Origin of the sequence: Falsihalocynthiibacter sp. CO-5D18, assembly GCF_041205445.1 — a bacterium.
GTDB lineage: Bacteria > Pseudomonadota > Alphaproteobacteria > Rhodobacterales > Rhodobacteraceae > Falsihalocynthiibacter > Falsihalocynthiibacter arcticus.
In genome coordinates this window covers 1-42,378 of sequence record NZ_JBGFCF010000022.1, presented here as the reverse complement: position 1 = coordinate 42,378, position 42,378 = coordinate 1, and the positions used below count along the sequence as shown (strand labels likewise).

General features: G+C 52.0%; 33 protein-coding genes. 29 read left to right on the top strand and 4 right to left on the bottom strand.

All coding sequences use genetic code 11. The features are described from left to right. Positions 1-242: 242 nt before the first annotated feature. From AB9F27_RS20295 to AB9F27_RS20255, 9 genes are all read left to right on the top strand, one after another. Positions 243-2,219, top strand: a complete 1,977-nt coding sequence (locus AB9F27_RS20295; protein WP_335586852.1) for a multiheme c-type cytochrome — start codon at positions 243-245, stop codon at positions 2,217-2,219. Between the two features lie 158 nt (positions 2,220-2,377). After that, positions 2,378-2,770 (top strand): sulfatase-like hydrolase/transferase, encoded by a 393-nt coding sequence (locus AB9F27_RS20290; protein ID WP_369758059.1) that lies wholly within the window; start codon positions 2,378-2,380, stop codon positions 2,768-2,770. 282 nt (positions 2,771-3,052) lie between these two features. Beyond that, entirely contained in the window at positions 3,053-4,036 is a 984-nt protein-coding gene (locus AB9F27_RS20285; RefSeq protein WP_335586853.1) for a MoxR family ATPase, read from the top strand. 9 nt (positions 4,037-4,045) lie between these two features. Continuing rightward, on the top strand, positions 4,046-4,981 hold the full coding sequence (locus AB9F27_RS20280) for a DUF58 domain-containing protein (RefSeq protein WP_335586854.1): 936 nt from the start codon (positions 4,046-4,048) through the stop codon (positions 4,979-4,981). Beyond that, positions 4,978-5,460 (top strand): DUF4381 domain-containing protein, encoded by a 483-nt coding sequence (locus AB9F27_RS20275; protein ID WP_335586855.1) that lies wholly within the window; start codon positions 4,978-4,980, stop codon positions 5,458-5,460. Before AB9F27_RS20280 ends, AB9F27_RS20275 begins: the two co-directional genes overlap by 4 nt. Further along, entirely contained in the window at positions 5,460-6,446 is a 987-nt protein-coding gene (locus tag AB9F27_RS20270) for a VWA domain-containing protein (protein ID WP_335586856.1), read from the top strand. The genes AB9F27_RS20275 and AB9F27_RS20270 overlap by 1 nt, the downstream gene beginning before the upstream one ends. Then, positions 6,439-7,944 (top strand): VWA domain-containing protein, encoded by a 1,506-nt coding sequence (locus AB9F27_RS20265; RefSeq protein WP_369758058.1) that lies wholly within the window; start codon positions 6,439-6,441, stop codon positions 7,942-7,944. The genes AB9F27_RS20270 and AB9F27_RS20265 overlap by 8 nt, the downstream gene beginning before the upstream one ends. Continuing rightward, complete coding sequence (locus AB9F27_RS20260; RefSeq protein ID WP_335586858.1) at positions 7,941-9,209, top strand: hypothetical protein; 1,269 nt, start codon at positions 7,941-7,943, stop codon at positions 9,207-9,209. Before AB9F27_RS20265 ends, AB9F27_RS20260 begins: the two co-directional genes overlap by 4 nt. A gap of 97 nt (positions 9,210-9,306) precedes the next feature. Then, a complete protein-coding gene (locus AB9F27_RS20255; RefSeq protein ID WP_335586859.1) occupies positions 9,307-10,242 on the top strand; it encodes an MYG1 family protein in 936 nt (311 codons plus the stop codon). A 1-nt stretch (position 10,243) separates the two neighbouring features. Here AB9F27_RS20255 and AB9F27_RS20250 read toward each other — a convergent pair whose 3' ends face one another. Further along, entirely contained in the window at positions 10,244-11,458 is a 1,215-nt protein-coding gene (locus AB9F27_RS20250) for an MFS transporter (protein WP_335586860.1), read from the bottom strand. A 296-nt stretch (positions 11,459-11,754) separates the two neighbouring features. On the opposite strand from AB9F27_RS20250, the gene AB9F27_RS20245 reads away from it, so the two are divergent. From AB9F27_RS20245 to AB9F27_RS20230, 4 genes are all read left to right on the top strand, one after another. Continuing rightward, complete coding sequence (locus AB9F27_RS20245) at positions 11,755-13,950, top strand: response regulator (RefSeq protein WP_369758057.1); 2,196 nt, start codon at positions 11,755-11,757, stop codon at positions 13,948-13,950. A 206-nt stretch (positions 13,951-14,156) separates the two neighbouring features. Then, positions 14,157-16,031 carry a heavy metal translocating P-type ATPase gene (locus AB9F27_RS20240; RefSeq protein WP_335586451.1) on the top strand — a complete coding sequence of 625 codons (1,875 nt, stop codon included), beginning with the start codon at positions 14,157-14,159 and terminating at the stop codon, positions 16,029-16,031. 20 nt (positions 16,032-16,051) lie between these two features. Then, the gene (locus AB9F27_RS20235) at positions 16,052-16,750 is read left to right on the top strand and encodes a VIT family protein (RefSeq protein ID WP_369756780.1); all 699 of its coding nucleotides are present in this window, start codon (positions 16,052-16,054) and stop codon (positions 16,748-16,750) included. Positions 16,751-16,917: 167 nt separating this feature from the next. Beyond that, positions 16,918-17,673, top strand: coding sequence for a hypothetical protein (locus AB9F27_RS20230; protein ID WP_335586449.1), 756 nt, complete (start codon positions 16,918-16,920; stop codon positions 17,671-17,673). A gap of 30 nt (positions 17,674-17,703) precedes the next feature. Here AB9F27_RS20230 and AB9F27_RS20225 read toward each other — a convergent pair whose 3' ends face one another. Continuing rightward, positions 17,704-18,765, bottom strand: coding sequence for a glutathione S-transferase C-terminal domain-containing protein (locus AB9F27_RS20225; protein ID WP_335586448.1), 1,062 nt, complete (start codon positions 18,763-18,765; stop codon positions 17,704-17,706). A 154-nt stretch (positions 18,766-18,919) separates the two neighbouring features. Then, positions 18,920-19,276 carry a hypothetical protein gene (locus tag AB9F27_RS20220; RefSeq protein WP_335586447.1) on the bottom strand — a complete coding sequence of 119 codons (357 nt, stop codon included), beginning with the start codon at positions 19,274-19,276 and terminating at the stop codon, positions 18,920-18,922. A 324-nt stretch (positions 19,277-19,600) separates the two neighbouring features. Between AB9F27_RS20220 and AB9F27_RS20215 the strand changes: the two genes are divergently transcribed. The 13 genes from AB9F27_RS20215 (at position 19,601) to AB9F27_RS20155 (ending at position 34,010) form a co-directional block, all read left to right on the top strand. After that, complete coding sequence (locus tag AB9F27_RS20215; RefSeq protein ID WP_335586446.1) at positions 19,601-21,025, top strand: circularly permuted type 2 ATP-grasp protein; 1,425 nt, start codon at positions 19,601-19,603, stop codon at positions 21,023-21,025. After that, positions 21,026-21,967 (top strand): alpha-E domain-containing protein, encoded by a 942-nt coding sequence (locus tag AB9F27_RS20210; protein ID WP_335586445.1) that lies wholly within the window; start codon positions 21,026-21,028, stop codon positions 21,965-21,967. After that, positions 21,968-22,765 (top strand): transglutaminase family protein, encoded by a 798-nt coding sequence (locus tag AB9F27_RS20205; protein WP_335586444.1) that lies wholly within the window; start codon positions 21,968-21,970, stop codon positions 22,763-22,765. Positions 22,766-22,798: 33 nt separating this feature from the next. Then, positions 22,799-23,530, top strand: a complete 732-nt coding sequence (locus AB9F27_RS20200; protein WP_335586443.1) for a peptidase — start codon at positions 22,799-22,801, stop codon at positions 23,528-23,530. Between the two features lie 175 nt (positions 23,531-23,705). Then, entirely contained in the window at positions 23,706-24,644 is a 939-nt protein-coding gene (locus AB9F27_RS20195; protein WP_369756774.1) for an aldo/keto reductase, read from the top strand. 140 nt (positions 24,645-24,784) lie between these two features. Continuing rightward, positions 24,785-25,525: a glycosyltransferase family 2 protein gene (locus tag AB9F27_RS20190; protein WP_335586441.1), complete on the top strand. Its 741-nt coding sequence runs from the start codon at positions 24,785-24,787 to the stop codon at positions 25,523-25,525. A 187-nt stretch (positions 25,526-25,712) separates the two neighbouring features. Continuing rightward, positions 25,713-26,834 carry a GDP-mannose 4,6-dehydratase gene (gene gmd, locus AB9F27_RS20185; protein WP_335586440.1) on the top strand — a complete coding sequence of 374 codons (1,122 nt, stop codon included), beginning with the start codon at positions 25,713-25,715 and terminating at the stop codon, positions 26,832-26,834. A 3-nt stretch (positions 26,835-26,837) separates the two neighbouring features. Then, positions 26,838-27,812: a GDP-L-fucose synthase gene (locus AB9F27_RS20180; RefSeq protein ID WP_335586439.1), complete on the top strand. Its 975-nt coding sequence runs from the start codon at positions 26,838-26,840 to the stop codon at positions 27,810-27,812. Between the two features lie 21 nt (positions 27,813-27,833). Next, positions 27,834-29,255, top strand: a complete 1,422-nt coding sequence (locus tag AB9F27_RS20175; protein WP_335586438.1) for a mannose-1-phosphate guanylyltransferase/mannose-6-phosphate isomerase — start codon at positions 27,834-27,836, stop codon at positions 29,253-29,255. A 136-nt stretch (positions 29,256-29,391) separates the two neighbouring features. Next, complete coding sequence (locus AB9F27_RS20170) at positions 29,392-31,530, top strand: YjbH domain-containing protein (protein ID WP_369758056.1); 2,139 nt, start codon at positions 29,392-29,394, stop codon at positions 31,528-31,530. Then, a complete protein-coding gene (locus AB9F27_RS20165) occupies positions 31,509-32,198 on the top strand; it encodes a YjbF family lipoprotein (protein WP_335586436.1) in 690 nt (229 codons plus the stop codon). Before AB9F27_RS20170 ends, AB9F27_RS20165 begins: the two co-directional genes overlap by 22 nt. A 104-nt stretch (positions 32,199-32,302) precedes the next feature. Further along, positions 32,303-32,506, top strand: coding sequence for a hypothetical protein (locus AB9F27_RS20160; protein ID WP_335586435.1), 204 nt, complete (start codon positions 32,303-32,305; stop codon positions 32,504-32,506). A 145-nt stretch (positions 32,507-32,651) separates the two neighbouring features. Next, positions 32,652-34,010, top strand: a complete 1,359-nt coding sequence (locus AB9F27_RS20155) for a polysaccharide biosynthesis/export family protein (protein WP_335586434.1) — start codon at positions 32,652-32,654, stop codon at positions 34,008-34,010. A 124-nt stretch (positions 34,011-34,134) separates the two neighbouring features. Here the strand turns inward: AB9F27_RS20155 and AB9F27_RS20150 are convergent, their stop codons facing one another. Next, complete coding sequence (locus AB9F27_RS20150; protein WP_335586433.1) at positions 34,135-36,306, bottom strand: polysaccharide biosynthesis tyrosine autokinase; 2,172 nt, start codon at positions 36,304-36,306, stop codon at positions 34,135-34,137. Between the two features lie 401 nt (positions 36,307-36,707). Between AB9F27_RS20150 and AB9F27_RS20145 the strand changes: the two genes are divergently transcribed. The 3 genes from AB9F27_RS20145 to AB9F27_RS20135 all read left to right on the top strand — a co-directional run bounded on the left by AB9F27_RS20145 (position 36,708) and on the right by AB9F27_RS20135 (position 41,818). Further along, positions 36,708-37,379 (top strand): sugar transferase, encoded by a 672-nt coding sequence (locus AB9F27_RS20145; RefSeq protein ID WP_335586432.1) that lies wholly within the window; start codon positions 36,708-36,710, stop codon positions 37,377-37,379. Positions 37,380-37,455: 76 nt separating this feature from the next. Then, positions 37,456-38,220: a metallophosphoesterase family protein gene (locus tag AB9F27_RS20140; protein WP_335586431.1), complete on the top strand. Its 765-nt coding sequence runs from the start codon at positions 37,456-37,458 to the stop codon at positions 38,218-38,220. 529 nt (positions 38,221-38,749) lie between these two features. Beyond that, positions 38,750-41,818: a ubiquitin-activating E1 FCCH domain-containing protein gene (locus AB9F27_RS20135; RefSeq protein WP_335586430.1), complete on the top strand. Its 3,069-nt coding sequence runs from the start codon at positions 38,750-38,752 to the stop codon at positions 41,816-41,818. Positions 41,819-42,378 lie beyond the last annotated feature (560 nt).

The window sequence follows — 42,378 nt, the reverse complement described above, 5'->3', positions numbered from 1 at the left end:
GGTGCAAAAAATCACGGACCAACACCCGAATTTTAGACAACCACGGCAAGAAATCCAACCAAAACACTCCAAATCAACAGTTATCCACAGACTCAAGGTGTGGCTTCGCGGAATTGTCACGAATCCGAAAGGCCTGTCGACATACCCAAACCTGACCGCGCGATTATCCCTTGCCAATCCCAAGGCAAAAAGCGACCTTTCCCGCAAATCATTATACGGCCAGATATTTTCGGGAGAACTCCGTGCATCACTTCCCTCTAAGGGCACCCCTTACCAACCTCTTATTCCGAGCGGCTCTTATAGGAGCGGTTCTTGCTTTCAGCGCACACTCTATACGCGCGCAAACTATTCCCGAATTTGTTGGCACCCAAACTTGTGCCACCTGTCATGAATCCGCCGCCGAGGAATGGGAGGGATCGCACCATGCTTTGGCGTGGACCGAGCCCAATGCCCAAACCATTCTGGGGGACTTCTCGGATGTGACCTTTACACACCAAGGCGTTGCCACGCGTTTCTACCGCAATGACGACATCTATATGATCGACACCGAAGGCCCTGACGGGAAGATGACAACCTATCCCGTTACAGGTGTCGTCGGCATCACACCGTTGCAGCAGTATTTGATTGAGACCAAGCCAGGAACCCTACAGTCGTTTGACATTGCATGGGATGTAGTGGGGCAAACATGGTTCCACTTATATCCGACACAGGATTTACCAGCGGGTGACGGATACCATTGGAGCGGTCCCTATAAGAACTGGAACGCACGGTGTGCAGAATGCCACGCAACCGGTTTTGAAAAAAACTATTCCGCCGAAACCAAAACCTATGCCAGCACGCAGGCAGAAATTGGGGTTGGCTGCGAGAGTTGTCACGGACCAGGCGAAGCGCATGTTAAATGGGCAGAGCCGGATTCGGATTTCGACATGGCGGACTGGAACAAAATCGATGCGACGGGCTTTACTATCGACCTCTCCGAAGGGGGCGAGATTGAAGTGCAACAATGCGCGACCTGTCATTCCCGTCGCGAGCCGTTTGGCGATGGCAACCCCCTGCCCGGCACCGGATTTCATGACGCTTATCGGCTGAGTCCGTTGCGCGAGACGCTCTATCATGCCGACGGGCAGATTTTGGACGAGGTCTATGTCTATGGCTCCTTCCTCCAATCCAAGATGAACGCCAAGGGTGTGACCTGTACGAATTGCCACAATCCACATACCGCGGAATTGAAAGCGGAGGGCAACGCCGTTTGCACACAATGTCACTCCGAGGCGGGCAATCCTGATTTCGTGTCCCTCCCTCTCAAAACATATGACGATCCATCCCATACCTTTCACCCCGACGGCAGCGATGGCGCGCAGTGTAAAAACTGTCATATGATTGAGCGCACCTACATGGGTGTCGACGGACGCCGCGATCACTCGTTCCGTATTCCCCGCCCCGACCTTACCTATGGCATCGAAACGCCGAATGCGTGCAACGATTGTCACGACGACAAATCCGCCAAATGGGCCGCCGAAACGCTTGAGGCATGGTTCCCAGACAGTACACACCGCACACGCCACTATGGGCAAACCTTCGCTTCGGCCCGCCTCAATCCGACGGGCAATGTTTTAAATCTGATCGAGATTGCCGAGTATCAATCGCTCCCCGCCATCGTGCGGGCCTCGGCACTAGAGATTTTGGCGAGCATATCAGACCCAGAAATCGCAAGCCGCCTCGAACCCCTACTAGAAGACAGTGACCCGCTCGTACGCGAAGGCGCCATTTCAGTTCAAAGGGGTGCGCCCGAAACCGAACGCTCGGTACGCCTTGTAGGGATGCTTGCTGATCCCGTAAAATCGGTCCGCATCGCTGCCGCACGCAACTTCTTGGGGATGCGGATTGCGCGGATGCCCGACCGAATGACTGACGATCTGAACAATGCAATGGGCGAATGGGAAGACTCCCTCGCCGTAAAATCCGACTTCCCTGAAGCTCAATTGGTGTTGGGGGGCATTGGCCTCACGACCCGCAATATGGATGCTGCTTTGGCCGCATTCGAGGAGGCCGTTGTGCTTGATCCGCAACAAACACAGGCTTGGGGGATGGTTATTCGCATCCATGCCGCCCTTGAGGATTACCCCGCAGCCCTTGAGGCTGCAAATCGGGCTGTTGAAAACGTCCCGAACGACACATTTCTTCGCCAGCTACAATCAGACCTCAGCGACAGGGAGTAGGGAGGGATATTTCCTTCAAAACATTCTAGCGAAATGTGTCCAAAAAAGTGTAGTGTTTGACTGCGACCTTAACACATCCGCGGATTCATTTTAGCTATGTGTTTGAGGAAAAAAGAGAATTTCAAGTTATCATCCACCTTACTTATAGGGAGAATGAGATGTATAAACCTATAGGCCCCTTTATTTTTGGGCGAATGGTCGGCGCAAGTGCAACTCTTGCCCTTTCAGTGAGAGCCGTTATTGCCGCAAACAACACAATCGTTCAATATTCTACAGATAACGGCGTTCACATGAACACGTGGCTAGATGCCAGCATGACGCCTTTCTTGGGCGAAAAGAACACCAACTGGGAAGGTGGCTGGCGCGTTCCTCCGATAGTTCGCTGGCCCTGTAAGATCGAAGCAGGTTCAGTTCGCAACGAAATTATGCACCACATGAATTGGTTACCAACGTTCCTTGCAGCGGCTGGAAGATCGTTTCCCTTGAGCAAAAAGCATACACGGCCCTTCGCGCACGGATCGAACCTTGGACAGAGTTGTGTATTCCTTTGATATTCAATCTGCCTCGCGACCCATATGAGCGCTCTTATCGTACATCCAATACCTACTATGATTGGTTGGAACATTTTTTGCGACCGTCAAAGGTTTCCCGCCACGTCAGAAAGCGGCGTCGTTCTCTCTTGGGCGCGTAATGGACCGACTTACCGAAATTTCAGGTAGCAACTAAACCTGAAAACTGTTCCAGTCTAATGGGGACCTCTTGTGGCGCCACTGATATCAAATCTCACGCGCCGCAAATTTGAATAGAACTTTTTTCACTTAGGACATTCCGCGATGAACACCTTTGAGCAGATTGAAGACCTCAGGACCCGTATGGGCAATTCCATTATTGGTCAAAAGGCTGTCGTAGAACGCCTGATTATTGGCCTGCTGGCAGATGGGAACTTACTGATCGAAGGCCTCCCAGGACTGGCCAAGACGCGCGCGGTAAAAGCGATGGCGAATAACCTTGAGGCCGAGTTTGGCCGCATCCAGTTCACACCTGACCTACTGCCTTCAGACGTCACGGGCACCGAAGTCTATCACCAAACCAAAGACGGCGCGGAATTCCGATTTGAACAGGGTCCGATTTTCGCCAACATCGTTCTCGCTGACGAGATCAACCGCGCCCCCGCCAAGGTGCAAGCCGCTCTCCTCGAAGCGATGGAAGAACGCCAAGTAACGGTCGCGGGTACCACCCATAAAATGCCCCCGCTGTTTATTGTTATGGCGACGCAGAATCCGATTGAGCAAGACGGAACCTACCCCCTCCCCGAGGCGCAAATGGATCGCTTTATGATGCATGTGCGCGTCGATTATCCGCCCGTTGAGGACGAAGTCGAAGTGATCCGCCTTGTGCGCCGCGAAGAGCAAGCCAAAAACCAGCCCAAGGGCGGAGCAAAAGCTGCCCCCGCGAGCATCCCGCAATCCGCCATTTTCGACGCTCGCAGCGAGATAGCACAAATCCACGTTTCCGATGCAATGGAACGCTATATGGCGGACCTAGTTTACGCGACCCGAACACCCGCCGCGTTGAGCGAAGATTTGGCGCGCTGGATCGAAATCGGCGCAAGCCCTCGCGCCTCGCTCGCCCTCGATAAATGTGGCCGCGCCCATGCGTGGCTTTCTCAACGTGATTATGTCGACCCTGCCGATGTGCGAGCCGTCGCCCATGACGTGCTGCGCCACCGTATAGCATTGAGTTATGAAGCGCAGGGCGAGGGGATCACCCCCGACATGGTGATTGATACGATAATCTCGCTCGTGGCATTACCGTAAGGGGTTGTAATGACAGAGCAACTTGATCCTCGGATACATGTTGATGCCGCTCATCTACGGGCGCTTGCGACCCGTGCGCGCGGGATTTCCTTTCTTCCCGCGCAACCTTCGAAAAGTATTCTCAACGGTCAACATGCGTCTAAACTCAAAGGGCGCGGCCTCAACTTTGAAGAATTGCGCCACTATTCCGTTGGCGACGATGTGCGCACAATTGACTGGAAAGTCACCGCCCGCACCGGCGAACCCTATGTGCGGGTCTATACAGAAGAGCGCGACCATTCGGTTTTGCTGATCGTTGATCAACGCATGTCGATGTTTTTCGGCAGCAAACACAACATGAAATCCGTCACCGCCGCCGAGGCCGCCGCCCTCGCCGCGCAAGCCATCCATGCCAAGGCCGACCGTGTTGGCGGTATTGTCTTCAACGACACCGAAATGACCGAACTCCGCCCAAAGGCGAACGCCAAAGCCCTCAGCCAGTTTATCGCCACGCTCGCAAAGGCGAATTGCGCCCTCCACGCTAAGGGGCCCTCGATTGACACGATGTCGCTGAATGAGCCCCTCAAAGCGGCCTGCCGTCTAGCCAAAACCAACGGGCAGGTTCTGATTTTTAGTGATTTTGACGGAATGAACGAACAGACATTTAAACTGCTGCGCACCCTTTCCCAGAAAAACGATGTGATCCTTTTCTCAATTTCTGATCCGTTTTCAAAAGCGCTCCCCGAAGGTATCGAAATCGTTGTATCAGATGGCGAAATTCAAGGCCTGCTTAAAACCAACGAAGCACAAACCCGAAAGAAACTGCTGGAGTTCACCACGGGACGTTTGGCAGAATTGATGACCTTCGCACATAAATTTGGCCTGCCAGTCTTGCCCTTAACTTGCTCCCAAGACACCCTGCCGCAGCTCCTTAAGTTGTTGGGGAAAAGGCAGGGTCCCAAATGAGCGATGACCTTTCCACGCTGAGCCTGTCCGAGCTTTACGGCGAACTCATTCCGCCTGCTGCTCCCGCGGATATCTCTATGTTTCCCCAAACGGTCGGTTGGATTTGGTTAGGACTTGCGATTTTGGCGACCCTTGGGTTTCTACTCAATCACTGGCTCAAATACCGACGCGAAAATGCCTATCGGCGCGCGGCAATCGGCGCTCTCAAACGCGCGGGTGACGATCCCGTTGCCCTTGCAAATGTCCTGCGCAAAACGGCACTGGCGGCCTTCCCAAGGCAAGATGTGGCAGGCTTAATCGGTGACAGCTGGCTCGCATTTCTCGATAGCACCGCAGGAAAACCACTTTTCACCGACACCGCTGCAGGTACCGCATTGATCCACGCGCCCTATCAATCCGCGCACATGCCCAGCGACCTGCCCGCACGCGCCAAAGAATGGGTGACCTCCCATAAAGTACAAAAAAGAGGAGGGGCATAATGCTATCTTTCGCCCTGCCCCTTGCGTTTCTCCTGCTCCCAATCCCTCTGCTGGTTTGGAAATTCGCGCCACCCTATCAGGAACGCTCCTCCGCCTTACGCGTGCCATTCTTTCGCTCGATGGCACAAGCCGTCGATATGCCCCATTCCAGCGGTGCCATTGTCCGCAGCCATACAAAACTGCAGTTTATAGCCAGTGCGCTCGTTTGGGTTTTGATGGTGATCGGCCTTGCCCAGCCCGAAAAACTCGGGGATCCCATCACGATTGAAACCTCCGCGCGCGACGTCGTTCTTGCCGTCGATATTTCGGGGTCGATGGATGAACGCGACCTCATTGGCTCTGACGGAAAACCGCTGCAACGTCTGGATGCCGTAAAGCAAGTTGTGGGGGATTTCATTGCTGAACGGGAAGGTGACCGTATTGCGCTCATCGTTTTTGGCAGCGACGCCTATTTACAAGTGCCCTTCACCGAAGACCTCGAAACGGCGGCGGAAATTTTAAACCAAACACAGGTCGGCATGGCGGGGCCACATACGGCCATCGGCGATGCAATTGGCCTCGCTCTGAACACGTTTCAGGGCAGCGATGTTGACCAAAAACTCGTCATTCTCCTCAGCGACGGCGCCGACACAAACAGCCGTATGAGCCCAATCAACGCCGCCGATATTGCTGCACGTCAGGGCGTTTCGATTTACACAATCGGCATCGGCAAAGAAGACGGCGAAGGCGAAGCGCGAGTGGATACCGAGGCTCTCATCCAAATCGCAGATCGCGCGAATGGCCAGTTTTATTTTGCCGACGACTCCGAGGGGTTGCGCGAAATATACGACACCATTGATGCGTTGAATCCGCGTGTCATCGACAGTGCAGAGTTCCAACCGCGCGAACCGCTTTCACATATCCCTTTCGGGGTTGCTCTCTGCCTTACCCTTTCTGCCCTCCTTTGGTTGGTGTTCACAGCGAAACGAAAGCAGAAAAATGCTTGAGGTCTTTCACTTTCTCCGCCCCGAATGGCTCGTATTGCTGCCCGTCATCGTCGGCTTGTGGTGGATCATTAGCCCCAAGAAAAAGTCCGATCAAGCCCTCACCGAGGGGCTCGCGCCGCATTTGGCCCAAGCCCTGTTGATCGGCGCCAACGAAGACCGCCGTTTTTATCCGATCGACACACTGGCCCTCGCGCTTGCCTTGCTCACCCTTGCGGTCGCGGGCCCAACTTGGAGCCGCATGCCAAACCCTCTTTTGGCGCAGACCGCCCCGCTTGTCGTCGCGCTTCAGGTGACACCGTCTATGGAAGAAACCGATGTACAACCTTCGCGCCTCCAACGTGCAAGTTTCAAAATCATCGACTTGGTAAAACAACGTTCGGGGGCGCAAACTGCCCTGATTGCCTACGCGGGTTCCGCCCATCGCGTGGCGCCCCTCACCCAAGATCCGAGTATCATAAGCTCCTACCTGCAAGGCCTTTCGGCAGCCACCATGCCAAAGGAAGGCGACCGAGCGGATGCGGCTCTAACGCTGGCATTAACGGAACTTTCCCGTGCAGAAACGCCTGGCGCGATCCTTTTTGTGTTGGACGATTTTAACCCTGCAAATCTGACCGCATTCACCGAAAACGCCGACGAACGCTCGCCCGTTGTTTTCCTTATCGCGGGCCCCGAAACACTCAAAGTCCCCCAAATAGAGTCTATTCCCAATAGCGACGTCGTCCACATGACCGTCGACGATTCCGATATTAAGCAAATTGAGCGCACTGTACTTTCGGCCTATCGCAAAGCCCTTCTCGAAGACGAAACCCAAGCGTGGAATGATCGCGGATGGTTTCTGGCGTGGCCTGTTGCTCTCTTGATTTTACTTACGTTTCGGCGGGGTTGGACGATGCAATGGGCGGTAGTCTTGCTGCTCATGCTGCCTTTCCCGCGCAGCGCACAGGCCAGTGGGCTTAAGGACTGGTTTTTCACTCCGGACCAGCAGGGGCAAATGGCCTATGCGAACAAAGATTTCACCGAGGCTGCAACCCATTTCCAAGACCTTGAATGGCGGGCCTATACGCTCTTTATTAGTGGGCAATATGAGGAAGCAACAGAAGCCTATTCCCGAATTGAAACGTCCGACGGCGCTTTGGGCGAGGGGATGGCGCTGCTGCGAAATCGAAAATATCGCGACGGTGTGCGGGCTTTTAAAAAGGCGCTCGAACGCGACCCTACCAATGAAGCGGCGCAACACAATTTGATCGTCGCCCAAGCCATCGCGGCTTATGTGGAAAGCACGCAATCACAATCAGATACAGGCGAAGAGGCGGGCATTGGGGCAGATGACACGGTTTTTGACAACGAAAGCGGCTTGGGTGCGGAAACCCAAATCGAGCGCGGCGAGGAGACCGCAGCTACATTGACGGATGAGCAATGGATGCGCAGCGTTGACACGGATGTGAGCGATTTTCTACGTACGAGATTTATGCTTGAAACGTCAGAGGGGAACCCATGATGCGCACGCTCCTTGCTGGTTTTCTCGCGCTCCTTTTCTTGGCATTTCAAAGCGCGGCTTTCGCACAGACCCCGACAATCACCACGGAATTTTCAGAAGAGGCCGTTACTGTCGGCCAACCCTTCGTGCTGCGCGTTACGGTTCTTGTGCCAACACACATGCCGAAACCACCAATATTTCCGAGCTTTGAGACCGAAAATATGATTGTTCGCCTGCCCGAGCGATCCACTACTCCGACCAGCAAGGTCATCAGTGGAACGACGTGGTCGGGCATCACGCGGTCCTATCGGATGTACCCAATGGTCGCCGGGCAAACGCAAATTCCCGCCCAAAGTGTCACCCTTTTTTATATGTCCCCTGAAACCAATCAAGAAATCACCTTCACGGGAAGAATACCGGAACTGACAATAAACGCCACGCTGCCCAAAGGCGCTGAAGGCCTCAACCCGCCGCTCCTTGCGCAGGGCCTCTCTGCCACTCAAACCCTCATTCCGCAAGAAGGCCCCATCGCGGAGGGCGACTCGATTGAGCGCAAAATCATTGTCAAAATTGATGGCACTTCCCCCCTCTTCATACCGCCCTTCTTGGGGTCCGAAGATATTGATGGGGTCGCTATTTACCCGCAAGACCCCAAGGTGACCGAGACTTCCAACCGCGGCGTCATGTCCGGGACGCGAGAGGAACGCGTGGTTTACATTGCGCAAACTGCGGGCACGGCCGTTCTTCCGGACCTGTCGCTTGAGTGGTTTAATCTCAAAACCAACTCCATCGAAACGGTCGACCTTCCGGGCCTGTCAGTGGCCATAACCCAACCCAATATTGTCGAACGATCATTGGACAAAAACTTGATCGGAACGCTTATTGTTGCCCCGCTTCTCGCTTTGCTTCTCTGGTTGCTTTGGGCCCGATTTGCCCGCGCTCGCTTTCAGAGGATCAGGCATCGTTTACGGGCGAATTATAACAACTCGCCCCACGCAGCCTTTCGGAGCGCGCGGAAGGCTGCTCAAGCATACGATCTCACGCGCCTACTTTCCCTAGTGGACAACCTCGAACAGAGTGATGCCTTAGAGGCCGCCTTGCACAACTTAACCCACGCACGTTACGGGACCACAGCCGCGCCCGAATCTGAGATTGATCGCCACTGGACCGAGATTGCGCACCACTTGAAAAAGGCGCAACCGCGCGTTTCAATTGGGGCCGCTTTGGGACTAAAACGCCAGCCCCACCGCGCGTTTGGGCACGATCTCGGCAACCAAGGTTCCTAAGTTTTCTTTCACGGCCCCTGTTGATTTCCTGCCCGTATGTGGCTTATCTACGGCGCTCAAAGCGCCCTCTTCTCTAAACTTGCAAAGTGATTTCCAAATGACCCCAACTTACCTTGTCACCCATTCCGGTGGTTTCCATGCGGATGAATTGCTCTCAAGTGTGATTTTGACGCGGATCTTCCCCGAAGCCAAAATTGTACGCAGCCGCGCGCCCGAATGGATTACCCCAAGCGAAGACAAAATCATTTACGATGTGGGCGGCTCCTATGATGCTGAACTTCGGATTTTCGACCACCACCAGCGCGATGCCCCCTTGCGGGACGACGAACAACCCTACAGCTCTTTTGGCCTGATTTGGAAACATTACGGGCGCGACTATTTGGTGGCTTCGGGCGTGCCTGAAGCGGATTTGGATTTGGTTTTTGCCTCGTTTGACAAGGGCTTTGTTTTGCCAATCGATTTGGTGGACAACGGAGCGCTTAGCCCTTCCATCGCGGGGCCGCTCGCGGGACTTACGCTCTCGGCCTTGCTCGAAACGCTCAAGCCAGTGTTTGATGTGACGGGTCAAGAGGCCGAAACCGAAGCCTTCCACACGGCGCTTAATGTGGCCCGGGTTTTTGTCGAGGCTCGGATCGCTAGAAGTGCCGCCAAACTGCGCGCAGAGACTGTTGTTCATACCGCCATCGTCGCTGCGGGCGAGAGCAAGATTCTGGAATTGCCCATGGGCATGCCTTACCGCTCCGCTGTGAAAAAGGCGGGGGCTGATCACCTTTTGTATGTTGTGAACCCTCGCGGCAAAGATTGGTCGCTGATGGGTATCCGCCTCAACGACGAGGGGTTTGAATTGCGGGCCGATTTGCCCGCGTCTTGGGCGGGCCTCACCAATGCGGACCTTGAGGCCGCCTCCGGTGTTGCCGGCGCAACTTTTTGCCACAACGGCCGTTTCATCGCCGCCGCACAAACGCGCGAAGCAATGCTTGCGATGGCGGAAATCGCCGTGAAAGAAGCGCAACTGGCTCCAACGGAAGCCTAAGTTACGCAGCCACCACCCGTGCACGACTGCGCACTGTGATCCAAAGAGCGGCAACAATCGCAAGGTTGATGCCGCCCGCGATGGCCGCATTCGCATAGGTCCAATGGTAGCTGCCCGTCAGGTCGAAAAAGTATCCGCCCTGCCAACCGCCAAGCCCGTGCCCCGCATAAGCGAACGCCATAATGATCCCAAGGGAAGACGCGCGGCGGGCGGGTGCCGTATGATTGCGGGTGGTGACAATGATGGTTGTCATTACGCCCGCATAGCCAAATCCGTAAATCATCGCGTAGAGATAAAACACATCCAAACGGTCGATAAACACAAATCCAAGCACCAGCACGGTCTGCCATGCAGACGCGAGAAAGTAGGAGGGGATCGCACCGATAAGGTCGGTCAGTTTGCCAAACGCTAGGCGGCCAAGTATCGCGACCATCAGCATAACAAACAGAACGCTACCCGCTTGAGGGGCTTCAAATCCGCGCCCTTGGATAAGCGGAACAAGGTGCATCAGGGGGACGGCCATACAAGTGCAACAGAAAATCACCGCCAAGGAAATCCACGCGGTAATCACACTATTCGGCAAGCCGGACGGAGTCTCGTCAGAGAGTTTGGCACTATGCGCAATCACGGGTGGGTCGCGCAGGAACATGCCAAGCGGCAACAAAACGGCCAAGGTAATCAACCCTTGTGCCATCATTGCCCCGCGCCAGCCCAGCGCCTCAATCAGAAATGCTCCCGAGAACGGTACGCCGCCTTGCCCGAGCGCTTGCCCCGCCGACGCCAACCCAATTGCCAATCCCGCGCCGACCACAAACCAATTCCCGACAAGTGCCATAAGCGGTGCGGAAATTGCCCCGCCGCCCAGCGCCCCCGCCAAGAAAAAGAGCAAATAGAATTGCCAAAGTGCCGTGGCACCCGAGGCAACGGTAATCGCAACCCCCGTCGCGACAATGCCAAAGAGCACAACCTTGCGGATGCCATAACGTTCGGCAGCATAGCCCATAAGGATCGAGCCAACACCAAGCCCCAAAAGCCCACACGTGTTGATCAAAGCGATGTCGCCACGGCTCCAGCCTTCGGTCGCGCCGATGGGCACGAAATACACAGACAACCCATTCACAAGCTGGCCCATCGTCACCGCAAGGATCACCATCGACACACCCAAAATGACCCACCGATAAAGAGGGCTTTGATCAAATTTTGTTGGATTTTCCATGCGTGTGCCTCCCTGAAGCGAAGCCTATCATCGCAGAGGCGCCTAGTAGGTACAATTGCCGAATACCGACATTCGTCTTGCAAGGGTCCTCAGCGATTAGAAAGTCAAAAATCACCGCATTTTTGAAAATTGACGTTAATAAATCAATTCAAAGGGGTTTCTTGGCATAAGTGTCGACCAGAAAGCCGCACAATCAACTATCGGTTGAAATAGTTTCTAGAATTGTTGATTTTTGTTTGCCCCTAATCGGGATAATAGCGTCTCCTTGAAAAAAACCGTGAAAAGGAAGTATTCGAATGGATCACACAGAGAATACTCCAGATCTAAACCCGTCAAAAGCTGCACAAAAGCAAGCGCGCGTTGTTGAGAAATTCGTGGGTGTAATGTTGTGGGTGACGCTCTTCGGGTTTGTGGTAATGGTTCTTCGGTTCTATCAGTACGGATGGGGCGTTGTGCCTGCAATCCAAACGTTGTTGGTAATGCTTTTTGTAACCGCATTGCTACTTCGCAAACGCTTTCCAATGCTAAACGTTTTTGCGCTTGCGATTGCCGTTCTTATTGGACTTAGCCTTCTGGGTGTCGTCCGGTTTGGCCTAGCGGCACCCACCTTGTCCTTTTTGGCGGTCCTACCGATTGTCGTGACTGTGGTTTGGGGTGTTCGCCCTGGTTTTTTAACGCTTGCGGCAGCCATGGGTGGCACTTTCGCCATATCACGTCTCTATTTAAATGGCGGCCAACTTCCCATAATTGACATAGCGACCTACCATGAAAATCCCGTCAATTGGTTCGGATTTATTTTCATTTCAGTTGTAAGTTCCCTTCTGGGAATATTGGTTGCCGGGTTTCGTCTCAACTATTGGAGGGAAACAAACGCAGAATTGGTCGCAGAAACAAAGCGTCGCATGGCGAGCGATCTTAAAAGAGGCGTGGCCGAGCAATGGTTGGAGTCTGTGGCCGAAGCAGTACCCGGCGTGATTTTTGAACTCGAACTCGATAATGAACGCAAAGGCATAATACGGCACATAAGCCCCGGATGTTTTGAGTTGTGGGGCATGCATGGACACGAAATTGAACATGACATGGATAGTTTCCGTAAAATTTTCACACCAGAACACACGCAGGAGTTTCGAGACGCCATTTTTAGTTCCGAAACTACAGGAAAGGCTTGGACTGGACGGTGGAAGGCACGCACGCCACAAGGCGAGGAAAAATGGATCCATGTAAGCGGCCGCCCCCATTTGAATAAAATGGGTCTAACAACGTGGTATTGTATTGCATTGGATGTATCGAATGAGGTGCGCGCGGAACAAGAAGCTCGCCGGCAAACAGAAATTGCGCAACAGGCGGAGCGGCAAAAAAGTATCGGGCAACTGACGGGGGGCGTTGCGCATGATTTCAACAATATCCTTGCGATCATCATGGGCAACTTGGAGATAATGCTGGAGGATTTGCAGCAGGACAATTTGCGCGAAATGATCGAAAACTGCCTTGAAGCGACGGAGCGGGGCGGCGAACTTACGCAAAGTATGCTGGCCTTTGCCCGTAAGGCGCCCCTTGATCCCACGGTACTTGATATCAACGATGTTACACGCAGCGCACGTAATTGGATTGGCCGCACGCTGCCGGAAAACATTGAGGTCGAAACCTCCTTGCTGGCGGGGCTTTGGCCAGTTGAGGCAGACAAAAGCACAACTATCAGCGCCCTGCTTAACCTCATTCTAAATGCGCGCGATGCGATGCCGGACGGTGGAAAACTAACGATTGAAACCGCGAATGTGCGGATTGATCAAGACTACATAAGCGCTAAAGATCAAGACCTTCGACCTGGCCGCTATGTGATGCTGGCGGTGAGTGATACGGGGGTCGGCATTTCGAGCGCCACATTGGAGAATATTTTCGACCCGTTCTTTACGACGAAAGGTCCAGGCGAGGGGTCTGGCATGGGATTGCCAATGGTTCAGGGATTTATCAAGCAGTCGGGTGGTTCAATTCAGGTTTATTCCGAACCCGGTGTCGGGACAACCTTCAAGCTCTATTTCCACGCATTAGGGTCGGATAGTGTCCGGCCAGAGAAGCCCAGAATTGAGATTTCTGCAGACCAAAAGGCGAAAGCACATATCCTTGTGGCGGAAGATGAAAAAGGGGTCCGCGATAATATTTGCGAATTGCTAGAACGGGAAGGCTTTCAGGTTACGGCCGCCGAAAATGGCGATGAGGCTTTTAAAATATTCGAGAACAAACCTACCTTTGACCTGCTCTTGACGGATATTGTCATGCCCGGAAACCTTCAGGGCACCACCCTCGCAAAAGCATTGCGCGGAGACTACCCCAATCTTTCCGTCGTTTTCATGACGGGTTATGCCAGCGAGGCCGCCGTCCACGGCAACGGGTTGCGCGCCGAAGATATTCGCCTAAGTAAACCCGTGCGCCGCAAAGATCTGGTGAAAGCCGTCACGGACTCCCTCAGTTTTGGCACCTCGAAACTTCAGTAACCCCATTCTCAAAACCCCTTTTGGGGTGCGGATCGTCACAGCTATGCGGCAATCTGCGCTTTGCTAAATCATCGCAGTCCACTTTAGTTTGGGAAAGCGGACTGCTTGAAGGGTTGAAAATTCGACTTTAGACTCGTTCCAAACTTGAAGCGGCTCGCGGCCTGTATCAACGGGGGAGTATGGCTTTTTTCGGGAAAGATATTCTTATGATCTCAAATCGCCTCAACGTCGTCCTTTTGGCAATCGCGCTTGTCGGCCTGCTTGCTGGTCTCGGACTTTTGGTGGCAGATTTCACCGAGCTGGCCACCTACACATGGACAGTTGGAGTGCTTCCGGTTCTTGCCGCCCTTGTCATCGAGATAGCCCGTAGTCTGCGAAAAGGCGAAGTTGGACTTGATATCGTTGCTGCGCTGTCAATGGCTGCGGCCCTTGTTTTTGGGGAGACTCTCGCCGCTGCCGTCGTGGCCTTGATGTATTCGGGTGGAACCTATCTCGAAAGTTTTGCCGAAGGACGGGCGCGGCGCGAGATGAGCAATCTGTTGTCGCGCGTGCCACGAACCGCAACACGGCATCGCAACGGCGCGTTGGACGAGGTGCCGCTGGACGATATCAAACCCAACGATTTGCTCCTGATCCGGCAGGGAGATATTGCCCCCGTCGATGGGACCTTAGAGAGCGATCGCGCGATGCTCGATCAATCCGCTTTGACGGGCGAAGCCATGCCTGTGCGTCTTGCGCGCGGCGACGATATCATGAGCGGTTCAACCAATTCCGGCGAGGCCTATGACTTGCGCGCGACTCTCCCCGCCGCACAGAGTACCTATGCTGGGATCGTTCGATTGGTCGAAGCCGCGCAGAAATCAAAAGCGCCGATGGCACGATTGGCAGACCGCTATTCGCTGCTTTTTCTGGTGGTGACTGTCGTGGTGGCAACTGCAGCATGGTGGTTCACCGGCGATCCAATCCGTGCCGTGGCCGTGCTGGTTGTGGCGACGCCTTGCCCTTTAATTTTGGCAGTACCTGTTGCCTTAGTGGCGGGATTGTCGCGCGCCGCTCATTACGGCGCCCTGATCAAGGGTGCCAAACCACTGGAAGCTTTGGCGGGCATTCAAACGCTGATCCTCGACAAAACAGGCACGCTCACTGATGGCCGCCCACAGATTGTGTCGATCCAAAGCCATGGCGCTTTCTCGGAAGACGAAATTCTCTATTTTGCGGCGGCTTTGGATCAAGGGTCCAAACACCCCATCGCGCAGGCAATCGTCGCCGCAGCGCAGGCGCGCGATATTGTTTTGCCGATCCCGCGGGATATCGTCGAGACACCCGGCGATGGTGTTCGCGGTACGGTTGACGGGCGGCGCGTTCTTGTTGGCGGGTTAAACTTTGTGATGGAGCAAGTGGGAGCATCAAGTTCTAGCGCGGCCACTCAAGAACCGGGCGCTATCCTTGTGGCCCTTGCTGTGGACGGACAATTGGCGGGTCATTTGGTGATGGCCGATGCTTTGAGATCGGGCACTTCCGAGCTTTTGACAGGGCTTCGTCGGACGGGCATCAAACGTATCCTGCTCGCAACGGGCGACCGGCGCGCCGTTGCTGAAGCAGTAACCGAGGGGTTGGGCTTTGACGCGGTTTGCTCCGATTTGACGCCCGATCAAAAGGTTCGTCTGGTTTTGTCAGAGCGCGAAAACGGACCGGTGATGATGGTTGGTGACGGCGTGAACGACGCGCCAGCTCTTGCGGCGGCGAACATTGGCGTGGCGATGGGGGTGCGCGGAACGGCGGCCTCCGCCGAGGCGGCAGACATGGTGCTTCTTGTTGACCGCCTGAGTCCCCTGCTTTCAGGAATCGAGGTGGCGCAGGGCGCGCGGCGGATTGCATTGGAAAGTGTGATTGCGGGGATTGGCCTTTCCTTTGCGGGGATGATCGCCGCGGCCTTTGGATACCTTTCGCCTGTGCAGGGCGCGTTGTTTCAGGAAGTAATTGACGTCGCGGTTATTCTGAACGCACTTCGTGCCTTGAGGATCAAACCACGAGAAACTACCTTGGCCGCAATTCAAGACGTTACGCGCCCCAAATCGTAAGAGCAAAAAGGCCAACCCAAATGAGCATTTCAAGACACGACGAAGAACATTTTGTGCATCGCATTGGCTGGCTCCGTGCCGCCGTCATGGGGGCGAATGACGGCCTTGTTTCAACGGCCAGCCTGATTATCGGGGTTGCAACGGCGGGGTCTGGCCACCCCGAAATTCTGATCGCGGGCTTCGCGGGCCTCGTCGCGGGTGCGATGTCTATGGCGGCGGGCGAGTATGTGTCTGTCAGTTCGCAATCAGATGCAGAGCAGGCTGACATCGCGCGGGAAGCCAAAGAGTTGGTGGAAGCACCCGAAGCCGAACTTGAAGAATTGGCCCGTATCTATGTCGAGCGTGGTTTGGATGAAGATTTGGCGCGCCAAGTTGCCATCCAACTCACCGAAAAAGACGCCCTTGGCGCGCATGTTCGGGACGAACTCGGTATTTCCGATATGGTTGCTGCGCGTCCTCTTCAAGCTGCAGTTGTGTCAGCGGTGACGTTCGCCATCGGTGCGGGTGCTCCCTTGATTGTCGCCGCATTAGTGCCAGTGTCTCAGGTGCCAATCGCTGTTGGACTTGCAACGCTTGTCGCTCTTGCGACGCTGGGTGGACTTGGCGCGTCCGTCGGAGGGGCTGGGATCGTGAAAGGCGCCTTGCGTGTGATCTTCTGGGGCACACTCGCCATGGTCGCAACTGCTGCTGCTGGATTGATTTTCGGCGTCGCTTTGTAGCGGTTCAGCTATCAATACACCCCACAAAATTTGGGCAGTACCACCCTTGGTGCTGCCCGATTACGTACTCAGGCCAAAAATTGCCCCCCTGTTAAGGCGGTGTCAGGCTCCCTATATAGATCCGACGAACACATCATTCCCATATCTATGTGCGAAAGGACAAGCTTGTGACCAAATTTGAGTTTCCCCGATTTCCAACGCGGCATGGCTATATGTCCGAAAAAATCCAAAGGGATTACATCACCTCCGCGATCACCAAAAAGGTGCTTCCGCCCGACGCACACAGACTTCCCCAGATCGTCTCGCTTACGGCAGCAAATGATGTCTCAAAGCCGGTTCAATTCTGGCAGTTGTATTCCGTGTTGGGGCAGGATCGGATCGTCAATATCGTTGCTGATTTTTACGAGCGTGTCTTTGCGGACGAAGCATGGTTTACCTCGGTTTTTGCCCGCGTTGGCGGCATTGACCACCACATAAATACTCAAGCGGCGATGTGGATTGATGTGATGGGCGGCGGCCCCTTCTATCACGGTGCGGAATTCCGGCTGAACTTTCATCACACGCATAATGCGATTCAACTAATGAATGACAAAGGGGCTGAGCGCTGGTCAAAACTGATGCTGGAGTCCCTCGACGCCTCGGCAAAACACATGACCGATGACCCAAGAGTTCGGCCAAGTATCAACACGTTCCTCACCCATTTTATGGGCAAATATGCACAGGAGTTTGCCTTTGAAAACCGCAGCGTATTTGGCGAGACAAACCCTCCGGTCAAGCGCAAGATCAATTTCCTGAAAATGACCACCGAGGCGATTAAGGAATTGAGCGAGACTGAACTTGTCGAAGCACTGGAGGAGCGTGGCGTCGATGTCTCAAAGTATCTTGGCAAAGACGATCTCGTGAACAAGGCGCTAATGCTTTAATCAACGCATATTTGGTTACTTTCGGGGGGCCTAACGCGCAAGTTCTGGGTGCGCAAAGGCCTCGGGGTAGGTCATCGGACGAAACGGCCCCAGCGGCACCACATTGTTCCATGACCGTCCAAAATATCCTTGGCGACAATGCACCAGCGCACTGCTGTCCGCGACACCTTGAAGTGCATAGACACGGCATAGCCAACGCCAAAGATGCGGGTAGTCCAAAATCATGGCCCCGTTCAACTTCATCCGCAGATAGTACACAGGGTCATGGCGAAAAAGGGTCGGGAACAAGCGCAGATCAGCTTCCGTAAAGGTTTCACCTGTCAGGTAGGGGCGATTGTCTGCTGCGAGGTGCTGCTCTAACACGCCCAGCGCCTCAAAATAGTTTTCGAAGGCCGTCGCATAGACGTCTTGGCTCGAAGAGAAACCCGCCTTATAGGCCCCGTTGTTGATATTAACGTAGATTTGGTGGTTTAGACGGTCGATCTCATCACACAGGGGCGCGTTGTCCGTCGGGTACAAATCCGGACGGTCAGCATCGGACAGTGTGCTGCCAAGTTTCCCCGCGTACCTATTGAGCATCCGTATAATCTCGGCACTTTCATTTGCCACAATGCGCTTGGTTTTCTTGTCGTAAAGGATCGGCACGCTGGTTTCTAACGCGCCCTCCGCTTCATAGATTTGCTTTACCAAACGAAACTGCTGTCCCGTTGCGGTTTCTGAAGTGCATTCAGGAAGCGGCGCGCCCGTGAGCGTTGCGATCCGTTGTGGATTAAACTCCCAAAGGCTGGCCGCGACGGGATCGTCCTCCAAGGTGCGGTTAGGAAAAGCCACGTCCATGGTGATGCTATTTTGGAGGCCAAGGACGTTTCTTGCGAGGGTCACGCGGTGACACCATGGGCAATTGAGCGCGACGAAAAGGTGGTAGCGGTTTGGCTCGGCGGGAAAGTCAGAGTCCTCCTCCAAAACGCTTCGAAACCCACTTACCCCACGGACAAATTCACCCTTTAGGCGACGCGCAACAGCGTCTGACTGCGATTCCTCGACGGAAGTATTGAGGGAAGTGTCGTTGGAGGGGGTTTTGGGCGGTGCCATGTGGGAAACTCACAATCAAAAAGAACGGGACGGAGTAAATCCGTGTGACTTCATCCTAACTTCGCAGTCTCCAAATTGCTATGCCCCAAGCTGCACTCATCAACGGGCAAACTATAGATCACAGTCGCGCTACGCTCCTTGGGAATTCTACCCGTCATACCGTCGCGAAATTTGCCGAACTTCTTGGTTTTACTTGTTGTCGCCGGCAATTTGCAACGCGTCGATCAGCTTTGTCCGTCAACTTATCGGCCTTGGCCGTCAGTTTGAACAGCGGTTTGTATTCCGCATCGTTCACACCCGTCAGCGCGTCAGAGCAAATGTCAAAGGCTTCATTCCACTGAAGGATCATCGGCAGGGTTTTCTTTAGATCTTGCGTTTGAGAAGGTAGACCCCATATCCCGCCAACCGGCCTCCCGAGGTTAGGATCATAAACAAAGTCCGGTGCAGAAATTCCAGACCCTTCAAAGATGGTTGGCACCACGTCAATCGCGTGGATGAACTGTTCGCGCATGCCACCTCATTTGGGGTACTTAAAGGACTGCCCTTGGTGCTGGTTCCGTTGTGGTCTTTGCCAAACCATGATCTGGAATAGCTGTTGGTAAAGCGAAGGACGTAGGGCGCATCCTTGGACGGGCCCTACTGTAGTCTGGCGATTTAGCTCGATAAAACTGCCTCAAATATGCGCCACATTGAGTGCTCGACAAAGTTCCATTTCGGCAAAAAATTAAGGCCACTCAGCGCATTCTGCTGAACATTTAATCGAAAAAGGTATATCCAGACGCCGACAATATACGCAGCATTGCTATGATTGGGTAAGCGGCGCTAACGTTTAGGAATGACATCTAAAAGCCCCTGCTTCAACGAAATGCATTCGAACGCCACTGCGCGTAGCCCGTACAGCACATATGATAAATGGTTCAAAGACCAAGACGCAGATGGCCTGATGACAAAATCTCAAGAGGCGGAAGCATTCTTTCGCCGTGCGGGGATCACCTTCAATGTTTACGGTCAATCCGACGCAGAAGAACGCTTGATCCCGTTTGATTTGGTCCCGCGAATTTTGGACAATAAAGAATGGTCCAAACTTTCAAAAGGCATTGAACAACGCGTCTTTGCGATCAATGCCTTCCTGCATGACATCTATAATCGGCAGGAAATTCTGCGCGCGGGGATCATCCCGACCGAATTGATCGCCCAAAACGATGCGTTCTTGCCGCAGATGATTGATTTTAGCCCACCAGGGAATGTTTATACTCATATCACGGGGACCGATATCGTGCGCACGGGCGAGGATGATTTCTTTGTTCTTGAAGATAATGCGCGCACACCGTCCGGGGTCAGCTATATGCTGGAGAACCGCGAGACGATGTTGCAAATGTTCCCAGAGCTTTTCAGCACGATCAAAGTTCAGCAGGTCAGCGACTATCCCAAGAACCTGCGCCGCGCGCTCGAAGCCTCCGCACCCGCCTCCTGTTCAGGCAGGCCTTGTGTTGTGGTCCTCACACCCGGAATGCATAACTCAGCCTATTACGAGCATAGTTTCCTTGCGGACCAAATGGGCGTTGAACTGGTTGAGGGCCATGATTTGCGGGTTGTCGACGGGCATATCGCCATGCGCACGACGCGTGGCTATAAAGTGATCGATGTGATCTATCGCCGTGTGGATGACGAATATCTCGATCCGCTGACCTTCAATCCGAATTCCATGCTCGGGGTTCCCGGCATCATGGATATCTACCGCGCGGGAAATATTACAATCGCAAACGCCCCCGGAACGGGGGTGGCGGATGACAAGGCGACATACAGCTACATGCCTGATATTATTGAGTTCTATACTGGTGAGCGCGCGATTTTGAAAAACGTACTAACCCACCGATGCTCAGAGCCCGATACCTTAAAATATGTTCTGGAGAACCTTGCCGATTTGGTCGTCAAAGAGGTTCATGGCTCTGGGGGGTACGGAATGCTGGTCGGCCCCGCCGCGAGCAAACAAGAACTGGCTGATTTCGCAGAGAAGCTAAAAGCGCGTCCCGCCAATTATATCGCCCAGCCAACTTTGGCGCTCTCGACTGTGCCCATCTTCACCGATTCAGGCCTCGCACCGCGCCACGTTGATTTGCGGCCCTTTGCCTTGATGTCCCCAAAAGGTGTGAGCATCACGGCCGGCGGTTTAACCCGCGTGGCCCTTCAAGAAGGCTCCTTGGTTGTGAATTCTTCACAAGGCGGCGGCACCAAAGACACATGGGTATTGGAAGACTAGATGTTAGGAAAAACCGCAGGTGGTCTCTATTGGATGTTCCGCTATTTGGAGCGCGCGGAGAATACAGCGCGCCTCATCGAAGCTGGATTCCGAATTGCCCTTACACGTTCAAATGATGCGGAGTCCGAGTGGAAATCCATCATTGTCAGCTCAGCAAATCAAGCGGCCTATGAAGCGCTCCATGATGGCTATGACAGCGCGCGCGTTACCGATTTTTTACTGCGCGAGGCAACGAATTCCAGTTCCGTCTTGTCGGCAATCAAATCCGCAAGGGACAATGCCCGCCTAACACGTACGGCATTAACATCTGAGGTTTGGTTCGCAGTCAACGATACATGGATGCTACTTGCCAAGCTCTTAAAAGACCCAATCCCCGTCACCCAATTGTCCGGCGTTTTGGCCACTATCCGACAGCAATCTGGGCTGGTGCGCGGCGCGCTTTATGGGACCATGTTACGCAATGATATCTATAATTTTTGCCGCTTAGGTACAGCAATTGAGCGTATCGACGCGACAGCGCGGCTCATTGACGTGAAATACTATTCCTTGCTGCCCTCGCCTTCCTTTGTCGGTAGTCGAATGGACAATGTGCAATGGGAAACGATTTTACGCTCTGTGTCGGCGCACCGGTCTTTTCGCTGGGCAATAGACGATGATTTTACGGCCCCTGCGATTGCCAGCTTTTTGATCCTAGATCCCCGAATGCCACGTTCGCTCGCGTTCTGTGCGGGTGAACTCGTTGAAAACCTCACCGACCTTGACGATGAGTATAACAGTCGCTGCGTGGCCCACGATTTGGCGGATGCCTTGCTTGCAAAAACAACAAAACGCGACATTTCCTCCATTTTCGACGAAGGGCTGCACGTTTTTGTCGGGAATGTAATCAAAGATACATCTATACTCGCCCAGCAAATCGAAATCGATTACCGGTTCAGTGGATAAATGAAAATTAAAATCGCCCATAAAACGGAATATGCATACAGCACACCCGTGGTCTACGCGCTCCAAAAAGTGCGTTTGCGGCCGCTCGATTCAAGCCTGCAAGAAATCCTAAATTGGGACATCACCGTTACGGGTGGCAAGCACGAGACGCAGTATTTGGATCATTACCAGAACCACGTCGATTTGTTCAGTATCGAACCGGGGGCTCAGACGCTATCTATTCGCGCCGAGGGCACTGTCCTGACCAAGCCCGAAAACGGCGTTTTGGGCATGGTTTATGGCCGTGCGCCCTTGTGGCATTTCAAGCAACCCACACCCCAAACCACCCCTGGGGAAGCCATTCGCGCCATGTCGCAGGTTGTCAGCAATAATGCTTCACAGCTCAATGGCTTGCACGAACTTTCGCACGCAATTTTGGCGGCTGTCCCCTATCAATTTGGCGTCACACAAACAAATACTACAGCAGAAGCCGCGCTAACAGGCGGGCGCGGTGTGTGCCAAGATCACGCGCAAATTTTCATTGCGGCCGCTCGGGTCGCGGGCATTCCCGCTCGCTACGTCAGTGGCTATTTGATGATGAACGACATTGTTGACCAAGACGCCACCCATGCTTGGGCGGAAGCCCATGTCGATGGATTAGGCTGGGTTGGTTTTGATATTTCGAACGGGATATCACCTGATGAACGCTATGTGCGTATTGCCACCGGCCGCGACGCGCGCGACGCCGCGCCCGTTGAAGGGTTACGGCAGGGTGCCGCCGATGAAACATTGATTGTATCTTTACAAGTCCAGCAATAGAGAGAGTGCTTAAACTCTCCTAAGGTGGAAAAGATGACATATTGCGTTGGTATGCGGCTGGAAAAAGGTCTCGTGTTCATGTCGGACACCCGTACCAGCGCGGGCTTGGACAATTTTGCTGTTAGCAAAAAGATGTTTACGTGGAACGTCCCGGGTGAGCGCTGCATTACCATCATGACTGCGGGCAATCTTGCGACGACTCAATCCTTGATTAGCTTGCTTGAAGAACGTTCAAAAACCGTTGAGGACCGTGACCCGAGCATCCTGCGGCAAGAAACGATGTTTCAGGTCGCGCGGCTTGTGGGCGCCACCTTGAAAGAGGTCATTGCAGATAGTTCTCCGGCGGGCCAAACCTCAGACGACCAATTTGGTGCATCGATTATTCTCGGCGGCCAAATCGGCGACGGCCAACCCACAATCTTTATGATCTACCCCGCAGGTAATTTTATCGAAATAACAGACGACACGCCGTTTTTTCAGATTGGCGAAACCAAATACGGTAAACCCATTCTGGTGCGCGCTTTTGATCCCAAAATGAGCTTCGAGGATTGCGTAAAACTCCTTTTGGTTTCCTTTGATTCCACCATCCAATCCAACCTATCCGTGGGATTGCCGCTGGACCTTCAGATTTACGAAACGGGTTCTTTTGATGGCAGCCGCCAAAAGCGGATCGATAGTGAGGATTTGGTGTATCAGGCTATTTCAACTGGCTGGGGTGACGCGCTCAAGGACGCTTTTCATTTATTGCCTAGCTACAAAGTATAGCTCGCTTCGCAATTAACCTTCTTCTGCCAATCACTTAGTTGACCCCGTTTTTTTTCAGAACCCATGCTAAATAACGGCCCAGCAAGCTATACTTGCTGGGCCCATTGGGATAGTTTTTCCAAACCAATTGCATGTGCCCATTAAAGAAAACGATTTAGAATTCCGGAGAGTTACAATGAAACCGCTTATCCTTACATCTGCCAATGGCACACCCGCATCGAAATACTCCTTTGGAACAATGCAATTCGGCGGCAAAGCGGACAAGAAAGAGAGTCAGAAATTATTTGAAGCAAGTCGGGACGCTGGCTTGAATTTCTTTGATACGGCCTATGGTTATACGGACGGTTTGTCCGAGACATATTTAGGTGAATTTACAGCCAAGGAACGCGACAACCTTGTTGTTGCCACCAAATGCGCTCCTGTAGCAGGGGCCGCCTCTACTTACATCCGCACCCAGCTGGACGAAAGCCGCAAACGTTTAAAGACGGATGTGATCGATGTTTTATATCTACACAAATGGGACGATAGCACCTCTCTAGAGGAAACATTTTCAACGCTTGCTGAGCTTCAGGAGCAAGGCTTGTTTCGCTATCTGGGGGTTTCGAATTTTTCTGCGTGGCAAACAATGAAAGCGGCCAATATCGCTGAAAAACACGGGGTTCGCATCGATATACTTGAGCCGATGTACAACCTAGTGAAACGACAGGTCGAAGTAGAAATCCTGCCCATGGCGTCCAGCGAAGGCTTTAATGTTGCCCCATACTCGCCCCTTGGTGGTGGATTGCTCACGGGTAAATATTCCAATGGATTGGGTGGACGACTTGCCGAAAACAAAACGTATAACGCGCGATATAATAATGACTGGATGCACGAGACAGCACGCAAACTCTCCGAAATCGCGGGTAAAATAGACGTCTCTGCGGCGACTCTTGCCGTTGCTTGGGTTGCACGCAATCCCGCCATCACCCATCCGATCATCAGCGCCCGTTCTGTCGAACAACTGGCCCCCTCCCTTGACGCAATCACCTATGAGTTGTCAGACGAATTGTACGGCGAAATCAGTGCCGCCACTCGCGCACCTGCTCCCGCCACAGACCGCTCAGAGGATTCTTAGACGAGCCCAAAACTTATCCGAAAACACCTTGTTGGTAAGGCCACTAACCGCAGTTTTATTTGCTTGCGCCATCACCTCAGAAAACTTGGCAAAACAGGCCATTGCGACGTGGCCGTACAAAAAGAAAATAGACTTAGAGCATGAAAATTTCCGTGGTTACAGCCGTCTACAATCGGCGACTTTCAATTGAACAGGCGGTTCAAAGCGTTCAGGACCAGTCATTTGAAAACTACGAGCACGTGATCCAAGACGGCGGCTCTATGGATGGCACATTAGAGATAATTGACGCCATTTCAGACAGTCGAACCCGTCTAGAAAGCGGCCCAGATACGGGAATATACGATGCCATCAATCGGGGCATCGCGCGCAGTACTGGGGACGTCATCGGGCTCATGCATTCGGACGACGTTTTTGCCCACAACAACGTTCTGTCATCCGTGGCCGGCGCATTTGAGGACCCTGAAATTGACGGGGTTTATGGCGACTTACACTATGTATCAAAATCCGACCCCAGCAAAATAATTCGAAATTGGGTTTCCGGTGAGTATCATCCATCCAAATTACGCACGGGCTGGATGCCGCCACACCCGACCCTCTATTTACGTCGTGAGGTTTTCGATAAATGGGGGCTGTATGATACGAGTTTTCAAATAGCGGCCGATTACGACGCAATGCTACGCTACCTCGTAAAAGGCCAAATAAACCTCTCCTACGTTCCAGAAGTATTCGTGAAAATGCGCCTAGGGGGTGAAAGCAACAAATCGCTTGGGCGTGTCGTTCAAAAAAGTAGAGAAGATTATCGCGCGATAAAGCGTAATGGCGTTGGGGGACTTGGAACTCTGATACGGAAAAATACGCGCAAAATTCGGCAACTCTTTTGACGCAATTTGGCTTTCGTCTCCCGAGTGTTTTTTACACCTGCGCCTCCACTGAGATCATACTGCTTGCATGCATTTCATCTTGGACCCAAGTATCTTTCACACGGCAGAACGCGGGGGTGTCAGAAAGTTGAAAATTCTGGTACGAAAATCAACAACTGAATGGCACTGTATTTTGAGGCATTAAAACATGACGAAACGCGCTTTGATCACTGGCGTTACCGGCCAAGACGGCTCTTACTTGGCTGAATTACTTTTGGAAAAAGGCTATGAAGTACACGGCATCAAGCGACGTGCGTCTTCCTTTAATACACAGCGCCTCGACCATATTTATGAAGATCCACATCAAAGCCACGCGAGATTCAAGCTCCATTACGGGGATCTTTCGGACAGCTCAAACCTGACGCGGATACTGCAGGATGTAAAGCCGGACGAGGTTTATAATCTTGGTGCACAATCGCATGTTGCCGTGAGTTTTGAGGCCCCCGAGTATACGGCGGATGTGGATGCCTTGGGCGCATTGCGTTTGCTAGAAGCCATCCGCTTCCTCAAATTAGAAAACAAAGCGCGGTTTTATCAAGCGTCGACGTCGGAGCTTTATGGGCTGGTTCAAGAAACCCCGCAAACCGAAAAGACGCCTTTCCACCCCCGCTCTCCTTATGCGGTCGCGAAAATGTATGCCTATTGGATCACCGTGAATTACCGCGAGGCCTATGGCATATATGCGTGCAACGGCATTCTGTTCAATCACGAGAGTCCCCGTCGCGGCGAGACATTTGTGACCCGTAAGATCACCCGTGGCCTAGCGAATATCGCTTTAGGGCAAGAGGCATGCCTCTATATGGGTAACATTGATGCGTTGCGCGATTGGGGACACGCCAAAGATTATGTGCGGATGCAGTGGATGATGCTGCAGCAGGATAAGCCCGAAGATTACGTTATCGCGACGGGCGTCCAACATTCTGTTCGACAGTTCATCACGTGGTCTGCTGCCGAATTGGGGATCACCTTGCGCTTTGAGGGCGAAGGGCTGGCGGAAGTTGCGATTGTGGAGAAAATTGACGGCGACAAGGCGGCGGCGCTTAACGTTGGAGATGTCATAATGCGGATTGATCCACGCTATTTCCGCCCCGCTGAAGTCGAAAGCCTTTTAGGCGATCCGTCAAAAGCCAAGAAGGACCTTGGCTGGGTACCCGAGATTACAGTGCAGGAAATGTGCGCCGAAATGGTGGCGGAAGATTACAAAACCGCACGGCGTCATTCGCTCTTGAAGCAACATGGCATGGACCTTCCCATTGCGACCGAAAGTTAAGCCATGAAGATTTATCTCGCTGGACATCGCGGCATGGTGGGCGGTGCAATTCTGCGCCAGTTGGAAGCTCGCAAGCAGGCAGGCGCCGATTTGACGCTTGTGACCCGCACCAGCGCCGATTTGGATCTGACCAATCAAAGTGCGGTACGGGACTTCATGATGCAGGAACGGCCTGATCAAGTGATTTTGGCGGCCGCAAAGGTGGGAGGTATTATTGCCAATAACACCTACCCTGCCCCCTTTATTTATGAAAACCTCATGATCGAATGCAACGTCATTCATCAGGCCTTTGAAGCGGGCGTTACCAAACTTCTTCAGTTGGGATCGAGTTGTATTTACCCAAAGCTGGCCCCGCAACCGATGCGCGAAGACGCCCTCCTCACGGGAACACTGGAGCCAACCAACGAGCCCTATGCCATTGCAAAAATCGCAGGCATTAAGCTGTGTGAAAGCTATAATCGGCAGCATGGCGTCGATTATCGCTCTGTCATGCCGACCAATCTTTATGGCCCCGGAGATAATTTCCACCCAGAAAATTCGCACGTGGTTCCGGCCCTTATGCGTCGCTTGCATGTCGCGGCACAGGACGGTGCAGACGAAGTTGTTATTTGGGGTACAGGAACACCAATGCGCGAGTTTTTGCACGTGGATGATATGGCCGAAGCCTCGCTTTTCGTGATGGATTTGAATGAGGAAGTTTACAAGCGCGAAACCCAAGAAATGCTCAGCCACATCAACGTGGGGTCTGGAACCGACGTCACTATCAAAGAGCTCGCAGAAACGATTGCAAAGGTTGTGGGTTTCGAAGGTGCGTTGCGGTTTGACACGACAAAACCGGATGGCGCGCCCCGTAAACTGATGGACGTCAGTCGATTGCAGCGCCTAGGTTGGTCTTACAAAATTCCGTTGGACCTCGGGGTTCAAGACACATACCAATGGTTTTTGAAGCAGCGCGATAGTGATTTGCGCGCAAAATAAATTATGAAAAGGCCAAACATCATGATTACACCTGTCCTACTTTGTGGTGGTTCTGGAACACGTCTTTGGCCTCTGTCACGCAAGAGTTACCCCAAGCAATTTGTCCCATTGCTGGGTGACAAAACGCTTTTTCAAGCGTCTGCTGAACGCTTATCGGGTACAGATTTTACCGCGCCCCTCATCCTCACCAACTCGGATTTTCGGTTCATTGTAACCGAGCAACTGGCCGAAATGGGGATGGATCCGGGCGCTATTCTAATTGAACCGGAAGGAAAAAACACCGCACCTGCCGTTTTGGCCGCTGCCATGTGGCTCGAAAAATCCGACCCGAATGGGTTGATGCTTGTGGCGCCATCGGACCATGTTGTTCCCGACACCGATGCGTTTCGGGAAGCGGTTCAAGCGGGTCTCGCAGCGGCAGAAAATGGCCAGTTGGTTACGTTTGGGATCAAACCCACGCATGGCGAAACAGGATATGGCTATCTTGAATTGCGCGAGAAACCGGGGAACGTTGAACTCACGACGATGCCTTTGACACGTTTTGTCGAAAAACCCGATCAAGCTCAGGCGGACGAGATGGTCGACGCTGGGAATTTCCTCTGGAACGCGGGGATTTTTCTATTTTCCGTTCGCGCAATTTTGGAGGCGTTTAAAGCGCACGCTCCCGCACTCATAACACCCGTCCAAGCGGCGGTTGATTTAGGGAAGCCCGACCTCGGGTTTCTGCGCCTTGATCCCGAGGCTTGGGCTCGTGTTGAGGATATTTCAATCGATTACGCCGTAATGGAACGCGCGCCAAATTTGTCGGTCGTTCCCTTTGCCAAAGGTTGGTCAGACCTAGGGGGCTGGGACGCCGTGTTGCGCGAATCCGTACGCGATGAACGCGGTGTTGCCACCTCAGGTCCCGCGATTGCATTGGATTGCGACGACACGCTCCTACGCTCTGAGGACGACGGCCTAGAAGTTGTGGGCATCGGCCTGCGCAATATTATCGCGATTGCGATGCCCGACGCTGTTTTGATCGCAGACTCACGCCGCGCACAGGATGTAAAGCTGGCCGTCGCCGCGCTAAAGTCTAAGAAGGCCCGTCAAGCAACGGCCTTTCCCAAGGATCATCGGCCTTGGGGCTGGTTTGAAAGCTTGGTCATTGGCGACCGCTTCCAAGTCAAACGTATTGTCGTCCATCCGGGTGCGGCGCTCTCGCTGCAAAGCCATCATCATCGTTCCGAACATTGGATTGTTGTTGAAGGAACGGCCAAGGTCACCGTGAATGAGGATGTCAAACTTATCAGCGAAAACCAGTCGGTTTATATTCCCCTTGGCGCCGTGCACCGCATGGAAAACCCCGGCAAAGTTCCGATGGTTCTGATTGAAGTTCAAACAGGCACGTATTTGGGCGAGGACGATATTATCCGCTATGAAGACGTTTACGCGCGGTCATAACTTGTTAAATCAATGTGACTCGGCAGCACCATAATTGAGCCAAGTTTCGAATTTACCCGTTTTGATATGCTCCTTTGACCGTTTTGACCTATGAAAGCCTTAACGGCACACAAGTCAAAAAAGCGAGCAAATAAAAGTGTTGAAACGGGGCCTAATCACGAGTTGTGTCACAGCTTTAGCGTTTCAAGCGAACGCTCAAGACGGTGTTGCGCCGACATATAACCTTTATGGCACTACTGGACTCATTGATATGCCGTCGGCGCAGAGTGCCGCCGATGGCGAACTTGCTTTCGCATTTTCCAAGATCGGGCACCAGCAGCGCAACACGCTTACTTTCCAAATAACGCCGCGATTTTCGGGAAGTTTTAGGTACACCGTCACAAAAGATGACGGCTTCAGTGACGGCGACAACATCGGAATAAACTTCGACCGTAGCTTTGATCTTCAGTACCGTTTTGTCGATGAAGGCAAGTATCGACCCGCGATTTCCGTTGGGTTTAGAGACATCCTTGGCACAGGCCAATACGGAAGCGAATATTTTGTCGCCACGAAAAACGTCCTTCCAACTGTGCGCGTCACAGGTGGAATTGGCTGGGGTAGAATGGGAACCTACAACGGATTTACGAACCCATTGGCAATTTTTGGAGATAGCTTCAAAACACGACCAAGTGGTTACGACGAACAAGGCGGCGAATTCAATTCGGGGCAATGGTTCAAAGGAAACGCTGCCTTTTTTGGCGGAGTCGAGTGGCGCGCTAACGAAAAATTATCGTTGAAAGCAGAATACTCCTCCGATGCCTATACTGGCTTTTACGGCGAACGCAGCGGAATTGAACACAAGTCGCCCTTCAATTTTGGCCTCGACTATAAAGTGACAGAAAACGCCCATCTTGCAGCCTATTATGCCTATGGGTCCACATTCGCATTACAATTCAACTACGCTGTTAACCCTAAAAACCCACCCGCCCCCAGCGGCTATGATAACGCGCCAACGCCTGTCCTTGTGCGCCCTTCTCGCGCGACCAACCCAAAAGCATGGACTACTGGCTGGATCAGCAACCCCGAGACCCCAAACGCCCTTGAGGCGAATATGAAAAGAGCTTTGGGCACGGAAGGCTTAGAGTTAGAGGGGTTCAAATACACGAAAACCAGTATCGTTATCCACTATCGAAATAACACATATTGGACAGAGGCTCAGGCCATCGGTCGCGCGGCCCGTGCGGCTACGCGCGGGTTGCCCAACTCCGTAGAAACGCTGACGTTGGTGCCCGTGGTCAATGGCATGGCAACAACTGCCGTGACCCTAAACCGCACCGATATGGAAAACTTGGAGAACGTACCCGACGCATCGTGGAAAAGCTACGTGCGTGCCAATATTCAGGATGCTGCGTTACTTAATAATGACGGGATACGGGATATTGAAGATGCCTATCCAAATTTAACTTGGGGACTAGGTCCCTATATGGATATAGGTCTTTTTGATCCGTCGGCCCCTTTCCGTATGGAAATTGGTGCCGAGCTCAGCGGAACGTATGAGCCAAGTCCAGGGGTTCTACTTTCAGGCGCCCTTCGCAAAAGAGTGGTCGGAAACCTTGACGATGCCGATCGCCCATCAGACTCAACTTTACCCCACGTCCGGTCTGACTATGGCCTTTATGATAAGTACGGCGATCCAGGGATCACATATTTGACGGCTGAATACTTTCGTCGCCCAGGGCCAAGCTTGTATACTCGGGTTTCAGCCGGATTATTAGAAGAAATGTTTGCGGGCGTATCTGGCGAAATCTTGTGGAAACCCACCGACAGCCGCCTCGCAATGGGCCTTGAAATGAACTACACGTATCAACGCAACTATGACCAACTATTCGGAATGCTTGATTATTCCGTGGCAACAGGGCATGCCTCCGCCTATTACACTTTTGCGAACGGTTTTTACGGACAGGTTGATGTCGGTCGCTATTTGGCGGGGGATGTGGGGGGGACGTTGTCGGTTGCTCGAGAATTCAACAACGGTTGGAAAATTGGCGCATATGCAACCCTTACGGACGTATCTTCTGAGGACTTTGGCGAAGGGTCGTTTGACAAGGGCATTACCCTTGAAATCCCCCTGTTCTGGGCTCTTGGTAGGCCCAATAAAACTAGTCAGGAAATCGTAATTCAGCCAATTTCCCGTGATGGGGGCGCACGCTTGAATTTGAGCAACAGGTTGTTTGGTTTGGTTTCCAACCAAAGTGAACCGTATCTGAGTTCGCAATGGGCGAGGTTCTGGAGATGAGAATTCTTCCAAAAACCGTAATGGCATTGGTCTTTTTGTCCTTGCTTCAAGGGTGCGGAAATGACGGGCAAAAGGACTTCTATAAGGGTTTATGGGAGGGTGCAAAAGCGACCCTTCCGAGCGAAAAAAGCGAGGCTGAGGCCACTGAAAAGGCTGCAATAGCAATCGTCGAAAAGTCCAACATCGACGAACCACTCATTTTGGCAACGACCGGCGAGAATCGCACGCTGCTGATCCCCGTGAGTAAAAATGGAGATTACGAGCAATGGCACGCGCCGGGAAAGCTTGGATTTACGTTTAAGGACGGTGTGTTAACGGCAACGCGAGGACTTGGCGGCGACCTTATGGATGCTGATGTAGAAGAGAGTATTGCCCGCATTAAGACCAAAAGTTCACAGCCCGCCACGCGTGTCCACAGATATCTGAGCGGCGTAAATACAATTATCATCCGAAGCTTTGTTTGCATCATAGCGCAGGAAGATATTGAAAACACTGTTGTTTTTGGAAAAAAACGTTCCCTGTCTCGCGTAAGTGAAATTTGCACTAATTCTGATACGACCATTGAAAACCTTTATTGGGTCGATCCGAGCGATGGATTCATTTGGAAGACCGAACAATGGATTAGCACTCATGTCGGGGTTTTTACGTTTGAACGAGCGCAGCGATAGTGGATCGGTTTGAGTGCAATGAAGCTTGCAAAACTGGTTACTATATGATTAATTCCCCTAAACATTTGTGTACGATTATCGTAAAAGTATTTGGAGAGACCCTAATGCAGAAATTTTTAACTTTGGCGGCAATCGCTGCATTGAGCCTGAGCACTGTCGCTCCAGTATATGCTCAAGATTCTGTCCCCGCCTTTGATGAAGTGAACAAAGAAGACGATGACGATAAAGCTGCGCTTCTTATTGCGGGTGGTGTGGCAGCTGCGTTGTTGCTTCTTGTGAGTTCCGGTAGCTCAACCAGCGGTACCTAATAAGTTATAAGCTATTTTGCCTTTTGGCGAACAAAAGCGGTCCTGCAACAGGTCCGCTTTTTTTTGCGCTTTGGGGGGATTGATCTGGGGAATTCCTGCAAAGTGCCTTATCAGTATTCAAAGAATTATTTAGGCAGGTGGGCCGATGAAGGCACTATATTTGGTCGCATTAATCGGGCTTAGCGCCTGTGGTGCAGTTTATTATGCTCCGTCGGTTTCCGAAGGACAGGCAGCAAGTGGTGCAAAAGTGCGCCTTATCCCGATCACTCCAGAAACTGTTTTGGTTGCAAATCGGTCTTCTTATTCGCCCAAGTCGCTACCGTCTGAATTTTTTCAAACGGCAGGTGGCGGTAGTGGATTACGCGGGGGTGGCGCGGTTCCAGAGCCTGTGTTTCAACAACAGGAACGCCCAGTATCTTTGGAAACACGCATTCCACCAAATGTTCCCCACGAGCCATACAAAATAGGTATCGAAGACGAGTTATTGCTCGCGACACCCCAAGCGGGGTCCTCCATTGAAGAGCTCTCGGGGTTGCTGGCCGCACAAAACAGTCGGCAAGGATATAAGGTACAAGACGATGGTGCGATTTCGATCCCTGACGTCGGGCGGGTGCAACTCGCGGGACTTACCCTTGAAGAAGCCGAGAACGAAATCTTCAACAAGCTCGTCGAAGCTCAAATTAACCCCGGATTTAGCCTTGAGATCGCGGGCTTCAATTCGCAAAAGGTTTCAATCGGCGGGGCCGTCAACAACCCAACCGTCGTGCCGATCAGCCTATCCCGCCTGAAACTGAATGACGCCCTTTCCGCTGCCGGCGGTGTTTCCCTCACCGATTTGGACTTTGCCGCCATTCGCTTGTTCCGTGATGGCACGCTCTACCAAATCCCTGTCAAAGAACTTTACTCGCGACGCGATTTGCAAAACATCCAGCTTCTTGACGGCGACAGCCTATTTGTAGATTCTGACTTTGAACTCGATAAAGCGCAGGCCTATTTTTCCGAACAAATTCAGTTGGCGCAGTATCGTCAATCGTCTCGCAATCAAGCCCTTGCCGAACTCAATGCAGAAGTTGGACTTCGCCGTGCTGACCTTGGCGAGCGTCGCGAAAATTTCCAAAGCAGGCTGTCCTTTGACGCTGTTGACCGGGACTACGCCTACATAACGGGTGAAGTTAAGAAACAGGCCCGCTTTCCACTGGCCTTTGAACGCAAATCAACTCTTGCTGATGCTCTTTACAGTGAAGGTGGTTTTGACGCTCGAACTGGTGATCCCACCCAAATATATATCCTCCGCGGATCTCTGAATCCCGCCGAATTCTCTGGAGTAACAGCGTGGCATCTTGATGCACGCAATGCCGCCAACTTCCTTTTGGCAACCCGCCTTGAATTGCGTCCAAACGACGTTATTTTCATCGCGGCACAGCCCGTAACGTCTTGGAATCGCGTGTTGACGCAGCTATCACCCAATCTAGTGGCATCGTCTGTTGCTGGGGTTGTCAACTAGGCCCGATGGCCCAAATTAGGCAATATGATTTTGTGCTCTATGCTATCAAGTTGCAATGGGGCTCTCTGAAAAAGAGAGCCCCATTGCAACTCATATACCTGTTCGAAATCAGGGTTTCAGATCACTAATTGCTATAGTAATTTTTGCCGTATTTTGCATATGCACCATATTGGCCGCCATATCCGTAACGTTTCATTCCCTGAGGATTGATCTGACTGAGGACCAGCCCAGTCACAGGCGCATTTACGGATTCAAAAAGACGCAAGCCTTCGATGACTTGGGATTTCGAAGTAGAGTCCCATTTGACGGAATATAGAATGGCATCCGCAGACTGAGCGATGACACGTGCATCAGGCACAACCAAAACCGGCGGCGTATCGATAACAATAATGTCGTAAATCTCACGGGCTTCTGCGAGAACTCTTGCAAAGCTTTCTGAAGCAAAGATGTCTGCGGCGTTTGTCGCAGCTTTTTCTCCGACAAGAATGTCCGCGCCAAGTTGGTCGTGATGGGTAACCACATCCGAGAGCTTGAACACTCCGGAAATGACCGAAAGAATGCCGCGTTCCTCGCGAATATCGAAGTATTGGTTGAAGACCCGACGCCGCATATCCCCTTCAATCAAAAGGACTTTCTTGCCCAGACCTGAGAAGTTTTGAGCCAAAGCAATTGATTGCGTGGTTTTCCCCTCCCCAGGTATGGACGAAGTTGAAAGGATGATTTGAGGCGGTTTATCAACATTCGACAGAAGGACGGAGGTGCGCAAATTTCGTACGGCTTCGGCAGCGGCGGACGCTGGCTTTGAAACCAAATATTCCAAAACCACCTTGCGCTTACGACCCGGAATGATCGGAATCTGACCCATCACGGTATATCCGGTGGATGCTTCGAGTTCTTCCGCAGAACGGAAATTGTTATGGCGGAATTCCCTCAGAAAAATCAAAGCCACTCCAAAAAGAAAGCCGACAATTCCGTACATCGCCATAATCCGCGATTTTCGAGGCGCCGAGGGGGCTTTTGGAACAACAGCAAGCGACAGCACCCTGCTGTCTGCTTGTTGAATTCCCTGCTGAACTGCGGTTTCTTTTAGACGACCGAGAAAATATTCGTAGATAAGCCTGCTGGCCTCTGCTTCGCGTTGCAGTTGCTGCAATTTCACAAGGTCTTGAGACTGTTGCCCAATTTCCTTCTCCAACTCGTCCATAGATTTGCGAAGTGCGGCCTCTTGGGTGGAAGATCGCGTCACGTCTATTTTTCCACGCGCAATCTCTCGCTCGAACTGTGTGTCGAAAACTTCAGTTTTGATCGAACCCTTTTCGACGAGATCAAAAGTGCGTTTTAAAGAACTCTCTCCTGCAACTTCCACCATATGCGCGCGATCGCCTGTCTCGAATGCTGCTTCAAGCGCGGAATACCGCGCCGTTGCAAGCTTGCTGGCAGTCACCGCGCCACTTAGTCGTTCTCGGAGATCTTTTACTTGTCGGTTTAGGCCCTCCAGAGCGGCGGGACTCACAAGAGTAGTCCCAACACTGAATGTTTTTACCGCAGCTTCTGCATTCTCAAGCGCAATTTGGAGCTCAGAGACACGTCCAGACAACCAAGCTGTCGCTTGCTCAGTGGCCTCAAACTTAACGTCTAGCTGGTTGAGAATGTAAACGTCAGCGAGTGTATTCGCGATGAGTGCGGATTTTTTGGGATCCGTTGTTGTGGCCGTGATTTCATAGACATAGGTCGCCTCGACCATTGCTACCGATATTTTGGCCAACACGTTGGAAACGGTTGAATCTAGGATCTCGTCTGGCGTAGGCTCTATTCTTGGGGGTGTTTCGCCAAAAATTAACACCTTTAAAGCATTTCTAGCATTGGGTATTATCGACCATACACTAAATTTAACCGGGTCTGAAGGAGTGGCCGCTTTAGAGGGCATTTGCCTGTTGAACTCAGAATCTTGGAGCAGGTCAAGGCGCACCACCAGTTTTCTTATCAACTCCCGAGATTGCAAAACTTCAATCTCAGTGAGCATGCCCAAATAATCGCCCCCCAATCCAGAGACAACGCCTTGCAGGCTGGCCCTTTGCTCGACTCGGGTTTCTAGCACCACATAGGATTGCGCGGTGTAAACTGGAGTTGCCGCGACATAGGCTTGATATCCACCGTATGTGAAAGCAATAATCGTTGTCAGAGCAATCCACCATTTTCCGCGCCAAAAGGTACGGAATAAATGCCCTAGATCGATTTCGTCGTCTGTTGTGCTGGATGTCATGCGGGACGAAGTCACCATTTTTTTATCGGTCAAGGCATTAGCTTCCAAGATTAATGAATATTGCAACGAGGCCTACAAATGATTGATTAGTTTTCTAATCTGCCATGTCCACCAATATGTAGTACAATAATTGTTTCGTCACGTTTTCACATAGCGTTGGTTCGAAGGCAACTGAAACCCTCACCGGATCGCCACCTGGTGGTTAAAATCACCCTCAGCGACCAGCCAAAATTCCATTCGTTTTCACAGTTTTCTGCTGTCCCGTCCCGCTCCGCACAACCATAGATTGAATGCGTCGATTTCTTGTATTTTTTTTTTTAGGAATCTGATTGTTTTCAATGAAAACAGACTTCCATTTTATTCGTTTTTTTGATTTACGTCTTACTTAAGAATTCGTTAATTTTTTAAACTGTAAGTAGTGGTGCGCGAGAAAAATGAATAGTTTTAGATTTATTGATTCTGATCCAGCGTTCTCACCTGTAGCTACGTCTAAACAAATCCCGGCTTTTATTGGTGGAACCCGTATCTTTTGGGTGGCAAAACATGTGTTTGATATCATTTTAAGCATCTTGCTCTTGCCTGCATTGCTCATCAGCGCAGTTTGTTTGATCGTTCTTAATCCATTTTGGAACCCGGGCCCATTGATTTACAAGCAAAAAAGAATGGGCAAGAACTGTAATCCCTTTATTGCATATAAATTTAGGAGCATGCGGCCGATTTCCAAGCTGGAGCGGGGGTTAGAAGACCCAATTGAGCACGATCGTATTACAATTGCCGGTAGGTTTCTAAGGAAAAGCAGAATCGATGAGTTACCTCAGCTGATAAATGTCCTAATTGGCGATATGAGCTTGATCGGACCGCGGCCGGATTATTATGAGCATGCTCAAGAGTTTTGTATGACTGTGCCCAACTACCGCTCTCGGTATTCTGTGCGCCCAGGAATTTCGGGACTCGCCCAGGTACGCTTAGGCTATATCGAAGGCACCGCGGGCACTTATGCGAAGACGGCTGTGGATTTAGAGTACTTGAAAAACGCAAGCATTAGGCAAGACACTGCACTTTTTTTTGAGACCATTCGGTGCGTGGCGTTACGCGCAGGTGCTTAAACAAATTGCGGAACTGGCGCATAGTGCGGATTTCGATTACTGTTGGTTATCTGATCCACTTCTTTAGTTTTTCATTATGCTAACATTTTTAAAACGCTTTACTGGCAATCGAAAAAAATCCGAAGATATTGCATTCACATCCGCGATGGTTGTGGATAGGTCTTGCGTAATAGTGGGCGACATTCATGGCAGGTTTGACTTACTTCAGAAGTTACTTCGAAAAGTCGACTTGGAAAGCCCCCATGATCTCATTTTTTTGGGAGACTATGTGGATCGCGGGGATCATTCCGCGGAAGTTTTACGATGGTTGTATGAATTGGACAAATCCGAACGCGTGACATGCCTTATGGGCAACCATGAGAAAATGTTAATTGAATTTTTAGACAATCCAATTGGAACCGGTAGCCGATGGCTTAAAAATGGTGGGCTGCAAACTCTTGCGAGTTTTGGTGTCGGCGGAGTGGCCGAAGGGGCTGGCCCAAGAGCACTTGAGGAGGCCGCAAGTAACCTCAAAGCGGCTTTGAGCTACGAAGTTGAACAATGGTTGCGTGAATTGCCTCTGCTTTTTCGGAACGGTAATTTGGTTTGTGTCCATGCGGCGGTTGATCCCGCGCTTCCCCTCTCGTTGCAAAAACCATCAACCTATCTTTGGGGGCACCCAGAGTTTTTCAAAACGCCACGCTCGGATGGCTACTGGGTAGCCCATGGCCACACCGTGGTCGAAGATGCCCACGCAAAAAATGGGCGCATTTCGATTGATACTGGGGCGTACTATACTGGTCGACTTACGGCCGCAGTCATTGATAAAAATACGCCTATTCGTTTCTTAGATACGCATTGACCGGCCCTGCAGAGTTAAACGATGGGTTGCGCGAACACTTTTCAATTAGTTGACGCTGTCTCGCGGCTGTTGAAAAGCAAACACACTCATTCGGATAACCGCAGGTGTGCGAACACAAAAAACGTCATATCCGACCTTTTTTTGGCAATGGATGCTCCAACTGCCGTTTAGAACCAGATCAAACCCAATTCCTAAGGCGAATACTGATGCTATCGCCCGATGATCTTAGTTAAAATTTCATTTCTGATCAGGTCGCTGTCGAAGGCAATCTTTAGTTTTATTTCCATATTTTGGAAGCTGAAGCAAACGAAGACTTAACATCATAGAAACCGCAATACCTCTGGGATCTATTGCTTTGGATTTAGGTGCGAAAGGTAAATCTGCCTCTGCGCCTACCCGTCGACATTACTTCACTGGCACCAGATCAGTTTGAAGCACCGTTCCTTTACCGACTCTGGAACGGGCGAATAACTCTTCGGACACGCCACCCCATGAACCGTGACAAAACCCGATAAAAGAGAGCAGCATCATGCCATTAACTACAGCAACAATCAGCGGCATCGTGTCGCTTCCAAACGACACCGTACCCGACGCTGGTTCGTATATCGAATTTACACTGAGCGGGTTCGATACCGATGATGGAACAGTATTACCAAACTCTTTGGCGGTACGCTTCAATAACGACGGGACGTTTTTAACTGAATTATGGCCAAATGCGGCAGGTGTGCGCGGGACGCGATACGACGTAGCCGTGTTTGTAGGCAGCCCGCTTCCATCACAACGCTTCGACCTCGGCAGTATCATTGTCCCGAGCGCTGGCGAATACGATCTTGACGATCTTCTGGCGGTTGAACCACCAGAAGATGCGGGAGTCGACGAGTATATCGTGCAACTTGCGTCCTCAGTTTCCGCGGCTGAATCGGCGGCCTCAGTTGCCACTTTAGCTGCTGACGACGCCGCGAACAGCGCTGCAGTTGCCTCATCGGCGGCGTCAGTCTCTTCGGATGAGGCAGTACTGAGCGCGGCGGAAGCTGCCGCTAGCGCGGCACTGGCCGCGGTCGAGGCGACCAATTCTGCGGGACACGCACTCCAGGCAGAGGTGTCCGCAACTCAAGCATTGGCTGCAGCCGAAGCGTCCGGAGATGTTAATTTTTATGACACCAAGGCAGAGGCGAATGCGGCCCTAGGTGGTCTTTCGGAAAACGATATTGTTGAGGTCATGGCCGATGAAAGCTTTGGTGGGAAGGTATCCCGGTATCGTGTCGAAAGCGCCGCGCTTGTTTTCAAATACCATTCTCGCCAGAAGCTTACGTACATTGATGCGCGAGACTTTGGGGTTCTTACCGACGGCACTGATGTTGGGACGGAGTTTAACGCTGCGGTAACTGCTGCGCTAGCGGCGAATATACCGCTGAAGTTTCCCGATGGGATTATTCACCTTGGGAGCAGTGCTAATAACATAGATCTCAACCGTGGGGTTGTTCATCGGTGGTTCTCCGACGGAAATACAACCCTCTTCATGGACTCGGCACTGCGTATCCAAGCCCCTCAGATCACAGACACAACCCTTGCAGCAGATGCCGCTCAGTTTGACCGCTATATTACCCTCACGAGCGTGAGCAACATGGAGGTGGGCGACCTCATTCACATCGACACCGATACGGCGGTTGAGACTGGGTGGGGATATCATAAGCAATGTGTCCGCAGAATTTCGGCGATCGACGGGACAACCATTCTCCTCGATCAAGCGCTGGATTTCTGGTTTACTGTGGCAGAGTCGACAACTGTTACATCCTACGCGCCCGCACAGTTTCATATGGATCAGATCAACATTGAGTGCGTTAGTACGACAAGCCTATCGTTTAGGTATCTGTGCGACAGTACCGTGCAAAACGGGAAAGTATACGGACAAGTTTCAGGTTGGTCATCTGGGTGGAGCGATGGGTTTTACACCGTGACCTGTGACCGCTTGACCTATAATAATTACCACTTTGAAAAGCTACGTTACGCACCTCAAATCACAGAAGGTTCGCGCTTCATCACTGTGAAGAATTGCGTTGCCAAAGAAATCAGGCACATGGACGCAAATACTTGGTCACAAGATATTCTTTATGAGAACATCACGGGCATTTCAACGGATGGGATCATTCAGTGCCATCCCTGCATTCGTCCGACGTGGCGCAATATTAACGATAGTGTCACGCAATCTGGCCTCTCTGGAGTTGATCTTCGGGGCCTTGGGGAAACGGTGATCGATTGCGCTGTTCATTCTAAAAACGGTGCAGGAACTACCAACACAAGCGCCCCACTTTTGAAGGCTGAATACTTGGAAATGGCCGCGACGTTCAACCGCCGTATTGAGCGACTTCGTGCGCCGTACAGTGGTTTGGGCGGAGGCAAAGAAGGCCGCCTCATCGTCAAAGAAAGTGATGTCTATTCTCTAACACAATGGCATTACATTGCGGATCACACTGTTGTTCAGATCGATGATTTAACGCGCATTCGAAGCCTTGAGCCGGAACTTTTTAGCCCCGCGAAATCGAGTATGTTTGATCGTGCGATTATGCAAGGCAAGCGAGCGACTGTTGACGTGACAACCGGATATCGCACCAAAACACGCATCGCGGATATCACGGGTGTGACACTGGCGAACCCCGCCGTTGTTACAACAAAAGAGGATCACTTGCTTGCAACTGGCGATCAAGTGAAAGTCAGTGACGCCTCTGGTATGACCGAGCTGAACGGCAACACTTACACCGTCACTGTCCTGACAAGCAAAACCTACTCACTGGACAGCACCAATAGTTCAGGTTTCAACTCCTATACTTCGAACGGAAAGGCCGCCCTCCAAGCACCGATTCATTCGATCACGGAGATCACAAAGGCGACCCCAGCCGTAGTTACGTCCGCGGCCCACGGATACTCAAACGGCGATGTCGTTTGGATCAATGGCGTGGTCGGTATGACGGAAGTGAACCGAGTTAACTATCAAGTTGCCTCCGCGACTGCGAATACTTTCGAATTGACGGATCTCGCCGGCATTGATTTCGATACCTCAGGGTTTACGGATTACACGTCCGGCGGCAAGGCAACAATCAAGGAGGCCGTTGATACTGTTGATGCAGCCACAAATCCAATGTGCGGAATTAAAGATAAGCTTTTGTTAAATTGTGCGGTCAAAAACTACGGGGCCTCTGGCGTAACGGGTTCTCGCTATTACACAATTCCGGTCAAATACCGCGCTTTTAATGGTGGGAATGTAGACCAAGCAACGCGGTGGGGCATCCTGCGGGTCATTGCCACCACAAATGTTGGTCGTTCGATCGCTGAATATCATTACCAATACGATGCTCAGGGCAACTCGCTGAATGTGCAGCAAAATCATAGCGTTGTGCCAAACGATAGCGCCATTGTGACCGCCGATAATTTCGAAAAACACTATGTAGTTCATGTGGGAAACGAGGGCGAAACCTCCTGGACGATGCAGCACGGTGGTCAGCACTATCTCACGTTTGACGTCAAACTCGATGTGGCAGCCAGCGCGCGATATCTATACAAAGTTGAAGTTGAGTTTGACGAACAGAAACAGGGCAACTGATTAGTGGAAACGTAGAGCCTACGCTCTCGATTTTATCTGCTGACCTATGCGGTGCGGATCTTGACTCGCCAATCCGCATTCGGTTGCGAACATAGGAGACCGAACTATATTTTTGAAACCCATGCCCTCTCAAGTAAGGCGTGGGTTTTAATCCCGCGAGCGCTCTTCATACTTCGCAAGGGTGAATGCACTCGCTCAGTAGGTGGCATGGCCTATTCGGCGTGTATCGCAGCCTAAATGGGTAAACGCCCCAGACCGAGCATAGGCGGCAATAATCACATGGTTTTCCCTCCCGAAAGCTTGTTAATGCTCAAAGCTTAGTTAACTGGGTGACCTTCTACCGTGAAATGTCCGGCGTTTAGGGTGAGTTTGTTCTCCAAGTGAGGAGATGGTGGAGGAGGAGATGAGCCGCCGCTTGTCTGCGGAGGCCCAGGAGTAACGGTAATCCCCCCTAAAATTAGTGGTGTTCAAAAGTAGAATTTTCTCGGCAAGATATCTGAGGAGATTTTTGATGAAGATGACGAGATATAGTGAACCCCAAATTCTTGCGATCCTACGCC

What these genes read in the sequence shown, in the direction of transcription:
- AB9F27_RS20290 (WP_369758059.1), top strand. Translation starts at nt 2,378, where the DNA reads ATGTATAAACCTATAGGCCCCTTTATTTTTGGGCGAATGGTCGGCGCA.
- AB9F27_RS20285 (WP_335586853.1), top strand. Translation starts at nt 3,053, where the DNA reads ATGAACACCTTTGAGCAGATTGAAGACCTCAGGACCCGTATGGGCAAT.
- AB9F27_RS20280 (WP_335586854.1), top strand. Translation starts at nt 4,046, where the DNA reads ATGACAGAGCAACTTGATCCTCGGATACATGTTGATGCCGCTCATCTA.
- AB9F27_RS20275 (WP_335586855.1), top strand. Translation starts at nt 4,978, where the DNA reads ATGAGCGATGACCTTTCCACGCTGAGCCTGTCCGAGCTTTACGGCGAA.
- AB9F27_RS20270 (WP_335586856.1), top strand. Translation starts at nt 5,460, where the DNA reads ATGCTATCTTTCGCCCTGCCCCTTGCGTTTCTCCTGCTCCCAATCCCT.
- AB9F27_RS20265 (WP_369758058.1), top strand. Translation starts at nt 6,439, where the DNA reads ATGCTTGAGGTCTTTCACTTTCTCCGCCCCGAATGGCTCGTATTGCTG.
- AB9F27_RS20260 (WP_335586858.1), top strand. Translation starts at nt 7,941, where the DNA reads ATGATGCGCACGCTCCTTGCTGGTTTTCTCGCGCTCCTTTTCTTGGCA.
- AB9F27_RS20255 (WP_335586859.1), top strand. Translation starts at nt 9,307, where the DNA reads ATGACCCCAACTTACCTTGTCACCCATTCCGGTGGTTTCCATGCGGAT.
- AB9F27_RS20250 (WP_335586860.1), bottom strand. Translation starts at nt 11,458, where the DNA reads ATGGAAAATCCAACAAAATTTGATCAAAGCCCTCTTTATCGGTGGGTC.
- AB9F27_RS20245 (WP_369758057.1), top strand. Translation starts at nt 11,755, where the DNA reads ATGGATCACACAGAGAATACTCCAGATCTAAACCCGTCAAAAGCTGCA.
- AB9F27_RS20240 (WP_335586451.1), top strand. Translation starts at nt 14,157, where the DNA reads ATGATCTCAAATCGCCTCAACGTCGTCCTTTTGGCAATCGCGCTTGTC.
- AB9F27_RS20235 (WP_369756780.1), top strand. Translation starts at nt 16,052, where the DNA reads ATGAGCATTTCAAGACACGACGAAGAACATTTTGTGCATCGCATTGGC.
- AB9F27_RS20225 (WP_335586448.1), bottom strand. Translation starts at nt 18,765, where the DNA reads ATGGCACCGCCCAAAACCCCCTCCAACGACACTTCCCTCAATACTTCC.
- AB9F27_RS20220 (WP_335586447.1), bottom strand. Translation starts at nt 19,276, where the DNA reads ATGCGCGAACAGTTCATCCACGCGATTGACGTGGTGCCAACCATCTTT.
- AB9F27_RS20215 (WP_335586446.1), top strand. Translation starts at nt 19,601, where the DNA reads ATGACATCTAAAAGCCCCTGCTTCAACGAAATGCATTCGAACGCCACT.
- AB9F27_RS20210 (WP_335586445.1), top strand. Translation starts at nt 21,026, where the DNA reads ATGTTAGGAAAAACCGCAGGTGGTCTCTATTGGATGTTCCGCTATTTG.
- AB9F27_RS20205 (WP_335586444.1), top strand. Translation starts at nt 21,968, where the DNA reads ATGAAAATTAAAATCGCCCATAAAACGGAATATGCATACAGCACACCC.
- AB9F27_RS20200 (WP_335586443.1), top strand. Translation starts at nt 22,799, where the DNA reads ATGACATATTGCGTTGGTATGCGGCTGGAAAAAGGTCTCGTGTTCATG.
- AB9F27_RS20195 (WP_369756774.1), top strand. Translation starts at nt 23,706, where the DNA reads ATGAAACCGCTTATCCTTACATCTGCCAATGGCACACCCGCATCGAAA.
- AB9F27_RS20190 (WP_335586441.1), top strand. Translation starts at nt 24,785, where the DNA reads ATGAAAATTTCCGTGGTTACAGCCGTCTACAATCGGCGACTTTCAATT.
- gmd (WP_335586440.1), top strand. Translation starts at nt 25,713, where the DNA reads ATGACGAAACGCGCTTTGATCACTGGCGTTACCGGCCAAGACGGCTCT.
- AB9F27_RS20180 (WP_335586439.1), top strand. Translation starts at nt 26,838, where the DNA reads ATGAAGATTTATCTCGCTGGACATCGCGGCATGGTGGGCGGTGCAATT.
- AB9F27_RS20175 (WP_335586438.1), top strand. Translation starts at nt 27,834, where the DNA reads ATGATTACACCTGTCCTACTTTGTGGTGGTTCTGGAACACGTCTTTGG.
- AB9F27_RS20165 (WP_335586436.1), top strand. Translation starts at nt 31,509, where the DNA reads ATGGGCGAGGTTCTGGAGATGAGAATTCTTCCAAAAACCGTAATGGCA.
- AB9F27_RS20160 (WP_335586435.1), top strand. Translation starts at nt 32,303, where the DNA reads ATGCAGAAATTTTTAACTTTGGCGGCAATCGCTGCATTGAGCCTGAGC.
- AB9F27_RS20155 (WP_335586434.1), top strand. Translation starts at nt 32,652, where the DNA reads ATGAAGGCACTATATTTGGTCGCATTAATCGGGCTTAGCGCCTGTGGT.
- AB9F27_RS20145 (WP_335586432.1), top strand. Translation starts at nt 36,708, where the DNA reads ATGAATAGTTTTAGATTTATTGATTCTGATCCAGCGTTCTCACCTGTA.
- AB9F27_RS20140 (WP_335586431.1), top strand. Translation starts at nt 37,456, where the DNA reads ATGCTAACATTTTTAAAACGCTTTACTGGCAATCGAAAAAAATCCGAA.
- AB9F27_RS20135 (WP_335586430.1), top strand. Translation starts at nt 38,750, where the DNA reads ATGCCATTAACTACAGCAACAATCAGCGGCATCGTGTCGCTTCCAAAC.